The 46,720-nt window shown below is 40.3% G+C and carries 61 protein-coding genes; 5 read left to right on the top strand and 56 right to left on the bottom strand.

The window, feature by feature from the left end:
* Nucleotides 1-33 precede the first annotated feature (33 nt).
* Nucleotides 34-513, bottom strand: coding sequence for a sigma factor (locus tag HMPREF2957_RS04955; protein WP_036756170.1), 480 nt, complete (start codon nucleotides 511-513; stop codon nucleotides 34-36).
* A 184-nt stretch (nucleotides 514-697) separates the two neighbouring features.
* Entirely contained in the window at nucleotides 698-2,923 is a 2,226-nt protein-coding gene (pbp2a, locus tag HMPREF2957_RS04950; RefSeq protein WP_070677867.1) for a penicillin-binding protein PBP2A, read from the bottom strand.
* A gap of 88 nt (nucleotides 2,924-3,011) precedes the next feature.
* Here pbp2a and HMPREF2957_RS04945 point away from each other — a divergent pair, with 88 nt between their 5' ends.
* On the top strand, nucleotides 3,012-3,887 hold the full coding sequence (locus tag HMPREF2957_RS04945) for an RluA family pseudouridine synthase (protein WP_148131980.1): 876 nt from the start codon (nucleotides 3,012-3,014) through the stop codon (nucleotides 3,885-3,887).
* Between the two features lie 66 nt (nucleotides 3,888-3,953).
* Here the strand turns inward: HMPREF2957_RS04945 and gap are convergent, their stop codons facing one another.
* From gap to mnmA, 51 genes are all read right to left on the bottom strand, one after another.
* A complete protein-coding gene (gene gap, locus HMPREF2957_RS04940) occupies nucleotides 3,954-4,964 on the bottom strand; it encodes a type I glyceraldehyde-3-phosphate dehydrogenase (RefSeq protein ID WP_004251141.1) in 1,011 nt (336 codons plus the stop codon).
* Nucleotides 4,965-5,272: 308 nt separating this feature from the next.
* Nucleotides 5,273-7,924: a bifunctional acetaldehyde-CoA/alcohol dehydrogenase gene (gene adhE / locus HMPREF2957_RS04935; RefSeq protein ID WP_070677863.1), complete on the bottom strand. Its 2,652-nt coding sequence runs from the start codon at nucleotides 7,922-7,924 to the stop codon at nucleotides 5,273-5,275.
* Nucleotides 7,925-8,223: 299 nt separating this feature from the next.
* A complete protein-coding gene (locus HMPREF2957_RS04930) occupies nucleotides 8,224-8,637 on the bottom strand; it encodes an MORN repeat-containing protein (protein ID WP_004251138.1) in 414 nt (137 codons plus the stop codon).
* On the bottom strand, nucleotides 8,612-9,067 hold the full coding sequence (locus tag HMPREF2957_RS04925; RefSeq protein ID WP_070677861.1) for a low molecular weight protein-tyrosine-phosphatase: 456 nt from the start codon (nucleotides 9,065-9,067) through the stop codon (nucleotides 8,612-8,614). Before HMPREF2957_RS04925 ends, HMPREF2957_RS04930 begins: the two co-directional genes overlap by 26 nt.
* A 48-nt stretch (nucleotides 9,068-9,115) precedes the next feature.
* Nucleotides 9,116-9,436 carry a preprotein translocase subunit YajC gene (gene yajC, locus HMPREF2957_RS04920; protein ID WP_070677860.1) on the bottom strand — a complete coding sequence of 107 codons (321 nt, stop codon included), beginning with the start codon at nucleotides 9,434-9,436 and terminating at the stop codon, nucleotides 9,116-9,118.
* Between the two features lie 115 nt (nucleotides 9,437-9,551).
* Complete coding sequence (gene tkt, locus HMPREF2957_RS04915; RefSeq protein ID WP_070677858.1) at nucleotides 9,552-11,528, bottom strand: transketolase; 1,977 nt, start codon at nucleotides 11,526-11,528, stop codon at nucleotides 9,552-9,554.
* A 118-nt stretch (nucleotides 11,529-11,646) separates the two neighbouring features.
* On the bottom strand, nucleotides 11,647-12,270 hold the full coding sequence (locus HMPREF2957_RS04910; protein ID WP_070677856.1) for a ribonuclease P: 624 nt from the start codon (nucleotides 12,268-12,270) through the stop codon (nucleotides 11,647-11,649).
* A gap of 50 nt (nucleotides 12,271-12,320) precedes the next feature.
* Nucleotides 12,321-13,277 (bottom strand): RNA-binding cell elongation regulator Jag/EloR, encoded by a 957-nt coding sequence (gene jag, locus HMPREF2957_RS04905; RefSeq protein WP_070677854.1) that lies wholly within the window; start codon nucleotides 13,275-13,277, stop codon nucleotides 12,321-12,323.
* A gap of 14 nt (nucleotides 13,278-13,291) precedes the next feature.
* A complete protein-coding gene (locus HMPREF2957_RS04900; protein ID WP_070677852.1) occupies nucleotides 13,292-14,107 on the bottom strand; it encodes a YidC/Oxa1 family membrane protein insertase in 816 nt (271 codons plus the stop codon).
* Entirely contained in the window at nucleotides 14,082-14,453 is a 372-nt protein-coding gene (gene rnpA, locus HMPREF2957_RS04895) for a ribonuclease P protein component (protein WP_025169334.1), read from the bottom strand. Before rnpA ends, HMPREF2957_RS04900 begins: the two co-directional genes overlap by 26 nt.
* 310 nt (nucleotides 14,454-14,763) lie before the next feature.
* Nucleotides 14,764-16,101: a PFL family protein gene (locus HMPREF2957_RS04890; RefSeq protein ID WP_049494408.1), complete on the bottom strand. Its 1,338-nt coding sequence runs from the start codon at nucleotides 16,099-16,101 to the stop codon at nucleotides 14,764-14,766.
* 9 nt (nucleotides 16,102-16,110) lie between these two features.
* On the bottom strand, nucleotides 16,111-16,377 hold the full coding sequence (locus tag HMPREF2957_RS04885) for an ACT domain-containing protein (protein ID WP_006149010.1): 267 nt from the start codon (nucleotides 16,375-16,377) through the stop codon (nucleotides 16,111-16,113).
* Nucleotides 16,378-16,639: 262 nt separating this feature from the next.
* A complete protein-coding gene (gene rplQ / locus HMPREF2957_RS04880) occupies nucleotides 16,640-17,026 on the bottom strand; it encodes a 50S ribosomal protein L17 (RefSeq protein ID WP_000331493.1) in 387 nt (128 codons plus the stop codon).
* Nucleotides 17,027-17,037: 11 nt separating this feature from the next.
* Complete coding sequence (locus HMPREF2957_RS04875) at nucleotides 17,038-17,973, bottom strand: DNA-directed RNA polymerase subunit alpha (protein WP_004251121.1); 936 nt, start codon at nucleotides 17,971-17,973, stop codon at nucleotides 17,038-17,040.
* Between the two features lie 43 nt (nucleotides 17,974-18,016).
* Complete coding sequence (rpsK, locus tag HMPREF2957_RS04870; RefSeq protein ID WP_001118385.1) at nucleotides 18,017-18,400, bottom strand: 30S ribosomal protein S11; 384 nt, start codon at nucleotides 18,398-18,400, stop codon at nucleotides 18,017-18,019.
* Nucleotides 18,401-18,417: 17 nt separating this feature from the next.
* Nucleotides 18,418-18,783, bottom strand: a complete 366-nt coding sequence (gene rpsM, locus HMPREF2957_RS04865; RefSeq protein WP_004251117.1) for a 30S ribosomal protein S13 — start codon at nucleotides 18,781-18,783, stop codon at nucleotides 18,418-18,420.
* Nucleotides 18,784-18,800: 17 nt separating this feature from the next.
* Nucleotides 18,801-18,917, bottom strand: coding sequence for a 50S ribosomal protein L36 (gene rpmJ, locus HMPREF2957_RS08905; protein ID WP_001808836.1), 117 nt, complete (start codon nucleotides 18,915-18,917; stop codon nucleotides 18,801-18,803).
* 24 nt (nucleotides 18,918-18,941) lie between these two features.
* Complete coding sequence (gene infA, locus HMPREF2957_RS04860) at nucleotides 18,942-19,160, bottom strand: translation initiation factor IF-1 (protein ID WP_001029883.1); 219 nt, start codon at nucleotides 19,158-19,160, stop codon at nucleotides 18,942-18,944.
* Between the two features lie 117 nt (nucleotides 19,161-19,277).
* Nucleotides 19,278-19,916: an adenylate kinase gene (locus HMPREF2957_RS04855; protein ID WP_004251114.1), complete on the bottom strand. Its 639-nt coding sequence runs from the start codon at nucleotides 19,914-19,916 to the stop codon at nucleotides 19,278-19,280.
* Nucleotides 19,917-20,071: 155 nt separating this feature from the next.
* Nucleotides 20,072-21,382: a preprotein translocase subunit SecY gene (gene secY / locus HMPREF2957_RS04850; protein ID WP_004251112.1), complete on the bottom strand. Its 1,311-nt coding sequence runs from the start codon at nucleotides 21,380-21,382 to the stop codon at nucleotides 20,072-20,074.
* A gap of 12 nt (nucleotides 21,383-21,394) precedes the next feature.
* Entirely contained in the window at nucleotides 21,395-21,835 is a 441-nt protein-coding gene (rplO, locus tag HMPREF2957_RS04845; RefSeq protein ID WP_006154715.1) for a 50S ribosomal protein L15, read from the bottom strand.
* Nucleotides 21,836-21,980: 145 nt separating this feature from the next.
* Nucleotides 21,981-22,163 carry a 50S ribosomal protein L30 gene (rpmD, locus tag HMPREF2957_RS04840; RefSeq protein ID WP_000057241.1) on the bottom strand — a complete coding sequence of 61 codons (183 nt, stop codon included), beginning with the start codon at nucleotides 22,161-22,163 and terminating at the stop codon, nucleotides 21,981-21,983.
* Between the two features lie 13 nt (nucleotides 22,164-22,176).
* Nucleotides 22,177-22,671, bottom strand: a complete 495-nt coding sequence (rpsE, locus tag HMPREF2957_RS04835) for a 30S ribosomal protein S5 (RefSeq protein WP_004251100.1) — start codon at nucleotides 22,669-22,671, stop codon at nucleotides 22,177-22,179.
* Between the two features lie 17 nt (nucleotides 22,672-22,688).
* Nucleotides 22,689-23,045: a 50S ribosomal protein L18 gene (gene rplR, locus HMPREF2957_RS04830; RefSeq protein ID WP_004251098.1), complete on the bottom strand. Its 357-nt coding sequence runs from the start codon at nucleotides 23,043-23,045 to the stop codon at nucleotides 22,689-22,691.
* 83 nt (nucleotides 23,046-23,128) lie between these two features.
* Complete coding sequence (rplF, locus tag HMPREF2957_RS04825; protein WP_004251096.1) at nucleotides 23,129-23,665, bottom strand: 50S ribosomal protein L6; 537 nt, start codon at nucleotides 23,663-23,665, stop codon at nucleotides 23,129-23,131.
* Nucleotides 23,666-23,890: 225 nt separating this feature from the next.
* Nucleotides 23,891-24,289, bottom strand: coding sequence for a 30S ribosomal protein S8 (gene rpsH, locus HMPREF2957_RS04820; protein ID WP_004251095.1), 399 nt, complete (start codon nucleotides 24,287-24,289; stop codon nucleotides 23,891-23,893).
* A 284-nt stretch (nucleotides 24,290-24,573) separates the two neighbouring features.
* Entirely contained in the window at nucleotides 24,574-24,759 is a 186-nt protein-coding gene (locus HMPREF2957_RS04815) for a type Z 30S ribosomal protein S14 (RefSeq protein ID WP_001085699.1), read from the bottom strand.
* Between the two features lie 17 nt (nucleotides 24,760-24,776).
* A complete protein-coding gene (gene rplE, locus HMPREF2957_RS04810) occupies nucleotides 24,777-25,319 on the bottom strand; it encodes a 50S ribosomal protein L5 (RefSeq protein ID WP_000013542.1) in 543 nt (180 codons plus the stop codon).
* 23 nt (nucleotides 25,320-25,342) lie between these two features.
* Complete coding sequence (gene rplX, locus HMPREF2957_RS04805) at nucleotides 25,343-25,648, bottom strand: 50S ribosomal protein L24 (RefSeq protein ID WP_000497691.1); 306 nt, start codon at nucleotides 25,646-25,648, stop codon at nucleotides 25,343-25,345.
* Between the two features lie 72 nt (nucleotides 25,649-25,720).
* The gene (gene rplN / locus HMPREF2957_RS04800) at nucleotides 25,721-26,089 is read right to left on the bottom strand and encodes a 50S ribosomal protein L14 (RefSeq protein ID WP_002928796.1); all 369 of its coding nucleotides are present in this window, start codon (nucleotides 26,087-26,089) and stop codon (nucleotides 25,721-25,723) included.
* Nucleotides 26,090-26,114: 25 nt separating this feature from the next.
* On the bottom strand, nucleotides 26,115-26,375 hold the full coding sequence (gene rpsQ, locus HMPREF2957_RS04795; RefSeq protein ID WP_000440801.1) for a 30S ribosomal protein S17: 261 nt from the start codon (nucleotides 26,373-26,375) through the stop codon (nucleotides 26,115-26,117).
* A gap of 24 nt (nucleotides 26,376-26,399) precedes the next feature.
* A complete protein-coding gene (gene rpmC, locus HMPREF2957_RS04790; protein ID WP_000772918.1) occupies nucleotides 26,400-26,606 on the bottom strand; it encodes a 50S ribosomal protein L29 in 207 nt (68 codons plus the stop codon).
* A 9-nt stretch (nucleotides 26,607-26,615) separates the two neighbouring features.
* A complete protein-coding gene (rplP, locus tag HMPREF2957_RS04785) occupies nucleotides 26,616-27,029 on the bottom strand; it encodes a 50S ribosomal protein L16 (protein WP_002928793.1) in 414 nt (137 codons plus the stop codon).
* Between the two features lie 3 nt (nucleotides 27,030-27,032).
* Nucleotides 27,033-27,686, bottom strand: coding sequence for a 30S ribosomal protein S3 (gene rpsC / locus HMPREF2957_RS04780; protein ID WP_000529936.1), 654 nt, complete (start codon nucleotides 27,684-27,686; stop codon nucleotides 27,033-27,035).
* Between the two features lie 12 nt (nucleotides 27,687-27,698).
* Nucleotides 27,699-28,043 (bottom strand): 50S ribosomal protein L22, encoded by a 345-nt coding sequence (gene rplV / locus HMPREF2957_RS04775; RefSeq protein ID WP_000818137.1) that lies wholly within the window; start codon nucleotides 28,041-28,043, stop codon nucleotides 27,699-27,701.
* An 11-nt stretch (nucleotides 28,044-28,054) separates the two neighbouring features.
* Entirely contained in the window at nucleotides 28,055-28,336 is a 282-nt protein-coding gene (rpsS, locus tag HMPREF2957_RS04770) for a 30S ribosomal protein S19 (RefSeq protein ID WP_000533766.1), read from the bottom strand.
* 102 nt (nucleotides 28,337-28,438) lie between these two features.
* Nucleotides 28,439-29,272 carry a 50S ribosomal protein L2 gene (gene rplB / locus HMPREF2957_RS04765; protein ID WP_000512910.1) on the bottom strand — a complete coding sequence of 278 codons (834 nt, stop codon included), beginning with the start codon at nucleotides 29,270-29,272 and terminating at the stop codon, nucleotides 28,439-28,441.
* Between the two features lie 17 nt (nucleotides 29,273-29,289).
* Entirely contained in the window at nucleotides 29,290-29,586 is a 297-nt protein-coding gene (locus tag HMPREF2957_RS04760) for a 50S ribosomal protein L23 (RefSeq protein WP_070677850.1), read from the bottom strand.
* Complete coding sequence (gene rplD / locus HMPREF2957_RS04755; protein ID WP_000024549.1) at nucleotides 29,586-30,209, bottom strand: 50S ribosomal protein L4; 624 nt, start codon at nucleotides 30,207-30,209, stop codon at nucleotides 29,586-29,588. The genes HMPREF2957_RS04760 and rplD overlap by 1 nt, the downstream gene beginning before the upstream one ends.
* A gap of 24 nt (nucleotides 30,210-30,233) precedes the next feature.
* Nucleotides 30,234-30,860 (bottom strand): 50S ribosomal protein L3, encoded by a 627-nt coding sequence (rplC, locus tag HMPREF2957_RS04750; RefSeq protein WP_004251088.1) that lies wholly within the window; start codon nucleotides 30,858-30,860, stop codon nucleotides 30,234-30,236.
* A gap of 82 nt (nucleotides 30,861-30,942) precedes the next feature.
* The gene (rpsJ, locus tag HMPREF2957_RS04745) at nucleotides 30,943-31,251 is read right to left on the bottom strand and encodes a 30S ribosomal protein S10 (protein ID WP_001284511.1); all 309 of its coding nucleotides are present in this window, start codon (nucleotides 31,249-31,251) and stop codon (nucleotides 30,943-30,945) included.
* Between the two features lie 265 nt (nucleotides 31,252-31,516).
* The gene (locus tag HMPREF2957_RS04740; RefSeq protein WP_004251086.1) at nucleotides 31,517-32,140 is read right to left on the bottom strand and encodes a uridine kinase family protein; all 624 of its coding nucleotides are present in this window, start codon (nucleotides 32,138-32,140) and stop codon (nucleotides 31,517-31,519) included.
* Nucleotides 32,137-32,733: an anaerobic ribonucleoside-triphosphate reductase activating protein gene (gene nrdG, locus HMPREF2957_RS04735; RefSeq protein ID WP_070677848.1), complete on the bottom strand. Its 597-nt coding sequence runs from the start codon at nucleotides 32,731-32,733 to the stop codon at nucleotides 32,137-32,139. Before nrdG ends, HMPREF2957_RS04740 begins: the two co-directional genes overlap by 4 nt.
* A 4-nt stretch (nucleotides 32,734-32,737) precedes the next feature.
* Nucleotides 32,738-33,238 carry a GNAT family N-acetyltransferase gene (locus HMPREF2957_RS04730; RefSeq protein WP_070677846.1) on the bottom strand — a complete coding sequence of 167 codons (501 nt, stop codon included), beginning with the start codon at nucleotides 33,236-33,238 and terminating at the stop codon, nucleotides 32,738-32,740.
* A gap of 38 nt (nucleotides 33,239-33,276) precedes the next feature.
* Entirely contained in the window at nucleotides 33,277-33,417 is a 141-nt protein-coding gene (locus HMPREF2957_RS09145) for a hypothetical protein (RefSeq protein ID WP_000521611.1), read from the bottom strand.
* An 11-nt stretch (nucleotides 33,418-33,428) separates the two neighbouring features.
* Complete coding sequence (gene nrdD, locus HMPREF2957_RS04725; protein ID WP_070677873.1) at nucleotides 33,429-35,636, bottom strand: anaerobic ribonucleoside-triphosphate reductase; 2,208 nt, start codon at nucleotides 35,634-35,636, stop codon at nucleotides 33,429-33,431.
* A gap of 125 nt (nucleotides 35,637-35,761) precedes the next feature.
* Nucleotides 35,762-37,315, bottom strand: a complete 1,554-nt coding sequence (locus HMPREF2957_RS04720) for a damage-inducible protein CinA (RefSeq protein ID WP_070677844.1) — start codon at nucleotides 37,313-37,315, stop codon at nucleotides 35,762-35,764.
* Between the two features lie 44 nt (nucleotides 37,316-37,359).
* Complete coding sequence (locus HMPREF2957_RS09375; protein WP_024054483.1) at nucleotides 37,360-37,494, bottom strand: hypothetical protein; 135 nt, start codon at nucleotides 37,492-37,494, stop codon at nucleotides 37,360-37,362.
* Between the two features lie 87 nt (nucleotides 37,495-37,581).
* On the bottom strand, nucleotides 37,582-39,498 hold the full coding sequence (gene mnmG / locus HMPREF2957_RS04715) for a tRNA uridine-5-carboxymethylaminomethyl(34) synthesis enzyme MnmG (RefSeq protein ID WP_070677842.1): 1,917 nt from the start codon (nucleotides 39,496-39,498) through the stop codon (nucleotides 37,582-37,584).
* Between the two features lie 8 nt (nucleotides 39,499-39,506).
* On the bottom strand, nucleotides 39,507-39,962 hold the full coding sequence (locus HMPREF2957_RS04710) for an NUDIX hydrolase (protein WP_070677840.1): 456 nt from the start codon (nucleotides 39,960-39,962) through the stop codon (nucleotides 39,507-39,509).
* A gap of 139 nt (nucleotides 39,963-40,101) precedes the next feature.
* The gene (gene mnmA / locus HMPREF2957_RS04705; protein WP_070677838.1) at nucleotides 40,102-41,223 is read right to left on the bottom strand and encodes a tRNA 2-thiouridine(34) synthase MnmA; all 1,122 of its coding nucleotides are present in this window, start codon (nucleotides 41,221-41,223) and stop codon (nucleotides 40,102-40,104) included.
* Nucleotides 41,224-41,527: 304 nt separating this feature from the next.
* On the opposite strand from mnmA, the gene HMPREF2957_RS04700 reads away from it, so the two are divergent.
* Complete coding sequence (locus tag HMPREF2957_RS04700; RefSeq protein WP_070677872.1) at nucleotides 41,528-42,319, top strand: hypothetical protein; 792 nt, start codon at nucleotides 41,528-41,530, stop codon at nucleotides 42,317-42,319.
* 159 nt (nucleotides 42,320-42,478) lie between these two features.
* Here the strand turns inward: HMPREF2957_RS04700 and HMPREF2957_RS04695 are convergent, their stop codons facing one another.
* Nucleotides 42,479-43,123 carry an aggregation-promoting factor gene (locus HMPREF2957_RS04695; protein WP_049494420.1) on the bottom strand — a complete coding sequence of 215 codons (645 nt, stop codon included), beginning with the start codon at nucleotides 43,121-43,123 and terminating at the stop codon, nucleotides 42,479-42,481.
* A gap of 240 nt (nucleotides 43,124-43,363) precedes the next feature.
* Here HMPREF2957_RS04695 and sdaAB point away from each other — a divergent pair, with 240 nt between their 5' ends.
* Genes sdaAB through HMPREF2957_RS04680 form a run of 3 tightly spaced genes read left to right on the top strand, consistent with a single transcriptional unit; the run spans nucleotide 43,364 to nucleotide 45,569 of the window.
* Entirely contained in the window at nucleotides 43,364-44,035 is a 672-nt protein-coding gene (gene sdaAB / locus HMPREF2957_RS04690) for an L-serine ammonia-lyase, iron-sulfur-dependent subunit beta (protein WP_004251057.1), read from the top strand.
* 8 nt (nucleotides 44,036-44,043) lie between these two features.
* Complete coding sequence (sdaAA, locus tag HMPREF2957_RS04685; protein ID WP_004251056.1) at nucleotides 44,044-44,916, top strand: L-serine ammonia-lyase, iron-sulfur-dependent, subunit alpha; 873 nt, start codon at nucleotides 44,044-44,046, stop codon at nucleotides 44,914-44,916.
* 23 nt (nucleotides 44,917-44,939) lie between these two features.
* Nucleotides 44,940-45,569 carry an HAD hydrolase-like protein gene (locus HMPREF2957_RS04680; RefSeq protein WP_004251054.1) on the top strand — a complete coding sequence of 210 codons (630 nt, stop codon included), beginning with the start codon at nucleotides 44,940-44,942 and terminating at the stop codon, nucleotides 45,567-45,569.
* Nucleotides 45,570-45,677: 108 nt separating this feature from the next.
* Here the strand turns inward: HMPREF2957_RS04680 and HMPREF2957_RS04675 are convergent, their stop codons facing one another.
* Nucleotides 45,678-46,142, bottom strand: a complete 465-nt coding sequence (locus HMPREF2957_RS04675; RefSeq protein WP_004251052.1) for a DUF805 domain-containing protein — start codon at nucleotides 46,140-46,142, stop codon at nucleotides 45,678-45,680.
* A gap of 157 nt (nucleotides 46,143-46,299) precedes the next feature.
* Nucleotides 46,300-46,653 carry a DUF805 domain-containing protein gene (locus HMPREF2957_RS04670; RefSeq protein ID WP_070677836.1) on the bottom strand — a complete coding sequence of 118 codons (354 nt, stop codon included), beginning with the start codon at nucleotides 46,651-46,653 and terminating at the stop codon, nucleotides 46,300-46,302.
* Nucleotides 46,654-46,720 lie beyond the last annotated feature (67 nt).

Here is a 46,720-nt window from a genome sequence, read left to right as displayed (position 1 = left end):
TTAGATTCTTGTCAACTAGTTTGATTTGTTTTTTTATCTTTTTGGAGAAAAATCTCTTAGCACATGCTTTAGTTCTTTCAACATTGCTTTTCTTCCTTTGAATCGCTCATCAGCTAACAATCGTTCAAATAACTCCAATTTTTCTTTCCCTAATCCTGCTCGATACTCTTTAAGCACTTCTTGTAGTGCGTAAGACTCATCTATCAACAACCCCCCTTCGCCTAATCGATGGCTAATCTCGCTCACTTCTTCATAAGCTTGTCGATCCAATCTTCTTTTATAACTTTCTTGTTTTCGAACTGCATCCAAAATTCGATTTCGAAACTTTGTTTTGAAGTAGGTATAAAATTCCTTATTTTTATTTTCCTTAAAATCAGGGTGATTTTCTAATAATTCATGTAGGCAAATCATTCCCTCTTGATCCCAATCTTCTTTTTCCCATAAATGAAGGTAGTATTCTTTTCTACACTTATGTACAATAGCTTTTACTTCGTGATAATTCATGTCTAACATAGTCGTTCTCCTTTTCTGCCAATAGTATAGCAAAGGTAGAGACGAATTATGACATTTCTTCTATTTTGTTATTTATCTTGCTTGATTATATTTTTTTGAATGTTTGATATTTCGTTGGGATATATTTTTAGACTTTTTAGGATATAAAAAGAGACAAGAGTTATGCTCTTGTCTTTTAAAAAATTTATTGGAACAAATCCACAATTGTATCCCAGACGGTTTTTGCCTTTTCTTTAATTTTTGCATCTGAAATAGCTTTTTCTGCTTCATCAATAAGGTTCTGAGCTCTACTTTGGATATCATTTATAGAGTCATTTGACTGCCCTCCACCATTGTCAGCAGACTGATTTGGAACATTTTTAGGAGCAATCCCATTTATTTTATAGGCATTTTCAACTGTAAATGTACTTCCTGGTGTATAAGGAAGAATTGTTTCTGCCATACTTCTAAAAATATGAGCGGCGCCATTTGATGTCGAACCTGCTAGATAATGATTTTCATCGGTTGTCGGGAAACCAAGCCAGTGACTAATGACTACATCTGGCGTATAGCCGATAACCCACTGGTCACTCGTATACACCGGGTTGAAGGCTGCTTCTGTTGTACCTGTTTTCCCGGCCATAACATAACCATCTGGTGATGAACTTATCCCTGTACCGTTTGTGAATGTCCCTAGCATCATGCTAGTCATTTTATCCGCTACGGATTTATCTATCACTCGTTTTTGAGAATTCTTATGGGTAGCAATGACTTGACCACTTGCATTTTCAATACGTGTAATGAAATGTGCTTCAGGCATCAAACCTTCGTTCGCAAATGCTGCATAAGCTTGCGCCATTTGCAGTGGACTAGTTTCCACACCACCACCCAGTGCAACACCCAACACACGATCTACATTGGTTAAGTTAAGCCCGAATCTTTCGCCTGATTCAAAAGCCTTGTCAATACCAAGTTCCTTAACCGTGGCTACTGCAGGAAGGTTTAGGGATTCAGCTAAAGCTTGGTACATTGGAACTTCTGGAGATGTTTTAATTCCTGCGTAGTTATCTACCTTGTAATCACCATACTCCATAGTATGATTGTCCAACTCTTTATTTAGAGCCCAACCAGCTTCGACTGCTGGGGTATAGACAACTAAGGGCTTAATAGTTGAACCTGGGCTTCTTTTTGATTGAGTTGCATAGTTGAAATTTCGGAAACCGGCTTTATCATCTCCTGCTACACGACCAACAACCCCTCGAACTCCTCCTGTTTTTGGCTCTAGAGCAACACTGCCCGACTCAGCATGAGTTCCATCTTCTGCTGTTGGAAAGAGAGCTGTGTTTTCATAAATGACCTGCATATTAGCCTGGTAATTCTGATCTAATTCCGTATATATACGATAGCCGTTGTTCACAATTTCTTCTTCAGTTAAATTATACTTTTCAATTGCTTCATTAACAACGGCATCAAAATAGGATGGATATCGGTAGTCTGAAACTTTACCTTCATAAGCATCTTGCAGTTGAGAGGCCATATCAACACCCGAAGCTTCCGCTTCTTTGTCTTTATCAATATATCCAGCAGCGACCATGTTCTGTAGAACGGTGTCTCTACGATTAGTAGAATCTTCAATAGAATTCAAAGGGTTATACAATTCTGGCCCTTTGAGCATTCCGGCTAGAGTTGCAGCTTCATCAAGTGTCAGTTGAGAAGCTGAGACCCCGAAGTATTTTTTACTTGCATCTTCAACACCCCAAACCCCATTTCCGAAGTAGGCATTGTTCAAGTACATAGTCAGAATTTCTTTCTTGCTATATTTTTTTGTTAGCTCCAAAGCTAAAAAGAATTCTTTCGCCTTTCTCTGTACAGTCTGATCTTGAGAAAGATAGGCATTCTTCGCCAACTGCTGAGTAATTGTAGAACCACCACCTGAGCGTCCAGCCGTCACTATCGCTAGGAAAAAACGAGCATAGTTAATACCATCGTTCTTATAGAAACTTCTATCTTCTGTAGCAATGACGGCATTTTGTAAGTCTTCACTGATGTCCGAAAGTTCGACATAGGTGCCTTTTTGACCTGACAAGGCGCCTGCTTCTTTTTCCTCTCTGTCAAAAATCAGAGTGCGAGTTTTTAAAGCGTTTTGTAAGTCAGTCACATTTGTCGATTTTGCTAGAGCAAACAAATAGACCCCAACAAACAAGCTGGCACTAAGCCCAAGAATCAAAAAGATTTTTGTCAGATGATAGCGACGCCAAAATTTTCGAACAGGGCCAATTGCCCCCGCTTTCTTTCGCCCTGCTCTTGAACGCCGTAAATTGCTCGACACACTTTCTTCTTGTTCAATTCCATTCATTTCTGTTTTTTCAATTTCAGATTCTTCTTTTTTAAACAAAGAAAGAAATTTTTCAAATAAGGTATCTAATTTCATGCGTATATTTTATCATCTTCCCCATAGGAAGACAAGAATTTTGCTAGTTCCCCTGTCCAAATAAATTGATTTTTGTTACAATATCAGTATGAAATTCACCTTTACAATCCCCAACTCTCTACCCGAAATGTCTGTCAAACATTTTCTAGAAGAACAGCTGTTAATACCTCGAAAAATTAGGCACTTTTTGAGAATCAAGAAACACATCCTCATTAATCAAGAAGAGGTCCATTGGCATCAAACGGTCAAGGCTGGAGATGAGTGCCAATTGATTTTCGACGAGGAAGATTATCCTACAAAAGAAATTCACTGGGGAAATCCCAAGCTTGTCGAAGAAGTCTATCAAGACCAACATTTAATTATCGTCAATAAACCTGAGGGTATGAAGACACACGGAAATCAGCCAGACGAGATAGCTCTTCTCAACCATGTCAGCGCCTATGTCGGCCAAACCTGCTATGTTGTTCATAGACTAGATATGGAAACAAGCGGTCTCGTACTGTTTGCGAAGAATCCATTCATTCTTCCTATCATTAATCGATTATTAGAGAAAAAAGAGATTTCTCGAGAATACTGGGCTCTGGTTGATGGAAGATTAGAGGCTAAGGACTTGATCTTCCGAGATAAAATCGGTCGCAATCGTCACGATCGTAGAAAAAGAATTGTGGATCAAAAAAATGGTCAATACGCCGAAACTCATGTAACTCGATTAAAGCTGTTTCAAAACAAAACAAGTCTCGTTCGGTGTAGATTAAAAACAGGACGTACTCATCAGATCCGAGTCCACCTATCTCACCACGGACATCCAATCCTCGGGGACCCTCTCTACAACCCACACTCAAAAAGCAAGAGACTGATGCTTCACGCATTTAAACTATCCTTTATCCACCCTCTGACTTTAAATAAATTAAGCTTTACTGCACTCTCAGATACATTTGAAAGAGAATTAAAACAAAATGGATGATAAAATCATCCATTTTTATAGATACAAAAAGCAAGACCGATTGGTCTTGCTTTTTCGACTCAGAAATTATTTAGCAATTTTTGCGAAGTATTCAAGAGTACGTACAAGTTGTGCAGTGTATGACATTTCGTTGTCATACCATGAAACAACTTTAACCAATTGTTTACCGTCAACGTCAAGAACTTTAGTTTGAGTTGCGTCAAACAATGAACCGTATGACATACCTACGATATCTGAAGATACGATTGGATCTTCTGTGTAACCGTATGATTCGTTTGAAGCTGCTTTCATAGCTGCGTTCACTTCATCAACAGTAACGTTCTTTTCAAGAACAGCTACCAATTCAGTAACTGATCCAGTTGGAGTTGGAACGCGTTGTGCAGATCCGTCAAGTTTACCATTCAATTCTGGAATTACAAGACCGATAGCTTTAGCAGCACCAGTTGAGTTAGGAACGATGTTTGCAGCACCAGCGCGAGCACGACGAAGGTCACCACCACGGTGTGGTCCGTCAAGGATCATTTGGTCACCAGTGTAAGCGTGGATAGTAGTCATCAATCCTTCTACAACACCGAAGTTATCTTGAAGAGCTTTAGCCATTGGAGCCAAGCAGTTTGTAGTACATGAAGCACCTGAGATAACTGTTTCAGTACCATCAAGAACGTCGTGGTTAGTGTTAAATACAACTGTTTTAACGTCATTTCCACCAGGAGCAGTGATAACAACTTTCTTAGCGCCACCTGCATGCAAGTGTTTTTCAGCAGCTTCTTTCTTAGCAAAGAAACCAGTCGCTTCAAGAACGATTTCTACACCGTCGTTAGCCCAGTCGATTTGTTCTGGATCACGTTCAGCAGAAACTTTAACGAATTTACCGTTAACTTCGAATCCACCTTCTTTAACTTCCACAGTACCGTCGAAACGACCTTGAGTTGTGTCATATTTCAACAAGTGTGCAAGCATAACTGGATCTGTAAGGTCGTTGATGCGAGTAACTTCAACACCTTCTACGTTTTGGATACGACGGAAAGCAAGACGACCGATACGACCGAAACCGTTAATACCAACTTTAACTACCATTAGTGATTTCCTCCTTATGAAAATCATGAAAATTTTATTGTGAAAAGAGTAACTTGAATCACTACAAATCACCTTTCAACAAACCTATTATATAACTATTTTAGTTTTATTGCAAGCGCTGACGTTGATTTTCACTTCAGTTTTCTACTTTCTAGATACACAATTTTATATAGATTCCCTTTGTCAAAAGTCTATCAACATGCATCTTTATAGTTATTTACAAAACTTTTTGTTAAACTTTTAACCTCTTCTATTTTGAAAAACTATAAAAAGAGGCAGGATTACTCCTGCCTCTGACTGATAATCAATTATTTAAGACGTCCTGGTCTTTCTTTGTAACCATAGTAAGCATCTTCGATTATTTCTTGCATATGATCAACCATTGGAAGACGTGGGTTTGCAGGTGAACATTGATCTTCATAAGCAAGGAAGGCCAATTCGCGTGAATGTTCTTTCCATTCTTTCTCGTCAACACCTTGTGCTTTGAAGTTCATTTCGATACCTACGCGCTCACCGAGTTCGTAAACAGCTTTAGCATAAGATGCAACCCCTTCTTCTGGAGTAGAAGCTGGAAGTCCAAGCATACGAGCGATATCTTGATATTTCTCATCTGCACGGTAGTAGTTGTACTTAGGCCATGTAGCTGTCTTAGCTGGGCGTGTACCATTGTAACGGATAACGTATGGAAGCAAGATTGCATTTGTACGTCCGTGAACTGTGTGGAATTGTGCACCAATCTTGTGAGCCATTGAGTGAGAAATACCTAAGAAGGCATTCGCAAAGGCCATACCAGCAATAGTTGAAGCATTATGCATTTTCTCACGTGAGTGGAAGTCTGCATTCTTAACTGAGCTTTCAAGGTTTTCAAATACGAGTTTGATCGCTTGAAGAGCAAGACCGTCAGTGTAGTCGCTAGCCATTTGTGATACGTAAGCTTCAGTTGCGTGAGTCAATACGTCCATACCAGTATCTGCCGCAACAAATCCAGGAACTGTCAATACCAAAGCAGGATCTACGATTGCCACAGTTGGTGTCAATGAGTAGTCAGCGATTGGGTATTTACGGTTGTTTGCTTTATCAGAGATAACGGCAAATGGAGTTACTTCAGATCCTGTACCAGATGTAGTTGGGATAGCGATGAATTTAGTCTTCTTACCAAGCAATGGGAATTTGAAGGCACGTTTACGGATATCCATGAATTTTTGTACAAGGTCACGGAAGTCCACTTCTGGTTGCTCGTAGAAGAGCCACATTACTTTAGCAGCGTCCATTGGTGATCCACCACCAAGAGCAATGATTGTATCTGGTTTGAAGGAACGCATAATCTCAGTACCACGTTCAACTGTAGTGATATCTGGATCTGGTTCTACATCTGCAAAGATTTGGTAAACAACCTTATTGCGACGAAGGTCAAGCTGCTCGATGATACGATCGAGGAAACCAAGCTCTACCATAGCGTGGTCAGTAACGATCATGACACGCTCAACGTCACGACATTTTTGAAGGTATTGAATTGAATCACGTTCAAAGTATGTTTTTGAAGGAAGTTTCATCCATTGCATGTTATTTCTCCGTCTTCCGACTTTTTTGATATTCAAGAGGTTAATGGCGCTAACGTTATCCCCAACTGAGTTACGTCCGTAAGAACCACATCCGAGTGTCAATGATGGCAAGAAGGCATTATAAACATCCCCGATACCACCGAAAGTAGAAGGTGAGTTACAGATAACACGAATAGCTTTAACAGCTTTACCAAATTCTTTAGTCAATTCTTCATCAGCTGTATGGATAGCTGCTGAGTGCCCAAGACCGTTAAATTCAACCATTTGACGGGCTTTTTCAATACCGTCTTCGCGGCTTTCAGATTTCAAAACTGCGATAACTGGTGATAATTTTTCACGAGTCAACGGCTCTTTTTCGCCAACTTCTTTACATTCTGCAGCAAGAATATTTGTTCCTTCTGGAACTGTAAATCCTGCTTGTTCTGCTATCCAAGTTGCTGGTTTACCAACGATGTCAGCGTTCAATTTTGCACCAGCACAGTTTTTGCTGTTTGCTTTCACACCGAAGCAGAACTCTTCAAGAAGAGCTTTTTCTTTTTTGTTTACAAAGTAAGTGTGGTAAGATTTGAACTCTGCTACAAATTCATCATAAATTTCTTTATCAATAATAACCGCTTGTTCAGATGCACAGACCATACCGTTGTCAAATGATTTAGACATTACGATATCGTGTGCAGCTTGGCGAATATTAGCTGATTTTTCAACATAAGCTGGAACGTTTCCGGCACCTACCCCAAGAGCTGGTTTACCACATGAGTATGCAGCTTTAACCATGGCATTCCCACCTGTTGCAAGGATTGTTGCAACACCTTCGTGGTTCATCAATGCGCTAGTTGCTTCCATAGATGGTTCAGTAATCCACTGTACACAGTTTTCAGGAGCACCTGCTTTAATCGCAGCATCACGCACGATTTGAGCAGCGTGAGCTGATGATTCTTGAGCTGACGGGTGGAATGCAAAGACAATAGGATTACGAGTCTTCAATGAAATCAAAGCCTTAAAGATTGCTGTTGAAGTAGGGTTTGTTGTTGGAGTGATACCACAAACAACACCAACCGGTTCAGCAATAAGAGTCAATCCTGTCACATCGTCTTCTTCAATAACACCAACTGTTTTAGTGTGGCGCATGTTGTTTACTACGTGCTCACAGGCAAATAAGTTCTTAGTCGCTTTATCTTCAAATACTCCACGTCCTGTTTCTTCAAAGGCATGTAGAGCCAATTCTCCGTGGGCATCAAGAGCTGCAACTGAAGCTTTTGCTACAATATAATCGACTTGATCTTGGTCAAGTTTACGCATTTCTTCAAGGGCAACTAAAGCTTTTTGCACCAAACCATCGACATGCTTTTCAGCAGCGAGTTTCTTTTCCTCTGGTGTTACAGTTTTTTTATCAGCCATATTTTCCTCCATAGCTTTCAAGGATTGTAAGTCCTTTGTTAATTTTTTCACAATCTTATTATAACTCTTTTTTCAAGATTTGTAAACAGTTTCATAGAAATTTCACAAACTTTTTTTATTCGCTTGTGAAAATAATTTTGCACAGCCCTACCCATACGCTTTTTAGCTTATACTTTGTGAATAATCCCATAAAACTTTTATTTTTCACAAACTTCATTGTAAAAAGGCATTGAAAGGCGTCTCAATTTCCATGTAAGCGCTTTCTATAGGTGTGGTATATAACCCCCTCTAAGAGGAGGTTATTGTGCTTGTTGGAAGAGCCCTTGTTTAAAGTCGCCTTCATAGACAACTTCTTGCTCTGTAGTCAGTTTTCCTTTTCCTTCAGCTTGGCCATTAACAAAGTCACCTTCATAAACCCAGCCCTCTTTAGCTTGGTAGGTCCCTTTACCGTTAAATGCTCCATTTTTAAATTCACCAGTATAAGTGTCGCCATTTGAGAAGGTCATTGTGCCTTTGCCATTCATCTTTCCACGAACAATACTTCCATCATATACAAGTGAATCGCCATCCAGTTTTAAAACTCCTTGCTTAGGCATATTTCCTACAAATACAAATATAGCACAAAGAGCTATGACTACTACTGTTGCAATTTCCAAACGAGGACGCGTTATATAGACACTATACTTATCATAGAATTTCTTTAAAATATCCATTTTTTGCCTCATTTTCTAAACGTGTTAGCCAAGCTTGGCAACCAGTTAAAACTCGATCGTAAGTTTCATCAAAATCACCTGTATACCATGGATCAGGAACACCCTCAGAAGCAAATGCCTCTAGCTTGTGTTGTTGATCTTGAGGACACATTCGAGTCAAATCTAGAAGATTGGACTCGTCCATTCCAATGACATAATCAAAATATTCAAAATCATCCTTAGAAATTTGCTGTGATGTTTTTGATGAATCGTAAGGAATCTCGTGAGCTTTAAAAATTTTCTGAGTTCCTTTGTGAATTGGGTTGCCATGTTCCCAAGAAGAAGTTGCTCTACTTTCAATCTCATAATCATCGGTTAAAGATTTCATAACAAATTCTGCCATAGGACTACGGCAAATATTACCAAGACATACAAAAACAACTCTCTTCATTATTGTTCCTCATCTTCATAGAAAAAGGGGTATGAGATCCACCCCGTTTTATTCTTCAATCGCGCTTTCATCATCAACAACTGTACCTTCTGATGTAACAGCCTCTTTAAGTGGCAAGACAGATTTGATAGCTCCAAGTTCAAAAGTCAAGTAAACTCCGTCTACATCAAGTACGATCGTTCTGTTTTCGGTATCAACTTCATCAACTGTACCGTATAAACCACCGATAGTAATGACTTCATAGCCTTTTTGAAGTTTATTGAGACTCTCCATGCGTTTTTCAGCTTGTTTCTTTTGAGAACGTTGCATAAAGAACATCAAGGCAAACATCCCTACAAGCATAATCACAAATGTTAAATTTGGATTCATTGTATTTTCTCCTTTGTAATTCAGATAAAACTACTATATCAAATTTCACTATTTTTTACAAGATTGCACCTTAGTTTTAGTTTAATAAAAAACCAGAGCAAAGCTCTGATTTTTCTTATTTCAAGTTGTTTACAAGTTCTACTAAGTTTTCAACTGTAAATCCATACTCTGCTAACACTTTTGAAGCTGGGGCAGATGCTCCAAAGGTATCAATACCGAGAACTGCTCCATCAAGACCAACGTATTTGTACCAGTTTTGAGTCGCTCCCATTTCAACCGCCACACGGTGACGAACTGCATTTGGCAGGATTTCTTCTTTGTATGCGGCATCTTGTTCATCAAAGACATCCGTAGATGGCATGCTGACTACACGAACTTTTCCACCTTGACTTGCTAATTCCTTAGCAGCTGCAACAGCTAGGTTCACTTCTGAACCTGTTGCAATCAAAATCGTGTCAAAGTCTGCTAAATTTTCATAGACAACATAAGCACCTTTCGCAACCTTATTAAAGTCAGTTCCTTCCTCAACAGTCAAGTTTTGACGAGTCAAGACGAGGACAGTTGGTGTTTTCTCACTATTCACTGCAAGGTACCAAGCTGCTTGAGTTTCACGCGCATCTGCTGGACGGAAAACATTAAGGTTTGGAATCGCACGAAGTCCTGCCAAGTGCTCAATTGGTTCATGAGTTGGTCCATCTTCACCAACTGCGATTGAATCGTGGGTGAAGACATAGGTTACAGGAAGACCTTGTAGAGCTGATAAACGAACTGCTGCTTTAAGATAGTCTGAGAATACGAAGAAAGTTCCACCGTAAACTCGAAGTCCACCGTGAAGAGCCATTCCGTTCAAAACTGTACCCATTGCAAATTCACGAACACCAAATTGGATATTACGGTTCAAGCGATTTGCATCGTCCTGAAGTCCGTCAGTTTTGATGTAAGTCATATTTGAATGAGCAAGGTCAGCTGATCCGCCAAGGAAGGTTGGCAATTTAGCAGCCACTACATTTAAAGCATCTTGGCTTGAGTTACGAGTTGCTTGAGAAAAGCCATTTTCTAAATCTGGGAAGTCTTCTGAAGTCAATTCAACTGGATCGCGTCCGTCGATGATTGCTTCCACTTCTGCAGCAAGCTCTGGGTAAGCTCCTTTATAATCTGCAACTAGTTTTGTCCATGCTTCATATGCTGATGCACCTCGGTCCGCAACATTTTCTTTGAAATCAGCATAAACTTCTGCTGGGATTTCAAATGGTTCATAGTTCCAACCAAGTGCTTGACGTGTTGCTGCAGTTTCATCCGTACCAAGAGGAGCACCGTGTACAGCATTAGTTCCTTGTTTGTTTGGCGAACCATAACCAATAACAGTTTTTACTTCAATCAAAGATGGTTTCCCTGAAGCCTTAGCTTCTTCAATAGCTGCTTGAATAGCTTCTAAGTCTGTCCCATCTTCTACCAAGGCTGTATGCCAACCGTAGGCATTGTAACGATCGCGAACACTCTCTGTGAATGAATCTTTTGTCTCACCGTCCAAGTTGATATCATTTGAATCATAGAGAACAACCAATTTGTCAAGTTTCTGCAAACCTGCATAAGAAGCAGCTTCACTTGATACACCTTCCATCAAGTCACCATCTCCACAGATAACATATGTGTAGTGATCAAAGATGTTATAACCTTCGCGGTTATATTTGGCTGCAAGGAAACGTTCTGCTTGTGCAAAACCTGTCGCAGTTGCAATCCCTTGTCCTAGAGGACCTGTTGTTGCATCAACCCCTGCTGTATGACCAAATTCTGGGTGACCTGGAGTTTTAGAACCCCATTGACGGAAGCTCTTCACTTCATCCATGTTCACATCTTCAAATCCAGAAAGGTGAAGAAGGGCATAGAGAAGCATTGATCCGTGACCCGCTGAAAGAATAAAACGGTCGCGGTTGATCCAGTTTGGTTGAGCTGGATTGATACGAAGTTCTTTAGTGAAAAGGCTGTAAGCCATCGGTGCTGCACCCATTACCACCCCTGGGTGACCTGAATTCGCTTTATTAATAGCGTCAATACCCAAGAAACGAATAGCATTAACAGATAGATTTGACATAGAATTTCCTTTCTATTTAAGGTGATAAGTTTATCACATATCCTATTCTACTATTATATGAAAAAACAGATAGAATAGCAATAAAACAATTTACTATAAAATGGCTCAGCCGATTATACTAATCTCTAGTCACTTGATAGTAAGATGATAGTTTTTCAAAACCTCTATCAAGTTTATCTAGAAGCTTATCTATAGTATCTTCATCGGCTACTGGAATATCAACTTTTACTAAAACCTTACGAATCTCCTGATTGGATAATTGTTGTCTTAAAAGTTGTCTATTCTCCTCAGTAGCTTGTACTCTATAGCTTTCATCGTTTTTCTGAACCCAATAATAGATTCCATCAACCACTGGGACATCCAATATTTTAGCCTGCTTTGACAAGGTAGCCTCATCTTTCTTTCTCTCTATAAAGCTGACTTCTATAGAGATTCCCCAATTATTTTGATTTCCATATAAACGAAGAGCCATCATGGGCTCTGTTACATGCCCCTCTCTCTGTAAATAAACCCAGAAATGTGGTCGTAATCTCTGCGCTTGGTTCATCCACTGGCTAGTCTGTTGGAGTTGCCATTCTGGATGACTTGCTTGAAAGGCTTTGGCTAGCTCTGTAAAAGCTTTTCTGGCCTCTTGACCTTTGTTGCGAAATGTCATCATTTTCTCTCGTTCTTCTCCCGCTTTATCAGGATTACGATACTGTAAACCAGCAAAGTCTAGATAGTCTCTTATCTTATTCAACATTAATTTAATCTCCTCCAGCTAGCAAAAAATCAGGATAACCCTGATTTTACTTATTCTGTATCTACGACAACATAACGATTTGGTTCGTCACCTTCAGAGTAGCTGGTAACACCTTCCATTCGTGAGATGATACGATGGATAATTTTACGCTCACTGCTTGACATTGGATCTGTCATCTGACTACGGCCTTCTTCCAAGACACGTGTAGCTAATTTCTGGGCATAGCTCTGCAACACTTCTGCACGATGTTCTACATAATCATTCACGTTGATAGTAATGTAGAAAGTTTTTGAATAACGATTGTAGAGGTAATTTTGTGCCAAAAGTTGAAGGGATTTCAAAACCTTACCATGGTAACCAATGATACGGCCTGGCTCATTTGTATCAATTTGCATGTTGATAGAGCGACGGTTAGAGGTGCTAGAAATAGTTCCCTCAACATCCATATCATCAATGATTGCTTGAACATAATTGGTTACTTCTTCAACAACCTTTTCGGTGTCGTATGTTGGCTCGACTTTCAAACCAAGATTTTCTAAGTCGCTGCCTTTTTCAGGCTCAACTTCATCTTGAATTTCTTCAGGTTGCAATTCTTTTAAAACTTCAATATGGCCTGTTTCTTCTAAAATCGTGCTGGCTTCTTTATCATTCTTAAGAATTTCAGCCTTGACTTCTTCAGAGATTTCTTGGCCTTCTTCTTCAATTTTCTTGATAGCAGCAACTACATGTCCCAAATCAACTGTTGCTTCACTGACTGTTTTAACTGGATCATTTTGATCATTAATTTCTTTTGGAACTCCCTTGATTGCCTGCTGATTCGCTTTTACAACAGTTGTTTCACTGATTGCTTCGATATCAACTTGAGCTGGTTTTGTACCAAAAAGTCCAAAAAATCCCTTTTTCTCTCTCGAAACAACTTTGATATGAGCTTTCATTCTCGGAATATTTAATTCATTCAATCCCTTTTGGATTGCTTCTTCAACTGTTGAACCTGTAAATAATACCATTATCAGATTTCTCCTTACTTTTTCTTTTTCTGTGCTTTCTTTAGAGCTTTTCTTTTCTTAACTTCTAAATCCTTCTTAGCTTGCACATCTGCTTCACGCTCTGCAATGATTTTGAAGGGGTTGTTCAAAAGGTAAGTTTGCAATACTTGATAAGCATTTGAAACCGCCCAGTAAAGAGCGACACCACTTGGAGCAGATATTGCAAAAAAGAAGATTATAACAGGCATCCCATACATCATACCTGTCATTGCACCATTTTTCTCAGGCAAAGCTTTATTTGAAAGCCAGCTACTGAGGAAGGTGAATAGGGCAGCTAAAATAGGTAGTACGAAAGTGGTATCAGCTCCACCTAGATTGAACCATAAGAAGTGGCCTGTCTTCAAAAAATCTACGTTTGATAAAGCTTGGAAAAGAGCCAATAGAATTGGCATTTGAATTAAAAGCGGCCAGAAGGATGCGGATTGCTTAATGCCTAATTCTTTAAATAATTTACGTGTTTCCTGATCTAGCTTAGTACGACTTTCCATGTCGCGACCTGGATAACGTTCGCGCAATTCTTTGATAAGAGGTTGCGCCTCTTGCATTTTTCTGGAAGCTATCATTTGTGTTTGAAAGACTGGTAACAGTATTGTTCTAATCAAAACCGTGAAAAGAATAATCCCTAAACCAATGCTGACATCAAATGACAAAAATCGAATAATTTCAGCAAAAAAATAAACAAGTTTACTCCAAAAGTCTGCAGAATCTGCAGACACTTCACTAGTTGCACAAGCAGTCATTACCAACAAGGACAAACCTAACAAACTAGTCAATTGTAATTTCTTCTTCACTCTTATTTCCTTCCTGGTAAATTTTTGCTAATCTCAAAACATGAAGTAAGTTTTTTTCAATTTCTGCATATTCTAATAGTTCAACGCCTTTTCGAGCAATCACAACAAAATCAACATTATCAACAAGTTGATTACTATTTTGAATGAGAACATGCCGGATTCTTCTCTTGATTTGGTTTCTTGTCACAGCATTTCCTAATTTTTTACTGACTGATAAACCTACTCGAAAATGTGTTTCATTGTTTTCTAATCGATAAATAACAAATTTTCGATTAGCTACACTTGCTCCCTTTTTAAATATGGCGTCGAAATCTTTCTCTTTTTTTACACGAAAGCTTTTTCTCAAAAATTCTACTCCATCTAATAAAACTACTACTATTATACCATAATTTTTCAAAAAGCCAATCATGGCAAGGTTTTAGACTGGTTTGACTTCGAAAAAAGTCGCCATTCTTAAAAAATTTGACCAGAATCAATGAAATTTTACTAGTTTTTTAAAGAATACAAAACAAAAGCCACTCTTACGAGCGACTTTTGTAGGAGATTATTATGAAAAAGTTTAGGATTTCTATTAAATAAAGTTAGGAGGTCTTTATTTAATGATTAGAGTATACACACCTATCCTTAAATTGAACTTAAATCATTTTATTTTTTTATTAATTTTTAAAACTATGAATTGGAGCTGGAATCTGTCCTCCACGAGCGATGAAATCAGCCGAAGAAGCTCCATTGACTTTCATAACTGGGGCAGTTCCTAACAAGCCACCAAACTCAATCATATCGCCTTCTTTACCCTTTGGAATGATACGGACAGCTGTGGTTTTCATATTAATAACACCAATTGCTGCCTCATCCGCAATCATAGCCGCAATCGTTTCTGCCGGGGTATCAGCTGGAATGGCAATCATATCCAATCCAACTGAACAGATAGCAGTCATGGCTTCTAATTTCTCAAGATTTAGGGAACCATTTTGCACTGCTGCTATCATACCCTCATCTTCTGAAACTGGGATGAAAGCACCTGACAGACCACCGACTTGGTTGCAAGCCATTACTCCGCCTTTTTTTACTTGGTCATTTAAAAGAGCTAAAGCTGCAGTCGTCCCATGAGTCCCAACTGTTTCCAGTCCCATTTCTTCCAGGACCCGAGCTACTGAATCCCCCACTGCAGGAGTAGGTGCTAAACTCAAATCAACAATCCCAAAATCAACACCTAGTCTTTCACTAGCCATCTGGCCAACTAATTGACCAATCCGAGTAATCTTGAAGGCTGTCTTTTTAACAGTTTCAGCAACTACATCAAAGCTTTGACCGCGAACTTTTTCTAAAGCACGTTTGACAACACCGGGCCCCGAAACACCTACATTGATAATAACATCAGCTTCACCAACACCATGAAAGGCTCCGGCCATAAAAGGATTGTCTTCAACTGCATTGGCAAAAACGACAAGTTTTGCAGCACCCATATCTGAAAGCTCAGCTGTCTCCTTGATAATTCGACCCATATCAGCTACAGCAGTCATGTTGATTCCTGACTTTGTTGAACCAATATTTACTGAAGAGCAAACTTTATCAGTTTCAGCTAAAGCACGTGGAATCGAATTGATGAGTATTTCATCTCCTTTTTGATAGCCTTTCTGTACCAAAGCAGAAAAACCACCAATAAAATCTACGCCAATTTCTTTTGCTGCTCTATCTAAAGCTTTGGCTAATGGTACATAGTCCCTTGCATTTGTAGCCGCACCAATTAGAGAAATCGGTGTTACTGATACACGTTTATTGACAATAGGTATACCTAACTCAGCAGCAATTTCATCACCGACTGCCACTAAATTCGCCGCCTTAGTCGTAACTTTTTCATATATTTTATCTGCAGCCTTATCAATATCTGGATCAATACAATCAAGAAGAGAAATTCCCATGGTAATGGTACGAATATCAAAATTCTGCTCTTCAATCATTGCAATAGTTTCGGTAACTTGTCTAATATCCATAAGCACCTCCTAGATATTGTACATAGCATCGAAAATAGCTGCGCTCTGAATATTGATTTTGACATTCAATGTCTGGCCAAAGGCTTCAAACTCATTTCTTAGTTGAGTAAAATCATGTTTTTCATCACTGGATACTACAGCCATCATGGTAAAAAACTCATCCAAGACAGTTTGTGAAATATCATCAATATTTAATCCTAATTCAGCAATCTTAGTCGCAACACCTGCAACAATACCACCCTTATCTTTTCCAACAACAGTTATAATAGCTTTCATATTGGTCCTCCATCTTTGAAATCATAGAAAATAACCATATCTATATTTTTCTTTTTTCTCAGTATAGCACATTTACTTCAAAAAAACTAAAAAACGCCTGCTTACGAAATTGTTCTTAAAAGAAAAACAATTTCGTAAACAAGCGTCTACCCTACCATCTTATGATGAGTGTTCCCGCTAGGACAAAAGTCCTAGCGGTAGACCAGAGCTAGACTAAGAGCACAGGGCTCCATCATCATAACACTCAACAAAATTGATGATTTTATACTAATTCGATGATCGCCATTGGCGCTGCATCACCACGACGTGGTTCAGTTTTAAGGATACGAGTGTATCCACCGTTACGTTCTGCGTAACGAGGTGCGATTTCTGAGAACAATTTTTGAAGTGCTGTAGTAGAAGTGTACTTATCAGTTGCTTCATCATAGTTTTCAGATGCGATTTCATTACGTACGAAAGCAGCAGCTTGACGACGTGCATGCAAATCACCACGTTTACCTAGAGTAATCATTTTTTCAACAGTTTTACGGATTTCTTTAGCACGAGCTTCAGTTGTCACGATTGATTCGTTGATCAAAAGGTCAGTTGTCAAATCGCGAAGCATTGCTTTACGTTGTGAGCTAGTGCGTCCTAGTTTACGGTAAGCCATGTATTCCTCCTTTATTTATCTTTTAATCCAAGACCCAAATCAATGAGTTTGAGTTTCACTTCTTCCAAACTCTTGCGTCCAAGATTTCTTACTTTCATCATCTCTGCTTCAGATTTTTCTGTCAAATCATGCACAGTATTGATACCAGCACGTTTCAAACAGTTATATGAGCGTACAGACAAGTCAAGTTCCTCAATCGTACGTTCCAAAATACGGTCGTCCGATTCAGTATCAGCTTCTTTCATCACTTCTGCAGATTTAGCAATCTCTGTAAGATTTGTAAACAAATCAAGATGTTCTGTCAAAATACGTGCTGAAAGCCCTAAAGCATCTTCTGGAATAATCGTTCCATTTGTCAAGATTTCAAGGGTTAATTTGTCGAAACCATCATTGCTTCCTACACGAGCAGGTTCAACTTGATAGTTAACTTTTGTAACTGGTGTATAAATAGAATCTACAGCAAGTGTTCCAACTGGGGCATTATCTTTTTTATTTTCATCTGCAGGTACATAACCACGACCAGTGTTTACAGTCATAGTTGCTTTAAATGAAGCACCTTCTCCGATTGTAAAAAGATAATGATCTGGATTTACGATTTCAATATCACTATCAGTTAAAATATCTCCGGCTGTCACTTCAGCAGGACCTTCAACATCAAGTTCAATAGTCTTTTCGTCTTTTACATATGATTTAACTGCAATACCTTTAATGTTCAGAATGATTTGCATCACGTCTTCGCGAACACCAGGAATTGTATCAAATTCATGTAATACTCCATCGATATCGATAGATGTAACAGCTGCTCCTGGAAGAGAAGCAAGAAGTACACGACGAAGAGAGTTACCAAGTGTTGTACCGTATCCACGTTCTAGTGGTTCGATTACAAACTTGCCATAATCTTTATTTTCATCAATTTTTGTTATATTTGGTTTTTCAAACTCGATCATTTAGTTACTCCCTCTTAAACGAAAAGCAGTGTAAAGGTAATGATTATACACGGCGACGTTTTGGAGGACGAGCACCATTGTGTGGCACTGGAGTCACATCACGAATTGCTGTTACTTCAAGACCAGCGGCAGCAAGAGCACGAATAGCTGACTCACGACCAGAACCTGGACCTTTTACAGTAACTTCAACTGATTTAAGACCGTGTTCTTGTGCAGATTTAGCAGCAGCTTCTGAAGCCATTTGAGCAGCAAATGGTGTAGATTTACGAGAACCTTTGAAACCAAGAGCACCAGCTGATGACCAAGCGATTGCATTACCATGCACATCAGTAATCATAACAATAGTGTTATTAAATGTAGCGTGAATATGAGCAATACCAGATTCGATATTCTTTTTCACACGACGTTTACGTGTTGGTTTAGCCAAGACTTTTACCTCCTATATTATTTTTTCTTACCAGCAATCGCAACAGCTTTACCTTTACGAGTGCGAGCGTTGTTTTTAGTATTTTGTCCACGGACAGGAAGTCCACGACGGTGACGGATACCACGGTATGAACCGATTTCCATCAAACGTTTGATGTTCAAGTTCACTTCACGACGAAGGTCACCTTCAACTTTAATTGCATCCACTTCACGACGGATAGCATCTTCTTGATCTGATGTAAGGTCACGAACACGAATATCTTCTGAAACTCCAGCAGCTGCCAAAATCTTTTGAGATGTTGCAAGTCCGATACCATAGACATAAGTCAATGAGATAACTACGCGTTTGTCATTTGGAATATCAACTCCAGCAATACGAGCCATGTTTTCTCCTTTCTATCTTATCCTTGACGTTGTTTGTGTTTTGGATTTGCTGGGCAAATTACCATAACACGACCATTACGACGAATTACTTTACAGTATTCGCAAATTGGTTTGACCGATGGTCTTACTTTCATTTCTTATCCCTCCAAGTTTTTCGATTATTTAAAGCGGTAAGTGATACGTCCACGTGTCAAGTCATATGGACTCATTTCAACAGTAACACGATCTCCCGCTAAAATACGAATATAGTTTTTACGAATTTTACCAGAAACTGTTGCTAAAATCTGATGTCCATTTTCAAGTTCAACCGTAAACATTGCATTCGGCATCGTATCGACTACTTTGCCTTCAACTTCAATCACATCGTCTTTTGCCACGCAAAAGTACCTCCCTAAATTTCGATTTGATGCCTCTAGACACAGAGACAACAATTATAAGTCAGACTAACTCAGTATAACATTTGTCAAGACATTTTGCAAGCCTGAAAAACGCTTTTATTTCAAATTTGTCAATACCTTTTCGATATCTTTAAAGACATCATTGATATCTTGGTTGCCTTCGATATCATGTACTAGACCTTTAGCACGATAGTGAGCAATGATTGGTTCACCTTGAGCGATATTGACATCCAAACGACGTTTTACTGTCTCAGGTTTATCATCCTCACGTTGGTAGTAATCTTCCTCTTTGTAATCAACTGGTGGGTTGAATACTTTATGGAAAGTTTCGCCAGTTTCACGGTGAATGATACGACCACTCAAACGTTCAAGTAGGCAAGATGGATCTACTTCGATGTTGATAACACCTTCAAGTTTAATTCCAAGTTCAGCCAATGTTTTATCTAAGGCATGAGCTTGCTCAATTGTACGTGGGTATCCATCCAACAAGAAACCAGTTTCTTTAATATCATCTTGAGAAAGACGTTCTTTAACAATTCCATTTGTAACTTCATCTGGAACCAATTCGCCTTTATCGATATAAGACTTAGCTAATACACCCATTTCAGTTTGGTTAGCCATTGCTGCACGGAACATGTCACCTGTTGAGATGTGGGCAACGTGAAACTGTTCAACAATTTTCGCTGCTTGTGTCCCTTTACCTGCACCAGGTAAACCCATAATCAAAAGATTCATGATTCAAACTCCTTTTTTGTATTTAAATAGAAGCAAAAATTCATTTCAACTCCTATTTAAAAACAAAATAGAAGAGAGGAGATAAAAATCTGACAATGTCTTTGATTTTTACACTCCACTCTCTGAGCAATAGTGAATTTTATTTTCTATTACAATTATTCTGTTGTATCTAAGAAACCAACATACTTACGTTTCAATAGATAACCTTCCAATTGTTTAATTCCTTCGATACCTGTAGAGATAATGATTAGCAAACTTGTTCCCCCAAAAGCGACAACTTCTGAAAGACCAAATAAATCTTTAGCTACAATAGGTAAGATAGAAATCACACCTAGGAAGATTGATCCGACTGTTGCGAGACGACGAAGAAGTTTTGACATATATTCTTCTGTCCCTTTACCAGGACGGACACCATGGATATAAGCTCCACTCTTTTGTAAATTTTCTGCTGCTTTCTCTGGATTGATCTGTACAAATGTATAGAAGAATGTAAAGAGAATAATCAACAGAGCATACAAAGCAACACCTGTTGGGGTTGAAGTAGATACCAACTCTTGAGCTGTTTTTACCCATTCCCAATTAAGGCCAGACGCACTTACGAATTGTAAAATTGCTGCCGGTGCTGCTGTAATAGAGCTAGCAAAGATAACCGGGATAACCCCAGCAGGGTTAATCTTCAATGGAAGATAGGAGCTTGACGGCGCACCTTGAGCTACCTTTGTATACTGAATTGGAATCTTGTATTTAGCTTGTTCAACGTAAGTTGTAAAGTATACAATTAACAAAACAGCAATGATTAAGATGGCAACGAAAATGAGAGACGATGTCAATCGACTACTTGGTACATTGACAAAGTAGTCCACGTAGATGCCCTTAACCATGTCAGGAATTGAAGCAACAATCCCTGCAAAGATAATCATTGAAACACCATTACCATATCCCTTATCTGTGATTTGCTCTCCCAGCCAGGTTACAATCATGCTACCTGCTGTTAAGATCCCTCCAATCACAAGGAAAACTTGTGGTGTAAGTGGTACAGTCAAAAGTTTAGCTCCAGACAGAGCGTTAAATCCAGCAGTAATACCGACTGATTGAACAAATGCAAGCACTAGTGCAATGTATCGAGTCGCTTGGTTTAACTTTCTACGGCCAACTTCCCCTTGTTTGCCCCACTCCACAAACTTTGGTAATAAATCCATTTGCAAAAGTTGGACGACGATTGAGGCTGTAATGTAAGGGCTAACTCCAAGAGCAAAAACTGAAAAGTTTTTCATGGCATTCCCTGACACCAAGCTCAACATATTCAAGAAGGATAGTCCACTCAAAGCGTTCAAGCTATTTGCATTTACCCACGGTACAGTAATACTAGTACCGATACGAAAAACAAATACGATAAAAATTGTAAATAAAATCTTTGATCGAACTTGCTTAACTTTGAGTGCTTCTCTCAATAATTTAAAAAACATAGGTCACCTCACTTAGATGACTTCAACTGAACCACCTTTAGCAGTGATAGCTTCTTCAGCTGATTTAGAGAATTTAGCAGCTTTAACAGTCAACTTCTTAGTCAACTCACCGTTACCAAGAATCTTGATACCTGATTTTTCAGCTTTAACAATTCCTGATTCTACAAGTACCACTGGAGTTACTTCAGCACCATCATCAAAGGCGTTCAATTGGTCAAGGTTAACAATCGCATATTCTTTAGCGTTGATGTTAGTAAATCCACGTTTTGGAAGACGACGGAACAATGGAGTTTGTCCACCTTCGAAACCAAGGCGTACTCCGCCACCGCTACGAGCTTTTTGACCTTTTTGACCACGACCAGATGTTTTGCCGTTACCTGATGAAGTACCACGACCAACACGGTTACGAGTTTTACGAGAACCTTCTGCAGGTTTCAATTCATGAAGTTTCATTATATATTTTCTCCTCTTTTGTAAAATGCTAGCGCCGATAAGAGAGAAAAGGTTGTCTCTCCTATCAACTCGCCTATACTGAGTCATCTAAGATGACTATATCTAGTTTTAGGGGATGGTCTTATGCACATCCCCTAAAATTTTATTAGTTTACTTCTTCAACTGTTACCAAGTGAGATACTGCAGTGATCATACCACGGATAGCAGCATTATCTTCTTTAATAACAGAGCTGTTCAATTTGCCAAGTCCAAGTGCTACAACAGTTTTACGTTGTGATGGAATGCGTCCGATTGGAGACTTAGTCAAAGTAATTTTAATTTGAGCCATTTTATCCCCTTTCTTATGCCAAATCAGAAACTGAAATACCACGAAGGGCAGCAACTTCTTCAGCGCGTTTCAATTGTTTCAAACCTTCAACAGTTGCGCGAACAATGTTGATTGGAGTGTTAGAGCCAAGTGATTTAGATGTAATATCTGCCACACCTGCCAATTCCACAACGGCACGAACTGCACCACCTGCGGCAACTCCAGAACCTTCTACAGCTGGTTTCAACAATACTTTAGCTCCACCAAATTCTGAAAGAACTTCATGTGGGATTGTTGTTCCAACCATAGGAACTTCGATCAAGTTTTTCTTAGCATCTTCTACTGCTTTGCGGATTGCTTCTGGAACTTCTTGAGCTTTACCAGTACCAAATCCTACACGACCATTGCGGTCACCAACAACTACAAGAGCTGCGAAACGAAGACGACGTCCACCCTTAACAACTTTTGTAACACGGTTAACAGCAACTACGCGTTCTTCAAGTTCTACTGCATTGTCTTTAAATGCCATTTTCTAGTGTCCTCCTATTAGAATTTCAATCCGTTTTCACGAGCTGCATCAGCCAAAGCTTTCACACGTCCGTGATATAGATATCCACCGCGGTCGAACACCACTTCTGAAATACCTTTAGCACTTGCACGTTCTGCAACGAGTTTACCGACAGCAACGGCTTGTTCAGTTTTAGTTCCTTTTGAAACTTCTTTGTCAAGAGTTGAAGCACTTGCGAGCGTTACACCCGCTACGTCATCAATCACTTGAGCGTAGATGCCTGTATTAGAACGGAATACGTTCAAACGTGGGCGATCAGCAGTTCCAGAGAGTTTTCCGCGAACGCGACGGTGGCGTTTTTGGCGGAGTTTGTTTTTATCTGGTTTAGAAATCACAGTTTTCACCTCTTTAATTTTAAATCGTGTGCTATGCACAAAGTTGGTAATGAGGTTGGTGGTTGAAAATCAACCACTCAACATTATTTACCAGTTTTACCTTCTTTAAGACGAACATATTCGCCAACGTAACGGATACCTTTACCTTTGTATGGTTCTGGTGAACGAAGGCTACGTACGTAAGCAGCTGTTTGACCAACTTTTTCTTTTGAAATTCCGCTGATAACGATAGTCGTTGGGTTTGGAAGTTCAAAAGTAATTCCTGCTGGAGCTTCAACTTCATCTGGATGTGATTTACCAACAGCCAAAACAAGTTTGTTTCCTTGAAGTTGAGCACGGTAACCAACCCCACGCATTTCAAGTTCTTTCTTGAATCCTTCTGAAACACCAATAACCATGTTGTTCAAAAGTGCACGAGTAGTTCCGTGGATAGTTTTCATTTCTTTTGAATCGTTTGGACGGTGAAGAGTTACTTCAGTACCTTCCACACGGATTTCAATATCTTTTGAGAACTCACGAGTAAGTTCTCCTTTAGGTCCTTTTACAGTTACAACGTTGTCATTGTTAGTGAGTTCAACACCAGCAGGCAACACGATAACTTTATTACCAATACGTGACATGTTTTTATTCTCCTGTTAAATTGTCAGGCCATAAAGGCCAGTTTTCACGGGGTTTAAGATACTTGTTTAGTTCAAGAGCTGAACTGAACACGCTCTAAGAACTGTGTATCTTGATTTGAGTTCGAGCTAAGAATTTGGTGAAAAAGATAAGTTTGTCTTGGAGCATCGCTCCTGCTACAAACTTCCTATTTTCACTGCATTCTTTTAACGCTCTCACATCATCAATTACCAAACGTAAGCGATAACTTCCCCACCAACATTCTTTTGGCGAGCTTCTTTATCAGTAAGCAAACCTTCTGAAGTTGAAAGGATAGCAATTCCAAGGCCGTTAAGTACTTTTGGAAGATCTTCACGTTTTTTGTAGACACGAAGTCCTGGTTTAGAAACGCGTTTCAAGTTAGTGATAACTCGTTCACCGTTTGCTCCGTATTTAAGGAATACACGGATGATGCCTTGTTTGTCATCTTCGATGATTTCTACGTTCTTAACAAAACCTTCGCGTTTAAGGATTTCAGCAATCCCTTTTTTGATGTTTGATGCAGGCACTTCAAGTACTTCGTGTTTTGCTTGGTTAGCGTTACGAATACGAGTTAGGAAGTCTGCGATTGGGTCAGTCATAACCATTTTATTTTTCTCCTCTTACTAGTAGTTTGCAAGTTGCACTTGCTAGTTAATACATGATACAGAGAGCGTAACAGCTAGAGCAAAAATAGGCAATTTGATGCAGGAGCGATGCTCCAAAGAAAATTGGTCTTTTTTGCCAAAGCTGTAGCTCGTGTTCAAATTGGCGGGCCCAACTGAACCCGGGCTAAACTCTGCGCGAAAAAGATAAACTTTCCTAGAAACTAAAGTTTCTTCGTCAAATTTCCTATTTTCACTTAGAGTTTTGACGCCCTTGATATCTTAAATTACCAAGATGCTTTTGTTACACCAGGGATTTGACCTTTATATGCCAATTCACGGAAGCAAACACGGCAAAGTTTAAACTTGCGGTAAACTGAGTGTGGACGTCCACAACGTTCACAGCGAGTGTATGCTTGAGTAGAGAACTTCGCTGGGCGTTTGTTCTTAGCAATCATAGATTTTTTAGCCATTAGTTATACCTCCTATATTATTTTGCAAAAGGCATTCCAAGGCCTGTAAGCAATGCACGTGACTCTTCGTCAGTGTTAGCAGTAGTAACGATAACGATGTCAAGACCACGAGTTTTGTCAACGTCATCAAAGTTGATTTCTGGGAAAATCAATTGCTCTTTCACACCAAGTGTGTAGTTTCCGCGTCCGTCAAATGATTTTGTTGGAACACCGTGGAAGTCACGTACACGTGGAAGTGATACTGAAACCAATTTATCCAAGAATTCGTACATACGTTCACCACGAAGGGTAACTTTTGCACCGATCGCAACACCTTCACGAAGACGGAAGCCGGCGATAGATTTTTTAGCTTTAGTGATAAGTGGTTTTTGACCTGAGATAAGCGCCAATTCTTCAGCAGCTTTTTCAAGACTTTTAGCGTTTGATACTGCTTCACCAACACCCATGTTCAAAACGATCTTATCCACTTTAGGAACAGCCATCACTGATGAGTAGTTAAATTGTTCTGTCAAAGCAGGAACTACTTCATTAAGATATTTTTCTTTTAAACGATTTGCCATTATACTTCTCCTTTCCTTCGTGATTAATCAAGCACTTCGCCTGATTTTTTGTTGTAGCGAACTTTTTTACCGTCTACAAATTTGTAACCAACACGACCAGCTACACCATTTTTGTCCAAAACTTGAACGTTTGATACGTGGATAGCTGCTTCCTTCTCGATGATACCACCTTGAGGAAGTTCGTTAGTTGGACGTTGGTGTTTCTTAACGATGTTAACACCTTCAACGATAACTTTGTTTACTTTTGGAAGGGCAGTAAGGACAACAGCTTCTGTTCCCTTATCTTTACCAGCGATTACGCGAACTTTGTCGCCTTTTTTTACAAACATTTTTTTCTCCTTTTATTCTTACGCCCAATGGGCACCCTGGCTAAGCCAGGGGACTGTGTTTGTTTTTATTGATTAAAGTACTTCTGGAGCAAGTGACACGATCTTCATGAAGCCACCTTCACGCAATTCACGTGCAACTGGGCCAAAGATACGTGTTCCGCGAGGAGTTTTGTCGTCACGGATGATAACTGCTGCGTTTTCGTCAAATTTGATGTATGAACCATCAGCACGACGAGCACCTGATTTAGTACGAACGATAACTGCTTTAACAACGTCACCTTTTTTAACCGCACCACCAGGAGTAGCTTGTTTTACAGATGCCACAATAACATCACCGATGTTTGCAAATTTACGTCCTGAACCACCAAGAACTTTGATAGTCAAGATTTCGCGAGCACCGCTGTTGTCTGCGACTTTCAAACGAGTTTCTGTTTGAATCATTTCAGTTTTCTCCTTTCAGGTTTGATTAGATGATTACCGCTTCTTCAACAACTTCTACAAGACGGAAACGTTTTGTAGCTGAAAGCGGGCGAGTTTCCATGATACGTACGATATCGCCTTCTTTGGCAACATTGTTTTCATCATGTGCTTTGTATTTTTTAGAGTAGTTAATACGTTTACCATAGACTGGGTGGTTACGTTTTGTTTCAACTACAACTGTGATTGTCTTGTCCATTTTGTCAGATACAACACGTCCAACAAGAACTTTACGATTATTGCGTTCCATTGAAATTTCTCCTTCCCTAGTCTATTATTTCGCTTCAGATTGAACTGTTTTGATACGAGCGATTTGTTTTTTAACTTCTTTCAAGCGAGCTGTTTGTTCTAATTGACCAGTAGCAGCTTGGAAACGAAGTTCGAACAATTCTTTTTTCAATTCGTTTTCGCGCTTCGCGAGTTCTTCTTGAGAAAGACCACGAAGTTCTTTAACAAATTCTTTTACTTCATTAAGTTTCATGCCTTCTCCTTATTCTGCTTCACGTTTTACGAATTTACATTTAACTGGCAATTTGTGGCTTGCAAGACGAAGCGCTTCGCGAGCAACTTCTTCAGATACACCAGCAACTTCAAACATTACTTTACCACGTTTAACTGGTGCTACCCAACCTTCAGGTGCCCCTTTACCAGATCCCATACGAACCCCGATAGCTTTAGCTGTGTAAGATTTGTGTGGGAAGATTTTAATCCAAACTTTACCACCACGTTTCATGTAACGAGTCATGGCGATACGAGCAGCTTCGATTTGGCGGTTAGTGATCCAGTGGCTAGTTGTAGCTTGAAGACCGTATTCACCGAATGCTACTTCTTTCCCACCTTTAGCTTCACCGCGCATTTTACCACGGAATTCACGACGGTGTTTAACACGTTTAGGTACTAACATTGGTTATTTACCTCCTTTAGTGTTTTTACGAGCTGGAAGAACTTCACCACGGTAGATCCATACTTTAACACCAAGTTTACCGTATGTAGTATCTGCTTCTTCCCAAGCGTAATCGATATCTGCGCGAAGTGTGTGAAGTGGAACTGTTCCTTCAGAGTATCCTTCAGCACGGGCAATATCTGCACCGTTCAAACGACCTGATACTTGAGTTTTAATTCCTTTAGCTCCAGCACGCATAGCACGTTGGATTGCTTGTTTTTGTGCACGACGGAAAGCAACACGTTGCTCCAATTGACGAGCAATTCCTTCACCAACAAGGTGAGCATCCAAATCAGGTTGTTTGATTTCGATGATGTTGATGTGTACTTGTTTTCCAGTCAATTTGTTAAGTTTTGCACGGAGTGCATCAACGTTAGCACCACCTTTACCGATAACCATACCTGGTTTAGCAGTGTGAAGTGAAACGTTAACTTTGTTTACTGCGCGTTCGATTTCAATAGTTGAAACTGCTGCGTCAGCAAGTTCTTTTTGAACGAATTTACGGATTGCAAGATCTTCATGAAGGTAATCCGCGTATTCTTTTTCAGCATACCATTTGGCATCCCAATCACGGATGATGCCGACACGCATACCAATTGGATGTACTTTTTGACCCACGATTTTACCTCCTTATTTTTCTGCAACAGCTACAGTGATGTGAGCTGTACGTTTGTTGATTGGTGAAGCTGAACCCTTCGCACGTGGACGGAAACGTTTCATAGTTGGTCCTTCGTTTGCAAATGCTTCAGATACTACCAAGTTAGCTTTATCCAAACCAAAGTTGTTTTCAGCGTTAGCTACAGCTGAGTTCAAAACTTTCAAGATGATTTCAGCAGCTTTGTTTGGAGTGAATGTCAAAATTGCGATTGCATCGGCTACACTTTTACCACGGATGTTGTCAAGAACAAGACGTGATTTACGAGGTGAAACACGTACTGTGCGAGCCATTGCTTTAGCTGAAGTAATTTCTGCCATTTATGTTCTCCTTATTTTCTACGTGTCTTCTTGTCGTCTGCGGCGTGACCTTTGTAAGTACGAGTTGGTGCAAATTCACCAAGCTTGTGACCTACCATGTCTTCTTGGATGTAAACAGGTACGTGTTTACGTCCATCATAAACTGCGATAGTGTAACCAATGAAACTTGGGAAGATCGTTGAACGACGTGACCAAGTTTTGATAACTTTTTTCTTTTCGTCGTTAGCTTGAGCTTCAACTTTTTTCATCAAATGCTCATCGACGAAAGGTCCTTTTTTAAGACTGCGTCCCATTTTTATATTTTCTCCTTTAAATATAGTACCACAGCGGCTTGCGCTCTCAACGAGCGCTACCGAGCTGGCGGATTATCTAGCGCTTAAGCGACTAATTTTAAATTATTTCTCGTTGCGACGACGAACGATAAGTTTGTCAGATTTCGCTTTCTTGTTACGAGTTTTAAGACCAAGAGCAGGTTTGCCCCATGGAGTTGATGGTGCTTTACGACCAACTGGTGCTTTACCTTCACCACCACCGTGTGGGTGATCGTTAGGGTTCATTACAGAACCACGAACTGTTGGGCGGATACCTTTCCAACGGCTACGTCCTGCTTTACCAAGGTTTACAAGTCCATGTTGTTCGTTTCCGACAACACCAACTGTTGCACGACAAGTTCCAAGAATCATACGAACTTCACCTGATTGAAGACGAACAAGAACGTACTTACCTTCTTGACCCAATACTTGAGCAGAAGCTCCAGCAGCACGTACCAATTCTCCACCACGACCTGGTTTCAATTCGATGTTGTGGATCAAAGTACCAACTGGGATGTTAGCAAGTGGAAGAGCGTTTCCGACTTTGATATCTGCTTCTGGACCTGAAACGATACGTTGACCTACTTCAAGACCTTTTGGAGCGATGATGTATGCTTTCACACCGTCAGTGTAGTGTACAAGAGCGATGTTTGCAGAACGGTTTGGATCGTACTCGATAGTTTTAACAACTGCTTCAACGTTGTCTTTGTTACGTTTAAAGTCAACCAAACGGTAGAAACGTTTGTGTCCACCACCTTGGTGACGAACTGTGATACGACCGTTGTTGTTACGACCAGCCTTGCTCTTCAATGCAACAAGCAATGATTTTTCAGGAGTGCTTGTTGTGATTTCAGCGAAATCCAAAGAAGTCATATTACGGCGACCGTTTGTTGTTGGTTTATAAACACGAATTCCCACGATATTTCCTCCTTAGATTATTCAGCATCAGCTGCAAACAACTCGATTGCTTTTGAATCAGCTGTAAGAGTGATGATAGCTTTTTTAGTTTTGTTAGTAAAACCAGTGTAACGTCCAACACGTTTAGCTTTAGGTTTTACGTTGATTGTGTTAACATTTGCAACTTTAACACCTTCGAAAGCAGCTTCAACAGCTTGCTTGATCAAAAGTTTGTGTGCACGAGTGTCAACTTCAAATACATATTTCCCTGCTTCAAGTTGAGCCATTGAGCTTTCAGTGATAACAGGTTTTTTGATAACATCATACAAATTCATTATGCAAGAACCTCCTCGATTTTAGAGATAGCTGCTTGAGTAACAAGAAGTTTGTCACTATTTGCGATGTCAAGAACACTTGCAGTTGTAGCAGTCGCAACTTTCACGTTTGGAAGGTTACGAGCTGAGAGAGCTGCGAATTCGTTTCCTTCTTCAAGAATAACAAGGACTTTAGAATCGATGCTCAAAGCTGCAAGAACTTTTGCAAATTCAGCAGTTTTTGGAGCTGTAAATTCAAGAGAATCAACGGCTACAAATTTGTTTTCAGCAACTTTCTCTGAGTAAACAGATTTAAGCGCAAGGCGACGAACTTTTTGAGGAAGTTTGTACGCATAGCTACGTGGAGTTGGTCCAAAGACGATTCCACCACCACGCCATTGTGGAGAGCGGATAGAACCTTGACGAGCACGTCCAGTTCCTTTTTGACGCCATGGTTTGCGTCCGCCACCTGAAACAGCTGAGCGGTTTTTAACTGCGTGAGTTCCTTGACGAAGGCTAGCACGTTGGCTGATGATCACATCAAACACAACAGATTGGTTTGGTTCGATACCAAAGATTGCATCGTTAAGAACAACTTCGCCCGCTTGTTTACCAGTTTGGTCGAATAATGTTACATTTGCCATTTTGACTGTATTCCCCTTTCCTTATTATTTACCAGCTTTAACTGCTGACTTGATAGTGATAAGAGATTTCTTAGCACCTGGTACGTTACCTTTGATAAGGATAACGTTCTTTTCTGGAACAACTTGTACAACTTCAAGGTTTTGAATTGTTACGCGGTCGCCACCCATACGTCCTGCAAGGTTTTTACCTTTGAATACGCGGTTAGGTGCAACAGGTCCCATAGAACCTGGACGACGGTGGTAACGAGAACCGTGAGCCATAGGTCCACGTGATTGTCCGTGGCGTTTGATAACACCTTGGAAACCTTTACCTTTAGATGTACCAGTTACATCAACAATGTCTCCAGCTGCGAAAGTTTCAACTGTGATTTCAGCACCAACTTCCAAGCCTTCAACGTTTTTGAATTCACGAATGAAGCGCTTAGGAGCCGTGTTAGCTTTTGCTACATGTCCTTTAGCAGGTTTGTTGCTCAATACTTCGCGTTTGTCATCGAAACCAACTTGGATAGCGTTGTAACCATCTGTTTCAACAGTTTTAACTTGAAGAACAACGTTTGGAGTTGCTTCGATAACTGTTACAGGGATCAATTCGCCAGCTTCAGTGAAGATTTGAGTCATTCCCACTTTTTTCCCTAAGATTCCTTTTGTCATGAGAAAATAGTTCCTTTTCTATATTTTTTATTCAAAAAGTTTTTAACGAGCGTTTTTTATGCTCAAGGTTTCAAACTTTAGATTAAAGTTTGATTTCTACGTTTACACCACTTGGAAGATCCAATTTCATCAAAGCGTCAACTGTTTTTTGAGTTGGGTTGATGATATCGATCAAACGTTTGTGTGTACGCATTTCGAATTGTTCGCGAGAGTCTTTATATTTGTGAGTCGCACGAATAATTGTGTAGAGGCTACGTTCAGTTGGAAGTGGGATTGGACCTGCAACTTCTGCACCTGTGCGAGTAGCTGATTCTACGATTTTAGCAGCCGCTGTGTCAAGCGTACGGTGTTCGTAAGCTTTCAAACGGATACGGATTTTTTTGTTTGCCATCTTTTTCTCCTTTTCGTCTATTTAAGATAATAGGCTAGCTCCACAAGAAAACCGACGCGCGTTGCGTGGCAATGCAACCGAGCGTGTCGCAACCTCTTGCATCAAAGCTAAGGCTGTAATTTACAGCACCATAATAGAATAACACAAAGCCCCTGCGATTGCAAGGGATTTGACAGGATTTTTTTAATTTTTCGAATGAAACTGTTTTCTTATCGCTCCTTATCTCAAATAAGCATAAATGAAGAGCGAATTTTTATTTTTTCTTCTATATAATATTCGTTTTGATCTGAAATTTATCATTTGATTGATTTATCAAGATATCCGCTTTTGACTCGGTTTCTTTATAGTATTGCAGATACTGTTCTCGTCTCATTTGCTGACTAGCCAATATAAAGGACGCATCGCGATTTCTCACAGTCGTATCTCGAGCTAGACGCCTCTTTAATTCTGTCTCTTCATTCGTGTAGAAACAGACAGTTTTGTCAAAGAGTTCCTTGGGTAGAAAACCCACAGACATCCCTTCGACTATCAGAATTGGTTTAGAACCAGACAAGATTTCACTAGCTTTCCAAGGTTCTTCGATTGTCAAGACATCCATACCCGCCTGCAGGGCGAGAATATCTCTCTGCAAACTTGCCAGTTCATGCGCCACTGGCAGACAGGCTGTCACCTTTTGATCAGGTGCTTGCTTTGGTACTACCAGGTGACGTTCTGAGGTGATATAGGGATCTGTTTCTAGCAAATTTACTGTAGTAGAATCTAGGGCTTGATACAATTCCTGAGCGAAGGTTGATTTCCCTGAAGCCCCATGACCGTAAATACCCAGCGTTTTTACTTTTCCGGACTCTATTTCTGATACTAGTCTTTCTATTAAGTCTTTTTTCTTCATTCTCTCTTCACCTGTTCATAGCTTTGCTTCCCATCATTAAGCTTGTCCCAAATAACTACTTTTCCACTTTGCATAGATTTTTGTACATCGATAATTCGTTGATTGGAAGAGCCACGGAATTGAAGTATGAGATTACGCTTGCTTTTATCATACCGTCCATCAACCAAGATATCAATCATTGACAAGAGCTCCAGTTTATCAGGTGTCTCCAACATCATTTCTTCCCATGTGTATCCAGTCCAAGACCAGATATCTTTTTCTGGCAATTCTTTCCGTATACGTTTCACGAGAGGCAAGAGGATTCCTGTATTTAGGAAGGGTTCTCCTCCTAATAAAGTCAAACCTTGAACATAGGGTTGGGCTAGGTCTGCTATGATTTGCTCTTCCAACTCTGGGGTATAAGGTATGCCTGCATTAAAGGACCAGGTTGCTACATTGTAACAGCCCTCACAGTGAAACATGCAGCCGGCCACATAAAGGGAATTGCGCACTCCTTCGCCATCGACAAAGTTAAAAGCCTTGTAATCAATGATTCGACCTTGACTCAGTTCTTCACTTTTCCACTCGCCTGGTTTTGGTGTATTCCATGTCATGCTTTTACTCCAAGTCTATCCAATAGCGCTCCGTTCCATTACGAACATCCTCATAGACACCACCGTTAGCTAAGATAACAGCTCGGCTGGCAGGATTTTCCGTGCTACAAGTCACTAAAGCTCGTTTAATATTTTTTCCCTTAGCAACTTGTAGACCTTGTCGGAGGGATTCTTTCGCATAATCCTTACCTCTTTCAGATGGACGAATAGAGTAGCCAATGTGGCCAGCATAATTCAGCAAGCCCTCATTCAGTCTTAATCGCAGATTCAAAAACCCTAAAGCACAACCTACATCATCAAATGATACAAATTGAATAGAAGGAACCCAGTTTTCAGGAATATTGAGTCCCGCTTCCGCTTGAAGATTTTCTTCTAACCACTCTTCATAAACAAAATTCTCAGCATCCCAAAATCCGCCATCGTGGGCTGATTGAGTCTGTTCAAACTCTGCCATCATCTCTAAAACTGTTTCTTTATCTGCCAATCTTGGTCTGCGTAGTTCCATATTCCCCTCCCCGCTATAAGAAAAGCGAGAGGCAACTCTCACTTTTTCTTGTTCTTGTTTAAAAATTGTTCTCTAAGGCTAGCTACTCGGTCTTTTTTATTGACTCCACCCTTTGAATGTTTTTCGTGGAATCGTTGAACCAAGGCCTTGCCTTTATCATCTAATTGATATTTTCCCATGCTATCTCTTTCTAATTTCTTACTTCATGTCCTGCTGTTTTGATAGTAGAACCGTTCATGTGTTTGACACGCGCAGCAATTTCCTTGTGGCGTCCATTAACCATCGGACGCGCTTGTGGGTTCCCAAGATAGCCACAGGTCCGTTTAACCACATCTACTGTTTTAGGATCGTTATTTCCACAGTTAGGACAAGCAAATCCTCTCTCAGTAGGTTCAAAATCTCCTTCAAAATCACACTTGTAGCAACGGTCAATCGGAGTATTGGTTCCTAGATAACCTACACGGTCATAAGCATAGTCCCACACAGCTTCCAAGGCCTTTGGGTTTTGTTGGAGAACAGGATACTCGCAGTAGTGGATAAAGCCACCTGATGCACCTGCTTCTGGATAAACCTTTTCAAAATCTAGTTTTTCAAAAGGAGTTGGATTTTTACGCACATCATAATGGAAGGAATTTGTGTAGTATTCTTTATCAGTAATGTCTGGAATAGAGCCAAATTTCTCTGTATCCAAGCGGCAGAAGCGGTCTGTCAGACTTTCAGATGGTGTTGAATAAATAGAGAAATGATACCCATATTGGTCTGACCACTCTTCCACTCGATGTTTCATATCTCGAATGATATTAAGGGTGAATTCTTTAGCTTCTGGATTAGTTTCCCAATTGTTGCCAAAGAATACTGTCGCTACTTCATAAAGTCCAATGTAGCCAAGCGAAACAGTCGCACGACGGTTCTTAAAGAGCTCGTCAACTCTTTCTTCTTTACCAAGACGACGTCCGAAGGCACCATATTGATAAAGAATTGGTGCATTAGCTGGAGTGGCTTCCTTGGTTCTTTCCACACGGTAAACCAAGGCATCTTCCGCGATATTCATACGCTCATTGAAGATTTCCCAGAACTTGTTCAGGTCGCCTTCGGATTCAAGTGCGATACGAGGAAGATTAACCGTCACGACCCCTAGATTCATACGGCCCGAATTGACTTCTACTCCATTTTCATCCTTCCATCCTTGAAGGAATGAACGACATCCCATCGGAACCTTGAAAGAACCTGTCAACTCGACAATCTTATCATAAGACAAGACATCTGGGTACATGCGCTTGGTTGCACACTCAAGAGCCAACTGTTTGATGTCGTAGTTAGGAGAGCCTTCCTCTAAGTTGAGTCCTCTTTTTAGCGTAAAGATGAGTTTAGGGAAGATGGCTGTTCGATGTTCCGAACCAAGCCCCTTGATACGAATGTTCAGGATTGCCTTTTGAATTTCACGTTCAAAACGACTGGTTCCTAGACCGAAACCAAGAGAGGTAAATGGCGTTTGCCCATTTGATGTAAAGAGGGTATTAATCTCGTACTCTAGAGATTGCATGGCATCGTAGATGTCTTTTTGGGTTTTCTTCCAGGCATATTCTTGGCGCTTATCAGGCAGAACCCATTCCTCCGCATCTTTGAGGTGCTTTTGGTAATTTTTCTCTGCATAAGGAGCCAATACTTCATCGATACGGTCAGCTGAACAGCCCCCATACTGGCTAGAAGCAACGTTTGCGATGATTTGTGAAATCTGCGCTGTCGCAGTCTGGATAGATTTGGGACTCTCTACCTCAGCATTCCCAATCTTAAAACCATTTTCCAACATGCCCTTGAAATCAATCAAACAGCAGTTGGTCATAGGGGTATAGGGACTGTAGTCCAAATCATGATAGTGGATATCTCCTTTTTGATGGGCATTAGCCACATGTTTAGGAAGCATTTGAAGTCCGATGGATTTCCCAACAATCCCTGCCGTCAAATCACGCTGGGTATTAAAAACATCACTATCCTTATTGGCATTTTCATTGACAACTGCCTGATCTTTATTGAGAAGTTTATGAATACTAAAGTTGATATCTGTCGCTTTTGAGCGCTCAAAATCCCTTTGAGTCCGATAGGTGATATACTCCTCGGCCAAGGCGTATTCTTTAGCTTCCAATAACTCATGTTCTACGATGTTTTGGATTTCATAGATTTTTACACCTTGAGGAAAGCGACTATGAATCTCTTCGACGATACGTTCAACTAGGGTACTAAGTCGCTTTTCAACCAAAGGGGTTACATCCATAACCTTTTCAGCTGCCTTATGAAGCGCTTTGTCAATCTTGTCTACATCAAAAATTACACGTCTGCCGTCACGTTTTTCGACGAATAAAGTCGGATCAGGGACAGCCTTCTCTTCCAATACAATCATATCCATACCCTTTTCTTAAATATAATATTGATTCTAAAAAGTATTATATCACTAAAAAAATAAAAATCAATATCTTGTGTTAAAAAATAAAAATTTTTTAAAATTACACAAGATATTGATAGTTTTTATTTTAATTTATAGAGTTTAAAATCTTTGAATTCACTTTGAACCGCTTGATAATTTTCAGCTAAGAGCTGCTCAACTTCTGTCCATAGACTTGTTTTTGTATTCACTACAATCATCTTTGGTTGATTATCTCTCAGATCATTAACAAGTTTGGTACGATTTTCACCAAGTCCTGTATGCAACCTAGGCGAAAGCAACTGACTCGCAGCTAAACGTTCACTAGCCTTATAACTACTTGTCAGATTATCCCAAACATAGATACGATCTGTAGCTTGAGTTTCCCCTTTGACCTTAGCTTCAATGCTTGTGCGCTCTTGATATTGTTCCGCATGAAGTAAATATCGTGATACTAGAGGGGCTGAAAATAGATAAACGAGAGCCAAAATTGGTAGATAGGCATTTCCTTTTACAAAAACTCCCCATACCGAAGTTTCTTCTCTAGATCTTCTACGACGATTCGCTCCTTCTGGCTTCTCTGTAGGAATTCGTGTCAGAAAAAGAAGCGACAAGAAAGGAAGTAACTCAACCATACGACTACCATTGATAAGATCTGTAGAGAAAATTTCTAAAACTAATACCAAAACAACAGCTATTGCAGCAGTGATTGATAAGACTGATTGCTTCAATGGTTTATATTTGAAGAGACCTGTCAATGCAAACGTCAATGCTCCAAGAGCAATTGCTAACAATCCATAAAAGAGGATATTGTCGAGTAATCCCGAGTTAGACGTAAAGTTTAAACTATCTAATGGATAAAGGATTTGACTAATCGCATTTCCAAAGCTACCTTTATAAGCCGTATAATATCCGATTGGATAAAAGAGAATTGAAAAACCAAGGCCCGCTGCAAAAAATTGGTAGACACCATGAGCCAAATTTTTGCGACCAATATTAAAAGCTGTTACAGCAAAAAACAAGACAAAGGCGTACAAAGTTGTAACCAAAGGTGCAAAGAAAAATGCTAGAGCTAAGCTAGCTCCAATACGGATAAATCCTTTGTCAAGGCTTGGTTCTGCCAAATAAGCTGTTACTAAACTCAAGGAATAGAACAAGAATGGGAGTGCAAGAATAGTTGCATAGCCCCCACCAAAACTAAGAGCACTAGCCAGGACATAAAAGACTGTCAACACTTGTTGCGATTGCTTATTTTGTTCCGTCAGATTGTAAGCCGAACGGAAAAGAAAGAATCCGGCACCTACTAAAGCCAACCAATTAAAGACGGCAAATAAAATACTGCCCTTTGTTAAATACTGTAAAAAGTAATAAAGGAGACCACTAGTTCCAAAATAATCTGTGTAGATATCTCCGCTCTGATGCATAGCCCATCCAATATAAAAATCCTGAGATTGCTCCGGACTTATTAACCCTAAGAAGAAGGGTAAAATTACGGACACAAGGACCACTAGAGTACTCAAAATGAGGATATTCAAAAATGGTAAGCGGGCAGGCTGACGAGTTTCAACCTCGAGTTGCTCCTCATTTTCTACTGGAGCATCCTGACTTCCCATCCAAGTTGGAGTTGGTTCGTCTTCTAATCTGCCATATACGTTCATTCGCTCTCTCCTATATTTTAATTTGTTCTAGTATATCAAAAAGTCTAGTTCTTGTCAGCCTTTGGCGGACGTTCGCTCAACTTTTCAGACAAGGTAACAAAGCGTTCAATCTCATAAAAACGATGATATGAAACTCTTTTATAGCGGTCTAAAAAATTTTTTTCTTCTACTGTCAGCATAGTCATTTCTCCTTTTCTCTTAATTCGAAAAATGAAGAAAAAACTAAAAAAACTGAATTCTCAAAATGAGAATTCAGCTTTTTATTTTTAGTCAGCTTTCTTTTCTAAGTTTTTAGAAATGCTTCGATTTTTACCTTCTAAATACACCATAAGAATGGAAATATCTGCTGGGTTTACACCTGAAATACGGCTAGCTTGCCCGATAGTTTCTGGATTGATGAGCTTGAACTTCTGACGAGCTTCAGTCGCGATAGAGTCAATATCATCCCAGTCAATATTCGCTGGAATCCGTTTTTCTTCCATGCGTTTCATCTTGGCAACCTGATCCATGGCTTTTGAAATGTAGCCTTCGTACTTGATTTCTGTTTCAATCAATTCGATAATCTTGTCATCTAACTCTTCAGAAGCAGGTCCGATGAAGGCTACCACATCTTGGTAAGAAACTTCTGGACGGCGAAGGAATTCCTTGGCTGTCACTGCATCGGTCAACGGCTTGAAGCCCATCTCCTCAACCTTGGCATTGGTTTCCTTGACTGGCTTGAGTTTGATGCTGTCTAGGCGCTTCATCTCATTTTCAAATTGATTTTTCTTGATTTCAAAACGAGCCCAACGTTCATCGTCAACAAGCCCAATCTCGCGCCCCATCTCAGTCAAACGCATATCGGCATTGTCATGACGGAGAATGAGACGGTATTCTGCACGACTGGTCAAGAGACGGTAAGGTTCAATGGTTCCCTTGGTCACCAAGTCATCAATCATAACCCCGATATAACCGTCGCTTCGTTTTAGAATTAACTCAGGCTTACCTTGGATTTTCAGCGCTGCGTTGATACCCGCGATAATCCCTTGACCAGCAGCTTCTTCATATCCAGACGTTCCATTTGTCTGACCCGCAGTGAAAAGTCCTGAGATTTTCTTGGTTTCAAGCGTTGCACGCAATTGATGAGGCAAGACCATGTCGTACTCGATAGCATAACCAGTTCGCATCATCTCTGCATTTTCCAAACCTTTGATGGAATGAACCAAGTCACGTTGGACATCCTCAGGAAGACTGGTTGAAAGTCCTTGGACATAAACTTCTTCTGTGTTTCGTCCTTCTGGCTCAAGGAAAAGCTGGTGGCGTTCCTTGTCCGCAAAACGCACAATCTTGTCCTCAATCGACGGACAGTAACGAGGTCCCACTCCCTTAACCACACCTGTAAACATAGGCGCACGATGGAGGTTGTTTTGGATAATCTCATGACTGGTACCATTGGTATAGGTCAACCAGCACGGCACTTGGTCTTTAACATAATCTTCATCGCGTGAAGTGTAAGAGAAGTGATTTGGTGTTTCATCTCCTGGCTGAATCTCTGTCACATCATAGTTGATAGAGGAAGCCTTGACACGTGGAGGCGTTCCTGTCTTGAAACGACCGATTTCAAGTCCAAGTTCCTTGAGATTGTCAGCTAGGTTAATAGAAGCTAGGCTGTGGTTTGGCCCTGATGAGTACTTGAGATCTCCGATGATGATTTCCCCACGGAGGGCTGTCCCTGTGGTCACGATAACAGCCTTGGCAGCATATTCCTGATGGGTAGCTGTACGAACACCGACAACCTTGCCTTCTTCCACCAAGATCTCATCAATCATAGTTTGACGAAGGGTTAGATTTTCTTGATTTTCAACCGTCTTGCGCATTTCCTTAGAGTAAAGTTCCTTATCAGCCTGCGCACGAAGGGCACGGACAGCTGGTCCCTTCCCAGTGTTGAGCATCTTCATCTGGATGTAACTCTTGTCAATGGTCTTAGCCATTTCGCCACCAAGGGCATCTACCTCACGCACGACAATCCCCTTGGCAGAACCACCAATAGACGGATTACAAGGCATGAAAGCCAACATTTCAATGTTGATAGTCGCAAGCAAGACCTTGCAACCCATACGGCTCGCAGCTAGGGAAGCTTCGACCCCAGCATGTCCCGCACCGATTACAATAATATCGTATTCTTCCGTAAAATTATAAGTCATTTTCTCTCCTATTCTTCAAGGTGAATGTGTCTTAGTTGGCCGTCCCAATCTGGCAGGGCTGTTTTTAAAAAGGCTGGAACTAGTTGGAAATCCTCAAGCTTTTCCAAGTCAATCCACTCACAGGGTTGCCTTTTCTCATCTTCCTGCATGGTCAATGGGGCGTCCTCAAGTAAGTCTACCAGATAATGAAACTCGATGTTGTGATAGGAAACACCGTCCTGTTCAAAACGATTTTCAACCACGAAAGCTAGTGGCCCAGCTTGAGCTTTAACACCCAGTTCTTCCCTCACTTCGCGGACTACCGCGTCTTCCGTGCTTTCATTTACTTGGATCGCACCGCCAATAGTGTAATACTTGCCCTTATCTTTGGTGACTAGGAGCTTGCGGTTTTGAAGAATCAAAGCTGTCGCCCGAACGCCAAAAACCGTATCCCCCACTTTTGTCCGAAAGTCTTGTTGAGTCATGTTGTCCTTTCCTTTAAACGACACAAAAACAGTCAAAACTCGTAAGAAGTGCAGGACAAAAAAGCCTGCAACATCCATGAGCTTTGACCATCATTTCTATTGCTTTTATTATTGTAGCAAATTGAGAACATTTGTCAATCTAAATGTACTGACAAACCTTGCCATCACGGTAAGCATTATCAATCAAACCGCCACCGAGACACTCTTCACCGTCGTAAAAGACAACTGCTTGTCCTGGTGTAATGGCGCGTTGTGGCTCCGCAAAGATGACCTCTGCCTTATCTCCTTTGACATGTACAGTCACTTTAGAGTCAGGCTGACGATAGCGGAATTTAGCCGTGCATTCTAGCGTAAATTCCTCTGGCATATCACGAGTAAAGTGAACCTGACTGGCTTCTAAGCTAGTTGACATAAGCGAATCATGGTAGAAACCTTGGCCTACATAGAGGATATTCTTGCTCAGGTCTTTTCCAACAACGAACCAAGGAGCATTGTCACCGCCGTGTTGTCCACCGATACCGAGTCCGCCACGCTGACCGATCGTATAGTACATCAGACCAGCATGCTCACCCATATCGCGACCATCTACAGTCATCATTCGACCAGGTTGAGCTGGCAAGTAGTTGCTGAGAAATTCTTTAAAGTTCTTTTCTCCAATAAAGCAAATCCCTGTTGAATCTTTCTTCTTAGCAGTCGCAAGGCCTGCTTCTTCTGCTAGTCTGCGAACTTCAGGCTTTTCCAAATGTCCCAATGGGAACATAGTCTTTTGTAATTGTTCTTGTGAAAGTTGACTGAGGAAATAGGTCTGGTCTTTGCCATTGTCCACGCCACGAAGCATGTGAACGATACCATCCTCATCACGCGCCACTCGGGCATAGTGCCCAGTCGCTACATAGTCTGCTCCCAAGGTCATGGCATAGTCCAAAAAGGCCTTAAACTTGATTTCCTTGTTACACATAACGTCTGGATTTGGCGTGCGTCCTGCACGGTATTCCGCTAGGAAATACTCAAAAACGCGGTCCCAGTACTCTTTTTCAAAATTTACAGAGTAGTAAGGAATGCCAAGTTGATCTGCTACCGCAGCCACATCCTTGTAATCTTCGGTCGCCGTACAGACGCCGTTTTCATCTGTGTCGTCCCAGTTCTTCATGAAGATACCGATCACATCGTAGCCCTGTTCTTTGAGCAAGAGAGCCGTCACCGACGAATCAACACCACCACTCATCCCCACGACAACACGTGTCTTAGAGTTATCACTCATGGTATGTCTCCCATCTATTCGTTTATTCACGATTGAAGGTCGTGTTTGCTATCACGATTGAAGGTCGTTTGAGCAGTTTTCATTATAACATGCTTGATTAGAGAAGACAAGGAAGATGCTGACAAACCTAGCCACCTCATTTATAAATACATGAAGATAGGATACAAAAAAGTCAATCCATTCCTAAATCTCTATTCTCTTTAAAAACTTATTTTTAAAATCAACTAAAAATGATATACTTTAATAAGGAGGAATGCGCACATGATTCCATATATACACCATCATCCGTGTGCGTAGAACAAATGTGAACAATTACAAAGATATTCTAAAATCAAAAAATACTATTTTTATTATTACACTTATTGCAGGTATTGGACTTTTGACAGGCTTAGTCCTCCATCAAGAAAAAATCCAAGCAGAGAGAGGGAATGTTGCTCTCATCAAACAACAAAAAAATCAACAAGATGTCGAACAAGTAAAAAACGCCATTAAAGACTTCAATATTGATTCTGAAACCATTATAGAAGATTGGAAAAAAATTCAAGAATTAAAACCAACTACTGATGAAGGCAAAAAGACATTAGCAGACTTTCTCGCTTCTACTGCCGATAAAGTCACAAATCATTATAGTGAAAAAGCTTTGAAATTAGATATAAAGGATTCTGATAGCCATTTTCAAGATAAACAAACACTTGAGACAGCCATCACTTCCTTGCAAAAAATAATAGACATCATTAAAAACATTAATTCTGCCAGCGACCAAGTTGCTCTTGAAGAAAAGACAAAACCAATTCAAGAACTAATCTCTAAATTCCAAAAACAAGTTGAAACCTTGACCAAAAAAGAAGAACAAAAGTCTAACCATACTGAAACGACTAGTAACGTTCAGGGAGTAGAAAACTACAATTCAGAAGATAGCAACTACACTCCAACCTACACTGAATCATATGGAAGCATAAATAATTCTCAAGCACCTGCAACTGAGCAATACTCGTCTGATAGTGCTGGCAGTGAAGGAAATCATAGTGTTGACACACAAGGTCAACCTTCTAATTCTTCCAGTTCTCAAGTAGAGTCTAATAACCACAGTGATTAGACTGAATTTCACGAAACAAACCGTTCATCTTACTAATTCGAGTGAAAAATTCTGTAAACATCATCAGCATTAATGAATCTACCATCACTAATCTCTAAAAAATTGTCTTTCATCAAAAGGCATACAAAAAGAGCCTTTCAAGGCTCTTATTTTTATTTCTTAGTACCAACCGTTGTTAAGCCAGAAGTTCTTAGCAGCTGTCCATGAACCGTAACGTCCTGAAACGTAAGCATCTGCTACACGTTCTTGGTTTTCTGCTGAATAGTCACCGTTCAAGTATGAATCTGTCAATTGGTAACGTCCGATGTAGCGTCCGTTTGTAGCTGTGTAGCTACCACCTGATTCTTTTTGAGCAATCCATTCTTTCGCTTCTGCTTCAGATCCGCTTACAGTCGCAGCTGGTGTTGTGCTCTCTTCTGCTACTGGGGCTGGTGTTGCAGCTGCTGGGGCAGAAGTTTCTTCTACTGCTGGAGTTTCTTCTGCAGTCGCTGGGGCTGGTGTTGAAACCGGAGCTTCAGTATTTGCAGATGGTGCAGGAGTTGTCGTTGCAGGAGTCGCCGCTACTACTGGAGCTTCTCCTTCAATAACTAAAACTTGGTCAACATAGATGAGGTCAACGTTTTTAATGTTGTTCAATTTAGCCAATTTTTCAACTGTTGTGTTGTAAGTCTCAGCAATTTCTGATAGAGTATCTCCAGGTTTAACTGTATAAGTTTTTGATTCTTGTGCAAAAGTAAGTGATGGTGCAAGGAAAGCAAGTACAACTGCAAATCCTGCAAGTTTAGTCTTAATGTTTAATTTCATTTAAAAAAGTTCTCCTTTTTTCTTATACTACCATGATACCTTTCTAATGTTACTATTTGTTAACGAATTTGTGTAGAAATGTTACAAAACTGTGATTTATTTACTTAAAAAAGCCCTTTTTTGTTACAAAACCCTTGTTATTAAAGCTTTTTAATCTTTTTATATATTTCAGAAAGTAATTAAGCACTTACATCTAATCTTTGCTATAATAGAAGTAAGAATCTTTTTAAGGGGAAACAGATGCAATCACTTCGTTTTCAATCTGTCTTTGATATCATTGGACCAGTAATGATTGGGCCATCTAGTAGTCACACTGCAGGAGCTGTTCGTATCGGTAAAATCGTTTCATCTATCTTTGATGATACTCCAACTGAGGTTGAATTCCAGCTTTTTAACTCTTTTGCAAAAACCTATCGTGGACACGGGACAGACCTTGCCCTTGTAGCTGGTATTTTGGGAATGGATACGGATGATCCTGAAATTCCAAATAGTTTAGAAATTGCCCATAAGCGTGGCATTAAAATCGTGTGGACCATCCAAAAGGACAGTAATGCTCCCCACCCAAATACTACGAAAATCACTGTTAAGAACGATCGTAAGACTATCAGCGTAACAGGAATTTCAATCGGCGGTGGAAATATCCAGGTGACAGAATTAAATGGTTTTGCCGTATCTCTCAACATGAACACCCCTACCATCATCATCGTTCATCAGGATGTTCCAGGTATGATTGCTCATGTGACTGAGGCTCTTTCTCGCTTTGGTATCAATATCGCTCAGATGAATGTAACTCGAGAAAAAGCTGGCGAGAAAGCAATCATGATTATTGAAGTTGATAGTCGCAACTGTGAAGAATCTATCGAAGAAATTCGGAAAATTCCTCATTTGCACAATGTCAATTTCTTTCAATAGGAGAAAATATGTTTTACTCTATCAAAGAATTAGTCGAACAAGCCGAACTTGATTTCCAAGGAAATGTTGCTGAGCTCATGATTACTACTGAGTATGAGCTAACTGGTCGTGAGCGAGAAGAAGTTCTCCTCCTCATGGAACGTAACCTCGAAGTCATGAAAGCTTCCGTCGAGCTTGGTCTCAGCGAAAAGAAATCTCGTAGCGGTTTGACTGGTGGTGATGCAGCTAAGCTCGACCACTACATCAAAAAAGGAAAGACCTTATCAGACTTCACTGTCTTGTCTGCCGCCCGTAACGCCATTGCCGTTAATGAGCACAATGCCAAGATGGGCCTTGTGTGTGCGACACCAACTGCAGGTAGCGCAGGTTGTCTTCCTGCAGTTCTCACATCTGCTATTCAAAAGTTAGATTTAACGCATGAACAACAACTAGATTTTCTCTTTGCTGCCGGTGCTTTTGGGCTCGTCATTGCTAATAACGCTTCTATCTCGGGAGCCGAAGGAGGCTGTCAAGCCGAAGTTGGATCTGCCTCTGCCATGAGCGCTGCTGCCCTAACTCTAGCTGCAGGTGGAACTCCTTATCAAGCGAGTCAGGCTATCGCCTTCGTTATCAAAAACATGCTCGGTCTTATCTGCGATCCCGTTGCAGGTTTGGTTGAAGTCCCTTGTGTTAAGCGTAATGCTATGGGGGCAAGTTTCGCCTTCATCGCAGCTGATATGGCTCTAGCCGGTATCGAATCAAAAATCCCGGTTGACGAAGTCATTGATGCCATGTACCAAGTAGGCTCTAGCCTCCCAACTGCCTTTCGTGAAACTGCCGAAGGTGGTCTCGCAGCCACACCGACAGGCCGTCGCCTTCAAAAAGAAATCTTCGGCGAATAATTTCAAGATTACTAGGAGAATCAATGTCATCTCTATCAGCCATCTTTTTCGACTTAGATGGAACCCTTGTGGACAGCTCTATCGGTATTCACAATGGCTTCACCTATACTTTTGAACAACTGGGAATTCCTAGTCCAGATGCAAAAACCATCCGTGGTTTTATGGGACCTCCTTTGGAAACTAGTTTCGCTAGTTGCTTACCAACTGAGCAGATTGAGTCAGCTATCCAGCTTTATCGCTCCTATTATAAGGAAAAAGGAGTCTACGAAGCTCAGCTCTTTCCACAAATCAAGGAACTACTCACTGAACTAGCTCAACAATATCCTCTCTATATCACGACAACAAAAAATACTCCGACAGCAGTCCATATGACAGCTAATTTTGAAATCGATCACTTCTTTGACGGCATCTATGGTTCAAGTCCTCAAGCGGTGCATAAGGCAGATGTCATTCATCAAGCTTTGACAACTCATAAATTGGATCCAGAAAAAGTGGTCCTTATCGGAGATACTAAATTTGATATGATTGGCGCCCAAGAAACTGGCATTAAAAAACTAGCGGTTACTTGGGGATTTGGTGAAGAGGAAGAGTTGATGAGCTACCATCCTGACTGGGTCGCACATCAACCAGCAGACATTTTACGTCAACTATAATTGAAACCCTAAACAAAAAACACTCCAATTAAATTGGAGTGTTTTTTAACTTTTTGATAATAAAATACAAGAAGTCCAAAACAGATTCAACCGTAAAACAAGAATCTCTTAGTTCTTATCTGATTCTTCGAACGGTGTATCTTCGATGGCTTCTTCATTTTTGACTGCTTGAGATTCACTATAGTTTACCACTTCAGTTTCTTTTGTCGGCATAGCGAAAAGAATCAAAAGAGCTAGCCCTCCCATTGGGGCAAAGCGAAGGAAGATAAAGGCCCAGTGGAATCCGGCATCACGCAAACGGCGAACTGATATAGCCAAAGTCGGTACTAAGATTGCTAGGTAGAAAACTGCATAAATAATAGCAACTAAACCAAAAACCATGAAAATAGCCTCGCTGGCTGAATCGCTCACTGAATCCATCACAGTACTAAGATATACAATGTAGAAATAGATAATCCAGAAAGGAATAGAAAGGATGAGGTTTCCTAGCCAAACCCACCAGAAATCTGGACGCGTCGAACGACCGGTGAACTCTGCATAATTCTTAAAAAAATTCTTATACGCGTTAATCATATGATACTCCCATTTTTTATTTTATCAGTAGATACTAAACTGTACAGTTATAGAACACTCCCAAATCTAGTAAAAGGCCTGGGAGTGTTAGCCAATTATTCGACAAGACTGAAAATTCTTCGTCCTTGTAGCATTCTTCAGATAGTTGAACTTATATTTAATCCTTTGTCGGCATAGCTAGGAGTATCATAAGAGCGATACCTCCAACAAATGGAACAAATGCTACGAAAATGAGTGCCCAATGGAAACCAGCATCACGCAGACGACGAACTGTCAATGCAAGTTGAGGCAAGAAAAGTGCCAGACCAAAAATGAAATAAATAAATATGAAAAGACCCAAAGTCGTAATAGCAGCTTCGCTATCTGGATTTGCTATTGCACTACCGTAGACTATGTCAAAAGGAATAGAAAGGATAATGTTTGCCAACCCAATCCACCAGTAATCTGCGCGAGTTGAACGTCCTGAAAAATCTACATAACCTTTAAAGAAATTTTTAATTGCGTTAATCATATGATACTCCCAACTTTTATTTTATCAGTAGATACTGTACAGTTATAGAACACTCCCAAATCTAGTA

This window comes from Streptococcus sp. HMSC062D07 (assembly GCF_001814215.1).
Classification (GTDB): Bacteria; Bacillota; Bacilli; order Lactobacillales; family Streptococcaceae; genus Streptococcus; species Streptococcus infantis_I.
The sequence above is the reverse complement of the archived record's forward strand: the minus strand, read 5'-3'. Positions and strand labels throughout refer to the sequence as shown.

Coding starts and splice junctions, on each gene's coding strand:
- secY (WP_004251112.1), bottom strand. CDS start 21,382: ATGTTTTTTAAATTATTGAGAGAAGCACTCAAAGTTAAGCAAGTTCGA.
- HMPREF2957_RS04930 (WP_004251138.1), bottom strand. CDS start 8,637: ATGGATATTTTAAAGAAATTCTATGATAAGTATAGTGTCTATATAACG.
- adhE (WP_070677863.1), bottom strand. CDS start 7,924: ATGGCTGATAAAAAAACTGTAACACCAGAGGAAAAGAAACTCGCTGCT.
- rpsH (WP_004251095.1), bottom strand. CDS start 24,289: ATGGTTATGACTGACCCAATCGCAGACTTCCTAACTCGTATTCGTAAC.
- HMPREF2957_RS04815 (WP_001085699.1), bottom strand. CDS start 24,759: ATGGCTAAAAAATCTATGATTGCTAAGAACAAACGCCCAGCGAAGTTC.
- rpsS (WP_000533766.1), bottom strand. CDS start 28,336: ATGGGACGCAGTCTTAAAAAAGGACCTTTCGTCGATGAGCATTTGATG.
- rplN (WP_002928796.1), bottom strand. CDS start 26,089: ATGATTCAAACAGAAACTCGTTTGAAAGTCGCAGACAACAGCGGTGCT.
- HMPREF2957_RS04675 (WP_004251052.1), bottom strand. CDS start 46,142: ATGATTAACGCGTATAAGAATTTTTTTAAGAATTATGCAGAGTTCACC.
- HMPREF2957_RS04885 (WP_006149010.1), bottom strand. CDS start 16,377: ATGAAAGCTATTATAACTGTTGTTGGAAAAGATAAGGGTGGTATTGTT.
- rplP (WP_002928793.1), bottom strand. CDS start 27,029: ATGTTAGTACCTAAACGTGTTAAACACCGTCGTGAATTCCGTGGTAAA.
- rpmC (WP_000772918.1), bottom strand. CDS start 26,606: ATGAAACTTAATGAAGTAAAAGAATTTGTTAAAGAACTTCGTGGTCTT.
- rpsJ (WP_001284511.1), bottom strand. CDS start 31,251: ATGGCAAACAAAAAAATCCGTATCCGTTTGAAAGCTTACGAACACCGT.
- rpmD (WP_000057241.1), bottom strand. CDS start 22,163: ATGGCTCAAATTAAAATTACTTTGACTAAGTCTCCAATCGGACGCATT.
- HMPREF2957_RS04710 (WP_070677840.1), bottom strand. CDS start 39,962: ATGACTCAACAAGACTTTCGGACAAAAGTGGGGGATACGGTTTTTGGC.
- sdaAA (WP_004251056.1), top strand. CDS start 44,044: ATGTTTTACTCTATCAAAGAATTAGTCGAACAAGCCGAACTTGATTTC.
- mnmG (WP_070677842.1), bottom strand. CDS start 39,498: ATGACTTATAATTTTACGGAAGAATACGATATTATTGTAATCGGTGCG.
- nrdD (WP_070677873.1), bottom strand. CDS start 35,636: ATGATTGTATTGGAAGAGAAGGCTGTCCCTGATCCGACTTTATTCGTC.
- HMPREF2957_RS04720 (WP_070677844.1), bottom strand. CDS start 37,315: ATGAACGTATATGGCAGATTAGAAGACGAACCAACTCCAACTTGGATG.
- HMPREF2957_RS04730 (WP_070677846.1), bottom strand. CDS start 33,238: ATGGAACTACGCAGACCAAGATTGGCAGATAAAGAAACAGTTTTAGAG.
- rplE (WP_000013542.1), bottom strand. CDS start 25,319: ATGGCAAATCGTTTAAAAGAAAAATATCTTAATGAAGTAGTTCCTGCT.
- HMPREF2957_RS04910 (WP_070677856.1), bottom strand. CDS start 12,270: ATGTTGAATAAGATAAGAGACTATCTAGACTTTGCTGGTTTACAGTAT.
- sdaAB (WP_004251057.1), top strand. CDS start 43,364: ATGCAATCACTTCGTTTTCAATCTGTCTTTGATATCATTGGACCAGTA.
- rplC (WP_004251088.1), bottom strand. CDS start 30,860: ATGACAAAAGGAATCTTAGGGAAAAAAGTGGGAATGACTCAAATCTTC.
- HMPREF2957_RS04925 (WP_070677861.1), bottom strand. CDS start 9,067: ATGAAGAGAGTTGTTTTTGTATGTCTTGGTAATATTTGCCGTAGTCCT.
- rplD (WP_000024549.1), bottom strand. CDS start 30,209: ATGGCAAATGTAACATTATTCGACCAAACTGGTAAACAAGCGGGCGAA.
- gap (WP_004251141.1), bottom strand. CDS start 4,964: ATGGTAGTTAAAGTTGGTATTAACGGTTTCGGTCGTATCGGTCGTCTT.
- HMPREF2957_RS04680 (WP_004251054.1), top strand. CDS start 44,940: ATGTCATCTCTATCAGCCATCTTTTTCGACTTAGATGGAACCCTTGTG.
- nrdG (WP_070677848.1), bottom strand. CDS start 32,733: ATGACATGGAATACACCAAAACCAGGCGAGTGGAAAAGTGAAGAACTG.
- rplO (WP_006154715.1), bottom strand. CDS start 21,835: ATGAAACTTCATGAATTGAAACCTGCAGAAGGTTCTCGTAAAACTCGT.
- rpmJ (WP_001808836.1), bottom strand. CDS start 18,917: ATGAAAGTAAGACCATCGGTCAAACCAATTTGCGAATACTGTAAAGTA.
- HMPREF2957_RS04695 (WP_049494420.1), bottom strand. CDS start 43,123: ATGAAATTAAACATTAAGACTAAACTTGCAGGATTTGCAGTTGTACTT.
- rplX (WP_000497691.1), bottom strand. CDS start 25,648: ATGTTTGTAAAAAAAGGCGACAAAGTTCGCGTAATCGCTGGTAAAGAT.
- rpsQ (WP_000440801.1), bottom strand. CDS start 26,375: ATGGAACGCAATAATCGTAAAGTTCTTGTTGGACGTGTTGTATCTGAC.
- tkt (WP_070677858.1), bottom strand. CDS start 11,528: ATGTCAAATCTATCTGTTAATGCTATTCGTTTCTTGGGTATTGACGCT.
- HMPREF2957_RS04875 (WP_004251121.1), bottom strand. CDS start 17,973: ATGATCGAGTTTGAAAAACCAAATATAACAAAAATTGATGAAAATAAA.
- rplQ (WP_000331493.1), bottom strand. CDS start 17,026: ATGGCTTACCGTAAACTAGGACGCACTAGCTCACAACGTAAAGCAATG.
- rpsE (WP_004251100.1), bottom strand. CDS start 22,671: ATGGCATTTAAAGACAATGCAGTAGAACTTGAAGAACGCGTAGTTGCT.
- pbp2a (WP_070677867.1), bottom strand. CDS start 2,923: ATGAAATTAGATACCTTATTTGAAAAATTTCTTTCTTTGTTTAAAAAA.
- HMPREF2957_RS04670 (WP_070677836.1), bottom strand. CDS start 46,653: ATGATTAACGCAATTAAAAATTTCTTTAAAGGTTATGTAGATTTTTCA.
- HMPREF2957_RS04945 (WP_148131980.1), top strand. CDS start 3,012: ATGAAATTCACCTTTACAATCCCCAACTCTCTACCCGAAATGTCTGTC.
- HMPREF2957_RS09145 (WP_000521611.1), bottom strand. CDS start 33,417: ATGGGAAAATATCAATTAGATGATAAAGGCAAGGCCTTGGTTCAACGA.
- HMPREF2957_RS04890 (WP_049494408.1), bottom strand. CDS start 16,101: ATGGATATTAGACAAGTTACCGAAACTATTGCAATGATTGAAGAGCAG.
- rplV (WP_000818137.1), bottom strand. CDS start 28,043: ATGGCAGAAATTACTTCAGCTAAAGCAATGGCTCGCACAGTACGTGTT.
- HMPREF2957_RS04955 (WP_036756170.1), bottom strand. CDS start 513: ATGTTAGACATGAATTATCACGAAGTAAAAGCTATTGTACATAAGTGT.
- rplF (WP_004251096.1), bottom strand. CDS start 23,665: ATGTCACGTATTGGTAATAAAGTTATCGTGTTGCCTGCTGGTGTTGAA.
- yajC (WP_070677860.1), bottom strand. CDS start 9,436: ATGAATCCAAATTTAACATTTGTGATTATGCTTGTAGGGATGTTTGCC.
- rpsM (WP_004251117.1), bottom strand. CDS start 18,783: ATGGCTCGTATTGCTGGAGTTGATATTCCAAATGACAAACGCGTAGTT.
- HMPREF2957_RS09375 (WP_024054483.1), bottom strand. CDS start 37,494: ATGCTGACAGTAGAAGAAAAAAATTTTTTAGACCGCTATAAAAGAGTT.
- HMPREF2957_RS04740 (WP_004251086.1), bottom strand. CDS start 32,140: ATGAAGAAAAAAGACTTAATAGAAAGACTAGTATCAGAAATAGAGTCC.
- HMPREF2957_RS04855 (WP_004251114.1), bottom strand. CDS start 19,916: ATGAATCTTTTGATTATGGGTTTACCTGGTGCAGGTAAAGGGACACAA.
- HMPREF2957_RS04760 (WP_070677850.1), bottom strand. CDS start 29,586: ATGAATTTGTATGATGTTATCAAAAAACCTGTTATCACTGAAAGCTCA.
- jag (WP_070677854.1), bottom strand. CDS start 13,277: ATGGTATTATTTACAGGTTCAACAGTTGAAGAAGCAATCCAAAAGGGA.
- mnmA (WP_070677838.1), bottom strand. CDS start 41,223: ATGAGTGATAACTCTAAGACACGTGTTGTCGTGGGGATGAGTGGTGGT.